This is a genomic window from Shinella sp. G-2 (genome assembly GCF_050172695.1).
Taxonomy (GTDB): domain Bacteria; phylum Pseudomonadota; class Alphaproteobacteria; order Rhizobiales; family Rhizobiaceae; genus Shinella.
On record NZ_JBBEYH010000012.1, the window covers coordinates 1 to 55,997 of the forward strand.

Consider the following 55,997-nt stretch of genomic DNA (forward strand, 5'->3'; position numbering starts at 1 on the left):
TCTATACGCGCGACGTCTTCGGACGGGACTGATCAGGCGAGCCAGGCCGGCAGGCGTGGCGGCGTCCGGCCGGTCAGGGCAATGCAGAAAACAACTATCCTCAAATCGAGCTAGAGCTAACGAGAAACAAGATGCCAAAGCAACATGCGAGGCCGAGCGGTCGTTCACCGCACCCAGAGCATAGCGGCAACGAGATAAACGACGTTGGGCGAGCCCTTCCCTTGCCTGCCTTTGGTGGAGCCTCGACCGAGGACCTCCGGTCGGTCTACGAGGCTGTTAGGACGGTGCTGTTTCAAAGGGAAGACATGCGCGTGAACGTTCCCTCTTCAGAACATACCGCTCATAAGCTTATCGCGACTAAAGACAGCTTAGCGATGACCTCGGGCTGAAACCCGACGAAGGTAGCAAGAAGTCGGGAATTGGCCTCAAGATCACGCCTCCGGCTTCGGTGGCCTCCAAAAGACAAACCCGGCGCGTCCGACCGCAAGCACAGAATATGGAGGTTGTTGAGCAGCCCCCTCGGCGGCATCGTGCATGATTTCAACAGCATGCTCACCGGTGCCCTCCGCACGGATTCGCTCGTCGCGGCTCCCGACGGGCAACTGCAAGTGCGATAATCGGCACAGGTACCGCCGAAGAATGCCGGCGAACTATCGCCGGCATTCTTTCCGGCCGATCAGGCTGCCTTCTCCAATCTACCAAGCATGTCGCCAAGCGTCACATGACCAAGGAAGCCGCCGGCGCTGGTGGCCTCCTCAGCATGCTCGATCGCATGGGCGAAGCGAACGGCAGGATCATCGAGCAGACGCTGATAGAGACCGTTCAGCGCCGGATAGGCAGTACGGTCAACCACCTTGTGGAAATCGTTCCAGCGGGCAATGCCCATGAAATAGGCGTCAGCCAGGCTCTTACCGTCGCCCACCAGCCATTTCCGGCCATCGAGGAGGGTCTCGAGCTGGGCGTGCGCGTGCTCGACCTTGGCAATGCCATAGGCGCGAAGGGCCTCGCGCGCCTCGTCCGTCAGCGGGTGCTCGATAGCATACCAGAGCGGACTGAAGGCATTGAAGAAGCAGGTGTTGAGAAACGCCAGCATCTGCTTCAATCGGTCGTCTTCGGGCGAGCCGGGGGCAAAGCCAAGACCCTTGTCGATCGTCTTTGCCGCGATATGGCCGAGAATGGCCATGCTTTCGCTGACCAGACGACCATCAGGCAACATCAGGGTTGGCGTCTCGCCGACCGCATTGATGCGCTTGTAGTCAACACCGGACACCGTCTCCGGCATATCGACACGGCAGAGATTGTATTGAACGCCGGACCATTCCAGCGCGACGATGGAGCCAAAGGAGCAGCCTTCCGGCACGCCGTAGAAGAGAGTAAGGGGCATTTGCCTGTCCTTTCATGTTGAATGTTGGTGACCACATCGATATGCCATTGGAGACGCCCAGCCTGTAGAGGCGTTTATTTCACCTTAAAGTCCACAGATGTGAACGATGGCTCTTAATCTCAACGACCTCGGAATCTTCGTACAGGCGGTAGAGCACGGCAGCTTCGCCGCAGCGGGACGTCGGCTCGGCATGCCGAAATCGACGATCAGCAAGCGGGTCGCGGAGCTGGAAGCGATGCTTGGTGCCCGCTTGATCCATCGCACCTCGCGCAGTTTTTCGCTGACAGATGTCGGGCGTGATTTCTTCGAACACGCACGCGCGAGCATTATCGAAGCCGAGAATGCCGAAACGATCGTACGCACGCGTCTCGGCGAACCGAGTGGCACGGTAAGGCTGACGACGTCGGTGCCAACGGCGCAGTTTACGCTGGCGCCGCTGCTGGACAGGCTGGCCGCACGGTATCCGAAGCTTCTGCTGTCACTGCATGTCACGGATCGCTTCGTCGATATCGTGCAGGAGGGTTTCGACATCGCCATCCGCAGCCATCAGCAGCCGCTGCCGGATTCGGCGCTGGTACAGCGGCGCATGGCCGCGCACGACTTCTACATCGTGGCCGCGCCCTCCTACCTGGATCGATACGGCCGGCCAGAAAAGCCGGCGGATCTGGCCGGCCACAACGCGATCGTTGCCAACGCAGCCGAAACATCGTGGCGGCTGCTGGCAGCCGATGGCACGCTTCAGCGGGCCTTGGTCAATCCGGTCATGGCCGCCGACGAGCCCTTCGTGCTGCTTAGGGCGGCCTCCTCCGGCATCGGGATCACCGTGCTGCCGACCTCGGTTTGTGCGACTGCTGTCATCGACGGCACGCTCGAGCGGGTGCTGCCGGAATGGACTGCCGGGCAGATCACGACCACCATCTTGATGCCGCACCGCCGCGGACAGCTGCCGGCGGTCCGCGCAGTGGTCGATTTTCTGCTGGAACATGCAGATGCACAGTCGGGCGTCTTGAACTCGCTCGCCAATGCGTGAACTCAGCTTTGTTCTTGTCGCCGCATGATTTTGGCACGACGATGAAGGGCGGTCTCGACATCACCCGGCCGGTTCCAAAGGGATACCGCGGAGCCAGGGTTCGCACCTGAACAACGGGCTGTGCAACCGCCACCTCGGCATTCAAGCCGAAGGACCTTGTCGATCTGACGATTACGGCCGCCGCGATGAAGGCTTTCAACCGGCTCGGCGCGCTGTTCGGGCTTTCACTCGCGGCCACACAATTTACGGCTCGCCGATCGTCTCAGCAGCAGTCAAAGCTCCAGAAACAGATCATTGCCTTCCGCGGGCACGGAACAACAGATCAACGCTTCCTCGTCAGAAACCACATAGGTGGGGCTAGATAGATAGCTGACCGCACCCTTTGCTATCTTCGTTTTGCAATCGCCACAGTGACCAGCGCGGCAACCAAACGGTGGACTCAGTCCACGCTTCTCCACAAGATCAAGCAATGGGCCATCGTCCGGCTTCCAACGAGCCTCCTTCCCCGATTTTGTGAGGATGACCCGGACCGGCTCCGTGGCGGCAGGCGCAGCGGAAGGAGCGCGCATGCCTGGTCCGGCGTCACGCTTCAAGCCGGATGGCCCGAAGGGCTCGGCGTGGATCCTGTTGTCGGCAATATTCAAGCGCCGCAAACTGTCATAGAGCGCCTGCATGAAGGAGGCAGGCCCGCACAGATAGAAATCGTGGTCACCAAAGGGCAAGCGCGCCTTCAGCAATTCTACGTCGATGCGGCCCGCTGCGTCATAACTCCCCTCGTCGGCGGATGAGGGCGCACTCAGGACCCGCACATCTCGGACAGAGCCCTGCCCACGCTCGACAAGTTCGGCAATCTCCACGTCAAATGCTCTTTCTTTGAACGTGCGAGACGATCTGAATAGCCAGACTGGACGACGGTAGCGTGTCCTGTCGCCCTCATGGATGACGTGGCGCAACATCGACAACAGCGGCGTAATGCCGATGCCGGCGGCAAGCAACACGGCCGGTCGGCTGCGTTCCATCGCATCGAGGGTGAAAGATCCGGCCGGCCCTAGCGTCTCGATTTCGTCACCTTCCCGCATGCCGTGCAAAAGGGCGGACGCCGTACCTTCGCGCTTCACGCTCAGCCGGTAATAACCGTCGGAGGGTGCGCTCGATACCGTGTAGCTGCGGTGGATAAAGCGATCTCGATCGGCGATCCGGACCGCGAGATGCTGCCCCGCCAGATGCGGGACAACCGCCTCACCATCCATCGGCGCAAGACACAGGGATCGAATCGTAGTGCTTTCTTCAACGATTGCATCGATGCGGAGCCGCCGCCATGTCGTTGCCTTGGCAGCCGCCCGGAGGCGGCCGTCCGCCTCCGGCCAGCTCCCGGTCATCAGAGTGCTCGGCGATATTCCGTTTTCCGCGAACGTCCACCGCATAGGCAGCGCATCGGGCCGCAGAACCACCGTCTCGGGGATGACCCGCCAGAGCCGCTCGGCGCCCTCGAACGCCGCGATTTCTGGACTTTCCAGAATGACCTCGGTTCGGCCGGCAATCTGAAGTACGTCGCCTTTCTCGTGGTCGATGAACAGCAGGCCAGCGCGCGCATTGACGAGGAGGTTGCCAAGCGTATTGAAGAACAGGTTGCCGTTGAAATCGGGAATGGTGAGCCCGCCGTCTGCGTCGATGCGCACGAAGCCCGGCCTGCCGCCGCGATGGGAGACATCGACCTGTCGGCCCTCGTTTTCGCGGTCTGCGTAGGAGGCAACGAAGAACGTATCGGCCGCCATAATGATCTGACGCGCGCGATCGCCCAGTTGGTCCGATACCACCGGCGCGTATGACGAGATCTCGGCCGGATCTCTGACGAACCGGAAATGCCGGTTCTGGATATAGCGTGGGCAGTTCCCGTAGCTGTCACCGACGACAACGGAAAATCGATCGTTCCCGCTTCGCACGATCTTGCCGTTCATCCGGTTGCGGCGTCGAGTGATAAGATCGATGCCAAGCAATCCGACACGATCACCGTCATCCATCCCCTCATCCGCCGGATCGGCGGGATCGCGTATTGCGTTGATCTCCAGAGTCTGCGGATCGGGAGAGTGCAGAAAGCCCGGCTCACCACAGCGGATCGTCGCCCAGGGAACGCCGTGGCGATCAACGGTTCCAACGGCAATAAAGGAAATGAGCGAGAAAAACTCACGATGCTGGTCGAGCAGGAAATGCCGCACGAACTTTCGCCCTACCGTATCCATCTGCGCGGCAACGCCGGCATAGCGCTGCAAGTTGAGCTCGCCTTCGTGCCATGGGGAAGGCGATCGAGCGGCCTTGGCCGCCTCTGATGTGTCAAACATGAGGGCTCCTTCTCAAAAAAGGATGCAGCCGGAAGGCGGCCGGCCGCATCCTGTGCCGTCAGGCGGCGAGACCGATTGCCGTTTTGGGGAAAGGCACGAAGCCCGGCAGAGCCTCGATGCGGGCCAGCCAATGTCGGACTTCCGGGTGCCGCGTCAGATCTACATTCCCTTCCGGCGCGCTGACGATGTAGCTGTAGAGCGCGATATCCGCGATGGTCGGCCGGTCGCCGACGATGAACCGATGGCGCTCGAGTTCCGCATTGACCAGACCCAGAACATGATGGGCGCGGGCTATCACCTCCTCAGCGCGGAAATCGGCGCTGAAAATCGTGATCAGACGTGCCGCAGCAGGCCCGTAGGCGATCTCGCCAGCAGCCACAGAAAGCCATTTCTGGATGGACGCAACGGACTGAAGATCGTTGGGTAGCCAATCGTTGCGGCCAAGCTTGGTCGCCAGATAGACGAGGATGGCGTTGGAATCCGCAACGATGACGCCATCGTCATCAAGGACAGGAACCTGGCCGAGGGGATTGAGCTTGAGGAAATCCGGCTTCTTGTGTGCGCCATTTGCCAGATCCACGTCGACGATATCTGCCTTGACGCCGAGGAGCGACAGGAACAGCAAAGCGCGATGGGCATGACCGGAAAGCGGGAAATTGTAGAGTTTCATGAAAGGCTCCTTGAAAGCGTCGAACAAAAGCGTCGATGACAGCAAGGAAGCTATTGGCATCCGTAATTCGGTAGTAGATGGATATTCAAAAAGGTATCCTCTCAAATTCTGGAATGATCTATGGATCGTCTCGACGCCATGTCCGTGTTCATCGCGGTGGTCGAACACGGTAGTCTCTCCGCCGCGTCCAGGGCCTTGCATTCGCCGCTGCCGACCGTCAGCCGGAAGATTTCCGAACTCGAAGCGCATCTCGGGGTGCGCCTGATCACGCGTACCAGCCGCAAGATCCTCTTGACCGAAGCTGGCGAAGGCTATGTGGGCGCCGCGCGCGAAATCCTCGGACGGGTCGAGGAGGCCGAACGCCGTGCCTCCGGTGAGTATGTCAGTCCGCGTGGAGACCTGGCGGTGACCGCACCAATCGTCTTCGGCCGCCTGCATGTGCTTCCTGTCGTTACGGAGTTCCTGAAGGCGTTTCCCGACATCAATATCCGCCTGACGATGAGCGACAGGTCGATCAGTCTCGCCGACGAGCAGATTGATGTGGCGCTTCGGATTGGCCAGCTTTCGGACAGCAGCCTCATCGCCACTCGCCTCGGCGCGATCCGCACGACCGTCTATGCCAATCCGGATTATCTGAGACGCAATCCAGCCCCTGTCCACCCGCAGGACCTATCGAACCACGACTGCATCGCCTTCGAAGGGCTGCTGTCAAACCGGTTCTGGACATTCCGCCAAGGGCAGCAGGAGATGTCCGCACCGATCCGGCCACGTCTCTCAGTCAATACGGCAGAAGCGGCCGTTGATACTGCGTCTGCCGGTTTGGGTATCACCCGTGTCATGGCCTACCAGGCAAGGCGTGCCGTGGAGGCCGGCCTGCTGGTACCACTGCTGGAAAACTTCGAACTGGATCCCGCACCGGTGCAGCTCGTGCATCTGTCGCAAGGTCTGATGCCATTGAAGCTCAGGACGTTTCTGGATTTTGCCGCTCCGAGGCTGAAGGCGACCTTGTCACGGTGAGTCCTGCGAGCCGCCCGGAACCAAGGCTGACGGACGCGATCGATAATTGGCACAAGACAGCGTCTCGGGAATTGGCTGGGAATGGATGGGCAAATGGAACCTCAATAGAGGCTCATCCTCCACGACGAGCCTGGAACGCCTGCGTTCGGCGCTATGTTGAGCACACAACGGAATCTGGATTCGGCCTATCCCGCAAGCCTTAGATTTCGGCTGGCGCGCTCAGGACTGAGCCTATCAGGCCGGGAAACCGGGCTTCCAGGTCGTCACGCCGAAGGCTGAGGCGGCGGCCGCGGCCGAGCGGCTCGTTCCGGATGACGCCAGCCTCGCGGAGCACCTTCATCAGATGCGACTTGGTCGATTTCGGTATCGAGGGATCGGAAAGGTGGCACTGCGCCATATCAAGCGGACCATCGGCGAGCTGGCGCACGATGGCCAGCCGCTCGGGATCGCTCAGGGCGAAAAGCACGTCGGTCAGCCGCAGCTCGCTGCGGGCGGGGTGGGTGAGCTCGGTGAGATCGGACGCCATGGTTCGAAATTAGTTGAACTGTTGGGAAAATGATAGTAGAAATTGGTTCGATGTTTTTCGAACCGTGCAATAGGTGCCCCGTGACGGATACGATGCTTTCCATGCCGCTCCGCAGCCTCGCGGGCTTCCGCATCACGCTTGCGGGAATGGCCGTAATGATGGCCGGCGCCAGCGCACCCTCGCCCTTCTACCCCACGCTGCAGCAGGAAATTGGTTTTTCAGCCGCAATGCTGACCGGGATCTTCGCGGTCTATACGGTTGCGCTACTGGTGTCCCTGCTCGTCACGGGATCGCTGTCGGACCATGTCGGCCGGCGACCGGTGATTTCTGGGGGATTTGCCCTCATGGCGCTGAGCTTGCTTCTCTTCTGGCAGGCGGGCGATGTGGCCGGCTTGACCGCGGCGCGGGCATTGCAGGGCATCGCCGCGGGGCTGCTGCTGTCGGCGCTCTCGGCGGCCGTGGTCGATCTCGAGCCGAAGGACAAGCCGGGCAGCGCCACGGTATGGAACTCCGTCATCCCGCTCGGCGGGCTCGCCGTAGGCGCCCTCGTGGCGGGCATATTGATGGACGTGACCGAGATGGCGGAGGCGGATGTGTTCGGCACGCTGGTCGTCGCCTATGCGCTGTTTGCCGCCGTGATCTGGTTCATCCCCGAGACCGCGCCGCGGCATGAGGGGGTCTGGGCCTCGCTTCGACCCCGGATCGGCGTGCCGGCAACGGCGGCCCCGGCATTCTGGCGCAGCGCGCCGGCCGTCGTCGCCGGCTGGGCCACGGGCGGGCTCTATCTCTCCCTCGGCGCGCCGATCGTAAGGCACGTCTTCGGCGCGGAAGATCACATCACGCAGGCAGGCGTGATCGCGCTGCTCTGCGCGGCCGGCGCGGCGGCCTGCTACATCGCGCGTGGCTATTCCTCCCGCCAGGTCACGCTCTTTGGCACCTCGGCATTGTCGATCGGCACCGCATTGACGCTTGTGGCGATCGCCTGGCCGTCCCTGCCTGCCTATCTCGCGGCGCTTGTCATTGCCGGGACGGGATTTGGCACCTGTTTCTACGGCGTGCTGCGCTCCATCGTTCCCGTCGTACGAGCAGACGAGCGAGGCGAACTTTTCGCCGCACTCTTCACGCTGAGCTATCTCGCCTTCGGTCTTCCCACCCTGCTGGCCGGCCTTGCCGTCGGCATCTACGGGTTGACGTCCACGGCGCTGGGCTATGGCGCATTGATCGTGCTCTTCTCCGCGACAGCGGGTTTGCTGCGCAAGTTCGGGACATCGGACTGATCCGACATCACGCCCGGCAAGCGAGCCGGAGCGCGGGGAGAGCAGCCGTAAGGTACATCAGCGATCGATCAACTTCCAAGAACCCGAAGCAGGTCCGTGCGCAGTCGTTGCAGCGCTGCCATCACCGCCGTCTTCTGCTGTCCGAAGCGCGGGCTGGGGATCGGTACGGACACGGAATGCAGGTCACCGACGACATCGGTAAAGGCGAAACCGAGCGCGCTGATACCGTCGGTATGATCATCGTGGTCTTCCGCAAAGCCGGTCGCGCGGGCGATGTTCAGCGCTTTTGAAAGCCGCGGCCAGTCGGGCTCCTGATCAAGCCGCTCCCATTCGTTCTCGGCCATCTTGCGCGCTTCGGAATCCGACAGAAGCGCCAGGCACGCGCGGCCATTGGCTGTCGAGGTGACCGGGAACACCTCTCCAACAGACGACACGGCGCGCAATCGATGTGTTCCTTGGACCTGATCGAGAAAGATCATGCGCCCGCCGCGAAGCACCGACAGATCGACCGTTTCGCCTGTATCCTCCATCAGCTCCTGCAGAAGCGGCCGTAACTGATCGACGATGTTGTATCGCGCGGCCCTGGCGAGAGCATGCAGCTCAGGCCCAAGACGCACGCCCCCGGCCGTCCCCGACGTGATCACCAGGCGCTCTTCCTGAAGGGCCTGGACGATACGCTGAACCGTCGAACGCGGCAGTTCCACCCGCTCGGCGATCTGACCAAGGCTCATGCCGCCCGGCGCCTCCTTGAGTGTCCGCAGGACGGCGGCAGCGCGGGCGATCACCTGCACGCCTTGGCGAGCCCCTGCCTTGTCGGTGTCCGCATCTTCGACGGTCATTCATCGTCCTTCAGAAAAAATAGAAACGACGCTCCTCACGCGCCACCGAGAGCGACGCAAAGCGATGAAAACCACAATACGATACAGGAGAACTGCATTGCAAGATTCTTGTTGACCACGATGCGGTTCGGATGCATCAATATGCGGGACAGACTGGAGGGAGCCTTTCTGCTCCCGAAAGCGATTACCGCCGCTCCGCGGCGAACGGAGGAGAGTTTCATATGGTCAAAATTCGCGGCATTGAATTCGAGGGCAATCTCGAGAACAGCATGGGGCTGGAGTTCTACAACCTGAGCCACCGCTTCGGTTTCCAGAACCCGAACTGGCCCTATTTCCAGGACACCAAGATCGAACGCATCCACTACATGGCCAAGTCGGGCGTGCTGTCGCAGCGCATCACCACGACGATGCACGCAACGACCCATATCGATGCCCCGGCGCATGTGGTGCAGGGCACCCCCTTCATCGACGAGGTGCCGCTGCCGCATTTCTTCGGCACCGGCATCGTCGTCGGCATGCCCAAGAAGAAGTGGGAATTCATCACCGGTGACGACCTCGAGGCGGCCTGCGGCAAATCGATCCGCAAGGGCGACGTGCTGATCATCAATACCGGCTGGCACAAGGACTACGAGGACGGCGACTACTTCGCCTACTGCCCAGGCTTCGTGAAATCCGCTGGCGAGTGGATGGTCGAAAAGGGCGTCAAGGTCGTCGGCCATGACACGCAGGCAAACGACCACCCGCTTGCAACCGCGATCGGCCCGCAGCGCAATGGCCCGCTGCTGCCGCATCTGGAAGCGGAATGGCGCGAGCATACCAACGGCGGCGACTGGAAAAAGGACTTCCCCGAATGGGAGCCCGTCCACCAGATCCTGTTCAAGAACGGCATCCTCGGCATCGAGAATGTCGGCGGCGATCTGGACGCCGTCACCGGCAAGCGCTGCACCTTCGCCTTCTTCCCCTGGAACTGGGACCGCGGCGACGGCTGCATCATCCGGCTCGTCGCGATGATCGACAAGACCGGCGACTACCGCATCGAGCGCGGCGAAAATCTCTGACGGCGCAAAAGGGAATTGGGGAGGGCTGCCGGATGCTGGTGAAACGATTTCAGGATGCAAAACCCTATGACGCGCCGAACCATCACGGGGTGGTAGGGCTACGTCTTCAGGGTTTCGAGGACGGTGGACCGCTCAATCAGTGGCTGGGCTACTCACAGTTCCTGCCGGGCGGCGGCGCGGGACCGGATTCCACGCCCTTCGAAAAGGTCTATCTCGTGCTTGAGGGCCAGATGACGGTGATCATGGACGGGCGGGAAATCGTTCTTGGAGCGCTGGACAGTTGCACGATCGCCCCTGGCGAAGTGCGCGAGATCGTCAACAGAACGAACGATGTCTGCAAGATGGTCGTGGTCATCCCCTATCCGCCGAAGGTGTCCCAATGAGCCTGCACGATCCGCTCTCGATGTTCGACGTGAAGGGCAAGGTCGCGCTGATCACCGGCGCATCGGGCGCCTTCGGAATGGTCGCCGCGCGGGTGCTGGCCGGCGCGGGGTGCTCGCTGGTTCTGGCCGCGGGCAAGGCCGCCGAGCTTGCCGCCATCGCGCAACAATGCCGCGACGCCGGCGCCGCAGTCGTCGAAGTGAACACCCGGCCCGACAGCGAAGACAGTTGCGCCGCCCTCGTCCAGGCCGCCGTCGAGAATTTCGGCCGCCTCGACATCCTCGTCGTCGCCTCCGGTATGAACAGGGTGGCGAAGATCGAGGACATGGCGCCCGAGGCTTTCCTGTTGGTGATCGATGCCAATGTGACGCAAAGCTGGCTGCTGGCGCGCGCGGCGACCAGCCAGATGAAACTGCAGGGAGATGGCGGCAAGATCGTTCTTGTCTCCTCCGCGCGCGGCCTATTGGGGCATCCGGCCGGCTACACCGCCTACTGTGCCAGCAAGGCTGCCGTGGACGGAATGACCAAGGCGCTCGGCTGCGAACTGGGGCCGACCGGGATCACCGTGAATGCGATTGCGCCCACCGTCTTTCGCAGTCCGCTGACGGCCTGGATGTTTGAGGATACCGAGAACGCGCAGGCGGTGCGCAACGGGTTCCTCACGCGCGTTCCCAAGGGACGTCTCGGAGAGCCGGAGGATCTGGCGGGGCCGTTGCTATTCCTCGCCTCGAAGGCATCGGATTTCTACACCGGGCATATCCTTTATGCCGACGGCGGTTACACGGCGGGCTGAAGGATGCGCAGGAAGGTACAGACGGCGGTGATCGGCGCGGGGTTGATGGGGCACGGCATCGCTCTGACCCTGGCCCGCGCCGGCCAGAATGTTGCGATCACTGACCCCATGGCCGAGGCGCGTGCGTCGCTTCCCAGGCGGGTGGCGGAAAGCCTGCGCCTCATGGGCGAGGACGATGCCGGCACGACGGGCATTCTGGAAAGGATCGAGATCGTCGATAGCGTTGCCGCGGCCGTCGCGAAGGCTGCATTCGTCTTCGAGGCGGCGCCTGAGAAGATCGCGCTGAAGCAGGGCCTGTTCGCCGAGATCGAGGCGCACGCCCCGGTCGGGGCGATCCTGGCCTCGAACACGTCGGTCATGCCGATCACCGAGATCATGAAGGGGCTCAAGGACAAGAGCCGCGCGCTGGGCACCCATTGGTGGAATCCGCCGCATCTGATCCCCCTGGTCGAGGTGATCCGCACATCCGACACCTCGGAGGCGGCGATATCAGGGATGATGACACTGCTCGCCGACGCCGGAAAAACGCCGGTCAGAGTGGAGAAGGACGTGCCGGGCTTCATCGGCAATCGCTTGCAACACGCCCTGTGGCGGGAGGCCATCTCCCTCGTGGAACGCGGTATCTGCGACGCCGAGGCGGTCGATACTGTCATCAAGGCCAGCTTCGGCCGTCGCCTCGCGGTGCTCGGCCCGCTGGAGAACGCCGACCTCGTCGGTATCGACCTGACGCTGGACATCCATGACACCGTTCTTGCGGATCTGGAGCACCGGCCGGGACCATCCCCTCTCTTGCGGCAGCTTGCGGCCGAGGGGCGGCTGGGGATGAAGTCGGGCGAAGGATTTCGCCGCTGGACGCCGGAGGAGGTGAAGGCGGTGCGTGAAAAGGTCGTGCGCCATCTGCGCGCGCTGGAGGGAATACTCGAAGACTGAACGGACGCGGGCGGCGACGCCCCACATTTCACTGGGAGGATGAAATGACACCGCTGATGAACCGCCGCCGTTTCCTGACCGGGGCTTCTGCCGTGTTGGCGGCCCCCGCGATCCTGCGGGCCACGCGCTCTTATGCGCAGATGCCGACGCTGAAAGTCGGCCATGTCAGCCCGCGCACCGGCCCGCTCGCCGGCTTTGCGGAAGCGGACGACTATATCCTGAAGGCCATCGCCGAGAAATTCGCGGCGGGGATCGAAAACAACGGCAAGGGCTGGCACATCGAGATCATCTCGAAGGACAGCCAGTCGAACCCGAACCGTGCCGCCGAAGTGGCAAGCGAACTCATCCTCAGGGACGAGGTCGACGTCATCGTCGCGGCCTCGACGCCGGACACGGTCAACCCGGTTTCGGACCAGGCCGAGATCAACGGCACCCCTTGCATCACCACGGATTGCCCCTGGCAACCCTACTTCTTCGGCCGCGGCGGCAAGCCGGAGAGCGGTTTCGAGAGCACTTACCACTTCTTCTGGGGGCTGGAGGACGTGATCGGCGCCTTTCTCGACCTGTGGAGCAAGGCGGATGTGGCGAAAACGGTGGGCGGCCTGTTTCCCAACGATGCCGACGGCAATGCGTGGGGCGATGGGGAACTCGGCCTGCCCAAGCCGCTGGCGGCCGCAGGCTACGCTCTGACGGACCCCGGCCGCTACCAGCCGCTGAGCGACGATTTCAGCGCACAGATCAACGCCTTCAAGCAGGCGGGATGCGAGATCGTCACCGGCAATATGATCCCGCCGGATTTCGGCACCTTCTGGTCGCAGGCCGCCCAGCAGGGATTCAAGCCGCGCATCGTGACCATCGGCAAGGCCCTTCTTTTCCCCAGCGCGATCGAGGGTCTGGGCGAGCGTGGCATCGGCCTCTCGTCGGAAGTCTGGTGGTCGCCCGACCATCCCTTCGCTTCGTCGCTGACCGGTGTCTCCTCCGCCGAACTGGCGAATGGCTATACGGCAGCCTCGGGGCGTCCCTGGACCCAGCCCATCGGTTTCAAGCACGCCCTTTTCGAGGTCGTGGCCGATGTGGTGGCACGGGCTGACGATCTGGACGATCCGGCGGCCATCGTCGCCGCGATCGCAGCGACCAATCTCAAGACCATCGTCGGCCCTGTGAACTGGGCGGCCGGACCGGTGAAGAACGTCACCAAGACGCCGCTGGTCGCCGGTCAGTGGGAGAAAGACGGTGGCGCGCTGAATCTGAAGATCGTCGCCAACGCCAATGCGCCGGAGATTCCGCTGGGCGGGGAGCTGACATTGCTCTGACAAGACGGGCACAGCCATCACGGACCATGCGCAAGGTCCTGGACCAGCGCAGAGGCAAGCAACATGAACATCATCTGGGGAATGAGATGAAATCCATAATGTCACGCCGCAGCCTGCTGGCGGCCTCCGGCGCGCTTCTGGCAGCGCCCATGCTTCTGCGCGCCGGCCGCGCGCGAGCCGCCCGTGACACCCTGCGGGTGGGGCTCGTGACCCCGAGCACCGGGCCCCTCGCCTTTTTTGCCGAGCCGGACGCTTTTGTTCTCAAGCGCTTCGAAGCGGTGCTTTCCAAAGGGGTGGACGGACGGCCGGTCGAGATCATCGTCAAGGACAGCCAGTCGAACTCGAACCGCGCAGCAGAAGTCGCTTCGCAGCTGATCCTTGAAGACGAGGTCGTGCTGCTGCTGGCGGCCGGAGGACCGGATACCGTGCTACCGGTTGCCGACCAGGCGGAAATCAACGGAACACCCAGTCTGGCGACGTCCTGCCCCTGGCAGCCCTTCGTCATGGGTCGGGGCAGCACGCCTGAGACCGGGTTCCAGAGCACGTTCCTTTTCGCTTTCGGTCTGGAGGACGTGATCGCCGCCTATCTGAAACTTTGGGAGACACTCCCGAACAACCGCAAAGTCGGCCTGCTCCTTCCCAACGATGCCGACGGAAATGCATGGGGCGACCAAAAATATGGCTTCCCGCCGGCGCTTGCCGCCGCAGGCTATGAGGTCATCGACCCCGGGCGGTATCAGCCGATGTCGGGCGAATTCAGCGCGCAGATCGCGGCCTTCCGCGATGCGGACGTCGATATTGTGATGGGGTCGATGATCCCCCCTGATTTCACGACCTTCTGGACACAAGCCGCCCAACAGCGCCTGCGCCCAAAGGCGGCCACCATCGGCAAATCGTTGTTGTTGCCCAATGTCCTGCAAGGCATCGGCGCTACTGCCAGCGGCCTTACGACTGAACTGGCTTGGCACCCCGATCTTCCCTTTGTCTCGGCCGCGACCGGTGAAAGCGGACGCGATATCGCCAAGGCCTGGGCGGAGGAAACGGGCAAGCCCTGGATCCAGACGCTCGGCCTGAAACACGGTCTCATCGACATCGGGCTCGCCGCCCTGCGCGGCGCGACGGATCCGACTGATGCGGAAAGCATCATCGCCGCCATCCGAAAGCTGGATGTGGAAACGACGATGGGCCGGGCGAACTTCGGCGCCTCTCCAATCGCGAACGTCGCCAAATCGGTGATGCTCGGCGGGCAGTGGTGGCAGTCCCAGGGCGGCTTCAGGCTGGAAATCGCAGCCAATCCTACATCGATCGAGATCCCTGTCACTCGATCCGTCGAACAACTTCCAGAACTCTGAGGATATACGATGCGCTTTGAGAATGTCTCCGATCTTCTGTCGCCGGGCTATCTTCCTTTCGAATCCGGCACAATGGCCTATCCCGACGGCTTTCGCACAGTTGCGGCCTTGACCCGCATGCCGAACTGCCGCGCCAAGATGCTGCACTGGTGGTTCGGCTGGCTGGGCGGCACCGAACAATACAAGCTCTGGCATCCCACGGATCACCTTTTCAGTGACTGGGAAGGTCGCGAAAATGGCGTTTACATCGGCTCCAGTCATCTGGTGCACGAATATCTGGGCGGGGCTGACGGTCCGGTGTTCAAGCTGAAGCTGCAGTTCCAGTCACCTGGGGCGTTTCTGGGCAATCCGGAGTTCGATCAATTCGACGGTCTGGCGGTTTCCGCGCGCATTGGCGATCTGGAAAGCCCCATGAACCTCGGCCGGATGGTGCATTTCATCAGGAATACGCCCTGGGGCTGCGAAATGCGTTCCCGCTTTTTCCTCGGCTTTGTTGAGTCCCGGGACGGAGCGCCTGAGATCCATGCCACAGAGGCCGAAAAACTGCGGCGCGAACTGGTCACTGAAGACCTTGCGCGCAGGCTGCACCAGCACGCGACCGAAGAGATGGGATATCTGGCCGACCTTCTCCCAGTGCTATACCGGCAGGTGACGGGTGACACGCCTTTTTAAGTACGGGATGGCCGCCGCCGGGGCCCCAAAGCTCCGGCCACCGGCGCCCCTGACGTGGTGGCGTCGCGTTTCACCAGGCCACGCACCCAACGCGCCGCATTCAACGAAACATGCCTGAAATCGGACGCGCTGGACCGATGATGATGGAGGCCCCAATGGCCAGTATCCTTAGCCTCAATGGTGTGACGAAGGCCTACGGCGCCGTGACGGTGGCCGACGACCAGAGCTGGAGCTTACAGCAGGGCGAGGCACTGGGCGTGATCGGGCCGAACGGGGCCGGCAAGACCTCGATATTCAATCTCATCACCGGCGCGGTCATGGCGGACCGGGGCACGGTCCGCTTCGCGGAGCAGGACGTGACACGCTGGCCTGCCGCGCGCCGGTGCCGTGCCGGGATCGCCCGCAGCTTCCAGGTGCCGCAGCCCTTCGGCGCGATGACGGTGTTCGAGAACTGCCTGGTCGGCGCGATGCAGGGCGCGGGCCTTGCCGCCCGCGAGGCCGAGGACACCGCGCTCGACGTGCTGGACCGCACCGGCCTGCTGCGCCGCGCCAATACCATGGCCGGCGGATTGCCGCTGCTGGAACGCAAGCGTCTTGAATTGGCGCGCGCGCTCTGCGCGAGACCGAAGCTGCTGCTTCTGGACGAGATCGCGGGCGGGCTCACCGAAAGCGAATGCGAAACCCTCGTGCAGACCATCAGGGACATTCGCTTGACGGGCGTCTCGATCGTCTGGATCGAGCACGTCGTGCATGCCTTGCTCGCGGTGGTCGATCGGCTGATGGTAATCGATTTCGGTCGCAAGATCGCCGAGGGCGAACCACAGACCATCATGGCAAGCCGCGAGGTCCGGGAAATCTATCTGGGGATCGAAGCCGATGCCTGACCTCCTGACAATCGGAAACCTCGATGCCTTCTATGGCGATTTCCATGCCCTGCGCGCCGTGAACGCCCGTGTCGCCGAGGGCGAGGTTCTGGCGATCATCGGGGCGAACGGAGCGGGAAAGACCACCCTGATGCGCTCCATCGCCGGGCTGATCCGCAATGCCCCGCAGCAGATACGCTGGAAGGGCCGGCCCATCGGCGCGCTGCGGGCCGATCAGATTGCGGCCCTCGGCATCGCGCTGGTTCCCGAAGGGCGGCTCCTGTTCCCCTCGCTCAGCGTCGAGGAAAACCTTGTGATCGGCGGACAGACCGGGCGGAAAGGCCCGTGGAATCTTGCGGCGGTGTATCGGCTGTTTCCGATCCTCCAAGAGCGACGCAATCAGCAGTCCACGTCGCTTTCCGGCGGGCAGCAGCAGATGGTGGCCATCGGCCGGGCGCTGATGGCCAATCCCGACCTGATCCTGATGGACGAGATTTCGCTCGGCCTCGCCCCCGTGATCATCAAGCAGATCTACGAGGCCCTGCCCGGCATCGTCGCGCAGGGCATGGCGGCGGTCATCGTCGAACAGGATATCGCCAAGGCCCTGTCGGTGACGAGCCGCCTTTACTGCCTGCAGGAAGGCCGGGTGTCGTTGGAAGGCGCCTCGTCGCAGGTCACGCGCGAGGCCATTGCCCGCGCCTATTTCGGGGTGTGAGGAATGGATTGGCTGAACGCGGTGGTGCAGGGAACCTTGCTGGGCGGGCTTTATGCCCTGTTTGCAGCGGGGCTGAGCCTGATCTTCGGGGTCATGCGGCTGGTCAATATCGCCCATGGCGATCTGATCGTGCTGGCGGCCTATCTGGCGCTGACCACCATGACGCTGCTGGGCCTTTCGCCCCTCCTGGCGCTGATCGTCGTGGTGCCCGTAATGGCGGGATTCGGCTACATCCTGCAACGCGGCATCCTGAACCGGACGATGGGCGAGGACATCCTGCCGCCGCTTCTGGTCACCTTCGGCCTGTCCGTCATTTTGCAGAACACGTTGTTGGTAACTTACACCGCCGACCCGCAGAAACTGCAGGCCGGCGCGCTGGAGACAGCGAGCCTGTCGGTCGGCGAGCTGACCGTCGGGGTTCTGCCACTCATCGTCTTCGCCACGGCCGTCTTCATCATCGGCGCATTGCAATGGATGTTCTACCGCACAGCGCTCGGCCGCGCCTTCCGGGCCACCTCGGACCGGCAGGACGTCGCGCAGCTGATGGGTCTTAACCGGGCGCATGTCTTCGGCCTCGCCATGGCGCTGTCGCTGGCGGTGACCACCGTGGCAGGGGTGTTCCTCGGTATCCGCACCTCTTTCGACCCCGCCATCGGCGGCAGCCGCCTGATCTTCGGCTTCGAAGCGGTCATCATCGGCGGGCTCGGCAATCTGTGGGGCACGCTGGCGGGAGGGGTGATCCTCGGGGTGGCGCAAGCGCTCGGCGGCCAGATCAATCCCGGGTTCCAGATCCTTGCCGGACATATCGTGTTCCTTGTCGTTCTCGCGCTGCGCCCGCGCGGCCTGTTCCCGAAAATGGAGGGCTGAGCCGATGCGCGTCACCCGCACCTCGACCACCGCGCAGGCTGCCATGATCCTGGCCGCGCTGATCCTGATCGTTCTCACCTTCGCACCCTGGTGGGCTGGCCGGGCAGAGATGCGCCTGATGGGGGAAATCTTCCTCTATATGGCGCTCGCCTCGCTTTGGAACCTGCTGGCGGGCTATGCCGGCCTCGTTTCCGTTGGGCAGCAGGCCTATGTCGGCCTTGGCGGCTATCTGCTGTTCGCGCTGACCATGCTCGCGGGGTTTCCGATCCTTCTCGCGCTCCCGCTGGCCGCCGTGGCGGGCGCGGTGATCGCGATGCCGGTCGCCGCGCTTATCTTCCGTCTTCGCGGGGCGTATTTCGCCATCGGCACCTGGGTCATCGCCGAGGTGTTCCGGCTGAGCGCCGCGCAGGTCTCCGCCCTCGGCGGCGGATCGGGCGCCTCGCTGCCCGCGGGTATCGTGAAATCGCTGGCTGAGGGGCGCGACATGCGCGAAGCCCTCGCCTACTGGCTGGCGCTCGGCGTGATGGTCTCGGTGATCGGCGCGGCCTTTCTCATTCTTCGTTCCCGCCACGGCCTTGCGCTGACCGCCATCCGCGACAATGAACTGGCCTCACGCAGCCTTGGTGTCGACATATGGCGTACGAAGTTCGCGGTCTATGTCGTCGTCGCGGGGCTCACGACGCTCGTCGGTGCTCTGATCTTCCTGCAAAAGCTGCGCATCTCCCCGGAAGCAGCTTTTTCCGTCAACGACTGGACGGCTTTCGTCATCTTCATTGTCGTCATCGGCGGGATCGGCACCCTGGAGGGCCCGATCATCGGCACCCTCGTCTTCTTCGCATTGCGTGAGACCATGGCCGATCTCGGCACGACCTATCTGATCGCGCTCGGCCTTGTCGCAATCCTCGTCATGCTGAAAGCGCCGCGCGGGCTTTGGGGTTTGATCCGGTCGCGGACCGACGCCGAACTCTTCCCGCTTTCGCGCCGCGTCCTGAACATTCCCTCCAAGAAGTGAGACCTCCCATGGCCAAACGCCCCAAGACCATCATCACCTGCGCCGTGACCGGCGCGATCCATACGCCCACCATGTCGGACGCCCTGCCCTATACGGCAGACGAGATTGCCGCGCAGGCTATCGCCGCCGCCGAAGCCGGCGCGTCGATCCTTCACCTACACGCCAGGCGCCCGCATGACGGCGGCGTGACCATCGATCCCGAAGCCTTCGCCGCCTTCCTGCCGCGCATCAAGCAATCGACCGATGCCGTCATCAACATTTCGACCGGCGGAAGCCTGAAAAACACTATCGAGGAGCGCATCGCCCCCGCCCTGCGCTTCTCGCCGGAAATGTGCTCCATGAACATGGGCTCGATGAATTTCAGCTTCCATCCGCTGGCCAAGCGCTATGACACCTGGAAGTTCGACTGGGAGAAAGACTACGTCGCCAACTCCGATACCTACATTTTTCGCAACACTTTCGCGGACATACAGAACGCGGCTACGCAGCTTTCGGCGCACGATATCAAGTTCGAGCACGAATGCTACGATGTCGGCCACCTTTACAATCTGCGCTTCTGCATGGACATCGGGCTGTTCAAGGCGCCGGTCTTCATTCAGTTCATTTTCGGTATCCTGGGTGGCATAGGCCCGGAAGTCGACAACCTGATCTTCATGAAGCGCACCGCCGATCGGTTGTTCGGCGGCGATTACCGCTGGTCGGTCCTGGGTGCCGGCGGGGCGCAGATGAGCCTTGCCACCACCGCCAGCCAGATGGGCGGCAATGTCCGTGTCGGGCTGGAGGACAGCCTGTTCATTTCCCGCGGCGCGCTGGCCCAGTCCAATGCCGAGCAGGTCCGAAAGATCCGCCGGATCGTCGAGGACCTCGGCTGCGAGGTCGCCACCCCCGACGAGGCGCGCGAGATACTCGGCCTGAAAGGCGCGGATCGCACCGCGTTCTGATCCTCCTCCCGACACGATATCTCAGCCGATCGGCCTTTGCCTTCGCCGCGACAGGCAGCAAAGAAACCAAAGTTGATCCCATGGACCGCAGAGGCAATGTCGAGACGACCTGCAGGTGTTGCAAGCAGTTGGTTCGATACCTTCGCATGCCTGCCTCAAGGCGGTGTGAGGTAATATTCTATCTGCTTGTTCTGGCCATCAGTTTCCTGGCGAACGCCTGGTCGATAGAGGCGTTCGGCTCTCCGTAGAGGAGAGGGATGGCGGACATCGGGCATCTGTTGCGGGCTATTGAAGGCATCCGAACGACACGCCGCCGGTGCGCGACGTCACCAGCGGCGTATCGGGGGAGATTGGAGCAGGAAGGCTTAGTTGAGCGGGATCGCGTTGCCGTCCTTGCTTGCCTGGTAGACGACGGACAGGTCGTCGTACTTCAACCGGATAGCCTCGGCGCGGTCTTTGAAGTGCTCGCGCTGCGGCTCGGGAAGGCTGTCGACCAGCGCGTCGATCGACCGTCCCTTCCAGAAGGCGTTCGTCTTGTTGTAACCGCCGGCATCCAGCGTGAAGACCTCTTTGAGAATCTTCAGGTCATGCGGAATGGCGAAGGCGTCGCGGGAATCCTCGTGACTGAAGAAATAGAAGAAATTGTCGAAGCCGGCCCAGGTGATTGCCGAGAGGCACATCGAGCACGGTTCGTGCGTCGACAGGAAGATCAGGTCCTTCGAGTCCGGCCGGTCGCATTGCGGCATCTCGTAGAAACGCTTCAGCGTGTGAACTTCACCGTGCCACAGCGGGTTTTCCGTCTCGTTGTTGGTCTCGACAAGAACCGTCGAGAGATCCGACTTGCGCAACAGCGCCGCACCGAAGACCTTGTTTCCGGCGGCGACGCCGGCCTCCGTAGCGGGGATGACGCCGTTTTCCATCGTCCCGAACAGGGCATCGAGCAGGCGTCTGGTTTCTGTTTCTTCCGACATGTTGTCTCCTTTGAGGTCGTAGGAAAGGGGTGGTCCGGACCGAGACGGCCTCGGCCGGACCATGTGATGCAGGCCGTCTAGTGCGCGGGTCCCGCAATCATCGGGATCTCGGCACCCTTGGCGTCGTAGAGTTTGCCGTTGAGGAAGTAGTCGCCGTCGTGAAGCCGGGCGATATCGGTGTAGCGGATCGTCCGCTCCGTGCCCGCCACGAAGACGGACTGCTGATCGGAATTGCCGGCCTTGAAGTGGTTGAACAGGAGGTTGAGGACGATTGCCATCAGCGCGGCGGAGCTGATGCCGGAGTGGAAGATCGTCGCGACCCAGGCCGGGAAGTGCTCGTAGAAGCCGGGCGAGGCGATCGGGATCATGCCGAAGCCGATGGACGTTGCGACGATCACCAGGTTCATGTTGTTCTGGTAGTCGACCTTGGAGAGCGTACGGATGCCGCTTGCCGCGACCGTGCCGAACAGCACGATGCCCGCACCGCCGAGGACCGAGCTCGGCACAGCGGCGACGACCCGCCCCATGACCGGCAGGAGGCCGAGGATGACCAGAAAGAGGCCGCCCGTCGCCACCACATAGCGGCTCTTGACGCCGGTGACGGCGACAAGGCCGACATTCTGCGCAAAGGCGCTTTGGGTAAATGAACCGAAGATCGGTGCGAGGATGCTCGACAACATGTCGGCGCGCAGACCATCGCCGAGACGGCGGGAATCGACCTTCGTCTCAACGATCTCGCCAACGGCAAGGATATCCGCCGATGTCTCCACCAGCGTAACGACGATGACGATGAGCATGGAGATGATGGCGGCAATCTCGAAGGTGGGATAGCCGAAGTGGAAGATCGTCGGCAGCGCGAAGAACGGACCGACCGCTACCTGCGAGAAATCGGTCATGCCGACGGCGTAGGCAATGCCTGTGCCGATCACCAGCGCCAGCAGGATGGACAGCCGCGAGATTGCTGCACTGCCGACCTTGCTCAGCAGGAGTACGATGGCGAGTGTCACCGCCGCGAGCTGGATGTTGGAAGGGCTGCCGAAGTCGGGAGCCTTGCTGTTGCCGCCCATGGCCCAGAACGCGGCGACCGGCATCAGCGTCAGGCCGATCGTGGTGATGACGATGCCGGTAACGAGGGGCGGGAAGAAGCGGGTGATCCGCGAAAAGACCGGCGTTATCACAAGGCCGATCAGCGAGGCGGCAATAACCGCGCCGAGAATTGATGGAATGCCCCCGTTGCCGGAAATGGCGACCATCGTCGCAACCCCGGAAAACGACACGCCCTGCACGAGTGGCAGACGACTGCCGAAGAAGGGCAGGCCGAGGGTCTGCAGAATGGTTGCAAGGCCACCCGCAAAGAGCGATGCGGTCACCAGGAGACCGACATCGCTGGGGCTCAGCCCCGCGGCCTGGCCGACGATCAGGGGAACGGCGACGATGCCTCCATACATCGTCAGCACATGTTGCAGTCCATAGGCGATGTTCGCGCCGATGCTGAGTTTCTCATCTTCCGGGCGTGCGCCGGACGCGCTGTCTTCGTCTGCTGTTGCCAAGGTAAACTCCTCCATACCTTTGCTGTGTTGAATTGTGAGGTGGCCCCGTTTCGTTCAGGCATTGCGGCATGCCCACGGGGTACGGGCGCATGCCAACAGGTTCTCACGCCTGAAGCAGATATCCGCGCGGGTTGCGGCCTTGGCGCGTGCAGGCACAAGGCGATGCCGAGCAGTTTGCAACGGGCATCGGCCCTCTCCGACCGCGCCACTGGCCGGCGCGGGCAACGCGATGACCGCGCTCGAGCGCGCGACATGAAGAAGAGCCACGCAGAGCGCGCTCAAAACAAACGTCGTCAGGAAAGTGAGTATTGTCCGTCATGCTCCACCAGTGCCCATAGTTGAACCGGCTGATTGCCAGTTTCGCCAGGACCCTGTTCCAGGAGGTGCGAACTCCGGATCGTCATCAACATTCGTTGAGCGGGGCATTTCTTGTGAGGCCTAGACCTGCACAGTCACGAAGCTTGCCTTCTTTTCACGAAAGCTGTCAAGCGGTCGTAAGCTGCACCAATCGGCAAAGGCTTCCGACAGAGCTGACGATAGACGCCTCTCGACCGTGGTGTAACCTTTAGACAAATCAAGGCGTCTCGCGCCTTGCACGTCACAACACGGACCTCGATTTTCTCGAAATTGGCAAAACAGCTTCGCCCCCGGCGCACTGATGAGAGGCGTTGATCTTGCTGTCAGTCACGGGAGGGATTGCGGCTTGGGTCGCTCGTAGCGAGCAAAACAAGTTAGAGGCCTGATCGGCGAATCCGAAGATTATCGGCCTCGTTCAGGCAGACGGGCATCGATATGTTGCGCGAAACCTTTCGCAGTCCAATGTCACTACCTGTGCGAAACCGGAGAACAGTGCGTGGCCAGAACACATGGAAAGCCATCAGACGCCAAGGCCAAGTGGTCGAGCGCGCGACGAGAAGCTTCGACAACCTCAATTTGCTCGGCCAGGACCGAATAGGCAACCTGCTGAAAGCTCACATCTAGGCTCGCCCGGCCCGGCGCGCCAGCACACGTTCGAGAGCGGAAAAGGCGTCGTAGATCAGCACCGCCAAGACCGCGACGACGAGGCCGCCCTGCAGCACGAAGGCGAGATTGTTGGATTGCAGGCCGGCGATGATGACCTCGCCGAGCGTCTTCGCCGCGACCGTTGAACCGATGGTCGCGGTGGCAAGGCTGATCGTCACCGAAAGGCGGATGCCGGCGAGAATGACCGGCAAGGCGAGCGGCAGTTCCACCTTGGTCAGCCGCTGCCAGGCGGTCATGCCCGTGCCGCGCGCCGCCTCGACGATGGCCGGCGGCAAGGTCGAAAGACCGGTCATGGCATTCTCGAAGATCGGCAGGAGCCCATAGAGAAAGAGCGCGATCAGCGTCGGTTTCTCGCCGAAGCCGACGGCGGGCACAGCGAGCGCCAGCACCGCGACGGGCGGAAAGGTCTGGCCGATATTCACCAGACTGCGCGACAGCGGCAGGAATTCCGCACCGATCGGCCGCGTGACGAGAATGGCAAGTCCGACAGCCACGACGGTCGCGGCAAGGGTCGCGATGAACACCGTGGTGAGGTGGGACAGCGTCAGGGAGAGGAGGCTGCCCTGATTGTAGACGGCCGGGGCATTGGTCTGCACGAGCGGCTTCAGCAGCGGCTCGAAAAGTGTGGGCTGGACGAGAAACGTTACCAGCACGACCAGCGCGGCAAGCCGCAGCATATGGGGCAAAAACCGCCTCATTGCGGCCTCGCGGCGCGGCGGGCAAGGCCGGCAAGCGTGACGCGGCCGATGGGCGCGCCATCGGCGCCGACGACAGGCAGCGCGTCGCGGCCGGACCAGAGCAGCGCGGAGAGGGCGTCGCGCTGGCTCGCCACGGCCGCAAGCGGCTCGCCTTCGGCGGTGCCGTTTTCGACGGCGTCGCCCACCGTGCCGATGGAGAGCAACCGGAAAGGCCGCTCGCCGGCGCCGATCAGGGTTTCGACGAAGCCGGTGGCCGGGTTCACCAGCATTTCCTCGGGCGCGGCGTATTGCACGATGCGGCCCTTGTCCATTACAGCGATCTTGTCGGCGAGGTGGAACGCTTCCTCCATGTCGTGCGTGACAAGCACGATGGTGGTTCCGAAATGCTTCTGGATCGCCAGGAGGTCGTCCTGCGCCTTGGCGCGGATGACCGGGTCGAGCGCGCCGAAGGGTTCGTCCATCAGGAGGATGTTCGGCTCGGCGGCGAGCGCACGGGCGACGCCGACGCGCTGTTGCTGGCCGCCCGAAAGTTCATGCGGATAACGCGGGCCGAAGGCGGCGGGATCGAGCTGGAACAACGAAAGCAGCTCCTTCACCTTGGCGTCGATGCGGCTCTTCTCCCAGCCGAGCAGCGTCGGCACGGTGGCGATGTTTTCCGCCACGGTGCGATGCGGGAAGAGGCCGTGGCCCTGGATGGCGTAGCCGATACGGCGGCGCAGTTCGTAGCCGGGAATGGCGCTGTTGTCCTCGCCGTCGATGCGGATCTTGCCCGAGGTCGGCTCGACGAGGCGGTTGATCATGCGCATCAGCGTCGTCTTGCCGGAGCCGGACGTGCCGACGATGACGGTGATCGTGCGCGGCGCGATGGCCATCGAGACGGTGTCGACGACCGTGTTGTCGCCGTAGCGCTTGGTGATGGTCTCGATCTCGATCATGCGGCCCTGCCGGGTTTGTTGCTGGAGATTTCCGTCGCGGCATCGAGCACGATGGCGGCGGCGAAGGCGAGCGCGACGGTCGGCACCGCGCCGAGCAGCACGAGGTCCATGGCCGTCTGGCCGATACCCTGGAAGACGAAGACGCCGAACCCGCCGCCGCCGATCAGCGCGGCGATGGTGGCAAGGCCGATATTCTGCACCAGCACGATGCGGATGCCGGTGAGGATGACCGGGAAGGCGAGCGGCAGTTCGACACCGAAGAGCCGCTGGCGGTCGGTCATGCCGATGCCGCGGGCGGCGTCGTTGGCATCGCGCGGCACGCCGGCAAGGCCGACCACCGTATTGGCGACGACGGGCAGCAGCGAATAGAGGAAGAGCGCGACGAAGGCGGGCGCCGCACCGATGCCGCGAATACCGATGGCCGCCGCGCCCGGCACATGCAGCGCGATCCAGCCGAGCGGCGCGATCAAAAGGCCGAAGAGGGCGATGGAGGGAATGGTCTGGATGATGTTCAGCCCGTTGAGCACGCCCGCCCGCAGCGGCTCCACCCGATGGCAGAGGATGCCGAGCGGCAGGCCGACGAGCGTGGCGGCGGCGAGCGAGCCGAGCGCCAGAACGACATGGCGGCCCGCCTCCAGCCAGAAGGTTTCGGCTCGGCTGCCATATTCCTTGAGGATCGACAGCCCGTCCCACGCGCCTGACATCAGAAGCCCGGCAATCGCGGCGGCAACGACCGCCAGCAGCGCGACGCGCGCATAGGCCGAAAGCTTCAGCCGCGCCAGTGCGTCTGCGGTCAAAAGCGCGAAGGCGAAGCTCGTCAGCCAGAAGCCGGAAGCGGGGGAAACGCGGGCATAGGTGTTTTCCGGCGGCGTCAGGTGGCTGGCGGAAAGCCCGATCAGGATGGCAAGGGCGAGAAGCGCGGCCAGACCGAGGACCAGCCGCAGAATCGTCGGCGTCTTGAGAACGATGAGCACGATGGCAAGGGCGACGAGCCCGAGCAGCGCCGCGCCGAAACCGCCGGGAAGCGCGTCAAGGATCGTCTTCGCCTCCCCGGGCACGATGCGATTGGCCCGAAACAATGCAAACGGCGCCAGAAAGGCGCCGTAAGCCAGCAATGCGGCGATCACCACGCCGAGCTTGTCGATCCGCACCGTCATGAACGCCTTTCGGGAGAATGACCCTTCGCCCGGGCGGGCGAAGGGCGCAGGCAGCTTACTTGATGAAGCCGTTCTTCTTGAGGAAGTCCTCGGCGACGGCCTTGGCCGGCTCGCCGCCGACCTGGACGCGGCCGTTGAGGTCCTGCAGCGTCACGAGATCGAGCTTCTCGAAGACGGGCTTGAGGATTTCCTCGATCTGCGGATTGGCCTTCAGCACCGCCTCGCGGATGATCGGCGAGGGCTGATAGACCGGCTGCACGCCCTTGTCGTCTTCCAGAACGACGAGGCCCGACGGCGCGATGCCGCCATCCGTGCCGTAGACCATGGCGGCGTTCGCGCCGTTCGTCTGGTTGGCCGCAGCGGCGATGGTCGCGGCCGTATCGCCACCCGACAGCGTGATGAGCTGTTCCGGCTTGAGGGTGAAGCTGTAGGTCGTCTGGAAGGCGGGAAGCGCGGCGGCCGAATTCACGAATTCGGACGAAGCGGCGAGCACAACCTGACCGCCGCCGGCAACGTATTTGCCGAAGTCGGTCAGCGTCACCAGCTTGTTCGGTTCGGCGACATCCTTGCGCAGCGCGATCGCCCAGGTGTTGTTGGCCGGCGACGGCGTCAGCCAGACGATCTTGTTGGCGTCGTAGTCGAGCGTCTTGGCAAGCTCGAAGGCCTTGGTCGCATCCTTCCAGGCCGGATCGTCCGCTTTCTCGAAGAAGAAGGCGGCATTGCCGGTATATTCCGGATAGATGTCGATCTCGCCGGCGATGATCGCCTGGCGTACGACGGGCGTTGCGCCGAGCTGCACCCGGTCCGTCGTCTGCACGCCATTGGCATTCAGCACGGCGAGGATGATGTTGCCGAGAACACCGCCTTCGGTATCGATCTTCGAGGAAACGACGACCTGGGCTTCTGCTGCGCCGGCCGTAAGGCCGAGGGCGAGCGCTGCTCCGAGGAATTTAACGACTGGGCGCATGTGAAAACCTTTCGTTTGTGCGGGAACCCATGGCGGCATTTTCACCACGTTTGGGAAGGCCCGTCCGGGCAAAGCATTTCATATATGTCAGACATTTGCAAAAAATAGACCGCGACGGCGGGCAAACGCACGCCGTTTGTTGCGGCCTCCAAAGCGCTTTCAAGATTGCGCGAACCGGACCGCTTTGGCAACAGAAACGCGTTGCAATTGTCGGTTTCATCCGACACTCTCTCACCGATCCGTTCTCATTCTCCAACATCCGCATTTCGCCATCCGCCGGCCCCGGACCCGATGTCCGGCGCAGATTTCGTGAGGGAACAATGAGCATCTATATTCTCGCATTGCTGATCGGCGTGGTGGCCGGGCTTCGGGCGATGACGGCGCCGGCCGCCGTCAGCATCGGCGCGGCGCTCGGCTGGCTGCCTGTGGGCGGCACCTGGGCCGCCTTTCTCGCCTATCGCTTCACGCCCTATATCTTCGGTGCGCTGGCGCTGATCGAATTCGTCACAGACCAGTTGCCGAGCACGCCGAGCCGCAAGGTGCCGCAGCAATTCGGCGCGCGCATCGTCAGCGGCGGCTTCTGCGGCGCAGTGCTCGGCACCGTGGGCGGCTCCCTGATCGGCGGGCTCGTCGCCGGCATTCTCGGCGCGATCATCGGTACGCTCGGCGGTGCGGAAGCCCGCCAGCGCCTCGTTGCCGCGACGGGCGGCAAGGACCTGCCGATCGCCCTTCTGGAGGACGCCGTCGCCGTGCTGCTCGGTCTCTTCGTCGTTTCCTCGGTGCTGTGATGCGCAGCTTCGATGCCATCGTCATCGGCGCCGGCCAAGCCGGCCCATCGCTCGCCGGCCGGCTGACGGCGGCGGGAAAAACGGTCGCCCTCATCGAGCGCAAGCTCGTCGGCGGCACCTGCGTGAACACCGGCTGCATGCCGACCAAGGCGATGGTCGCCAGCGCCTATGCGGCCCATCTTGCCCGCCGCGGCGCGGAATACGGCGTTGTGACGGGTGCCGTCTCCATCGATTTCGCCAAGGTCATGGCGCGCAAGGACAAGGTGCGTTTCGACGCCCGCAAGGGAAATGAGGACTGGCTGGACGGCATGAAGGGCCTCACCTTCATCCGCGGTCATGCCCGTTTCGAGAGCCCGACGGAAATCCGCGTCGGCGACGAATTGCTGTCGGCAAGACAGATCTTCCTCAATGTCGGCGGCCGCGCGGTCGTGCCGGATTTTCCCGGCGTCGCGGATGTGCCCCATCTTGACAACGTGTCGATGATGGAACTCACCGAAGTCCCTGATCATCTCGTCATCGTCGGCGGCAGCTATATCGGGCTGGAATTCGCGCAGATGTTCCGCCGCTTCGGTGCGAAGGTGACGGTGGTCGAGAAAGGACCGCGGCTGATCGCGCGCGAAGACGAGGACGTCAGCGCGGCCGTGCGGGACATCCTCGAGCGCGAAGGCATCGCCATCCGCACCGGGGCGGAATGCATCCGCTTCTTCCAGCACGGCGATGCCGTGGGCGTCGGGGTCGACTGCACGGACGGCGCACCGGAAATCCTCGGTTCGCACATCCTGCTCGCCACCGGGCGGCGGCCGAACACCGACGATCTCGGTCTCGACAAGGCGGGCGTCGCCACCGACAAGCGCGGCTACATTACCGTTGACGACCGTCTGGAAACAAATGTGCCCGGCATCTTCGCCCTCGGCGATTGCAACGGCCGCGGCGCCTTTACCCACACCGCCTACAACGATTTCGAGATCGTCGCGGCCAATCTGCTCGACGGCGAGCCGCGCAAGGTGAGCGACCGCATCCAGACCTATGCGCTCTATATTGATCCACCGCTCGGCCGCGCCGGCATGAGCGAGACGGAAGCCCGCAAGACCGGTCGCAAGCTGCTGATCGGCACAAGGCCGATGACGCGCGTCGGCCGCGCCAAGGAAAAGGGCGAAACGCTCGGCTTCATGAAGGTGATCGCGGATGCCGGGACGAAGGAAATCCTCGGCGCCTCTCTGCTGGGTACCGGCGGCGACGAGGCGGTGCAGAGCATTCTCGACGTGATGTATGCCGGCAAGCCCTACACGACGATCACCCATGCGGTGCATATCCACCCCACGGTGTCCGAACTGATCCCGACCGTTTTCGGTGACATGCAACCGGTGGATTGAGCCGGCGCTCGACGCCCAGCCGGTAAAACCGTTTGCAACCTTAAGAACAGGCCTTCGTCTCGTCAGTAAATATTAAGCTGCATCTGCCATCGTCCCCCGATGAGCGTGCCGGGCCCTGTCCGGCGAGGGCTCACGCACGCAAAGACGAACGGGACGCGATGAACGAGCGGCATGCGCAACTCTCCTTCCGGGGCCTGGGATACTACGTCCCCGCCATCGTCGTTGCGTTTGCCGTCCTGATCGCCGTCTTCCTTGCCGACGTGCAAAAGCGTCGGCTGGAGGAAGAATATCTGCGCTCCTTCACCACCGAGCAGCTCGGTCTGTTGCGCGCGCGCCTGCAGGGCAACATTCTCGGCAATGTGAAGCTGGTGCAGGGCCTCGTCGCCGCGTTCTCGACCGAATCGGACATGGCGCCGCCGCGCTTCGCCGAGCTTGCCGGACGCATCTTCCGTCAGGACACGTCCCTGCGCAGCCTCGCCATCGCGCCGGATTTCGTCGTCACCCTCGCCTATCCGCTGGAGGGAAGCGAACGGATCATCGGCCTCGACTATCGCAAGAACGAGCGCCAGCGCGCCGCCGCCTTGCAGGTGCAGGAACTCGACCGGCTGATCGTCACGGGCCCGGTAGATCTTGTGCAGGGCGGCCGTGGCGTGATCGCGCGTTATCCCATCCACACCGGCAAGGACAATGCCTTCTTCGGCATTGCCTCGGCCGTGATCGATCTCGAAAAGCTCCTGGAGCGCAGCGGCTTCAAGAACGACATGCGCATCGCCCTGTCGATCTCCAGCCGGGCGCATGACGGAGGACCGCTGCGTTCCGTCTTCCAGACGGGGAGCGCCGTCGATAGCGAGCCCGTCGTCATGACCATCGATATCGGTCACGAGATCTGGACCATGTCGGCGACGCCGCTGAAAGGCTGGCAGCAGCCGTCCGCCGATCTCGGCCGCTTCCGTGGCGGCCTCCTGCTGCTCGCCGTCATCATCGTCGCGCCGATGTTCTGGGTCGGCTACCTGATGAAGGACCGCCACCGTCACCTCCTCGCCCTGCAGGATCGCGAGGAGCGGCTGGAAACCGTTTCGCAGCGCCTCCAGCTTGCGCTCGATGCGTCCCGGGTCGGCGTCTGGGAATACGATACCGAAACGGCCGCCTTCTCCTGGGATGCGCGTATGCGCAAGCTCTACGACATCGCGCCGACGCAACCCGTCTGCACCTATCAGGACTGGCGCGCAGCCCTGCACCCCGACGATCTTGAAGAGGCCGAGCGCAATTTCGCCTCCTGTCTCGAAATGGAAAAACCCTACATCACCGAATTCCGCGTGCTGCGTCGCGATGGCATCCGCCATATCCGTGCGCACGGCATGACCTACCGCACCTCCTCCGGCGCAAAGCGCATCGTCGGCGCCAATTGGGACGTGACTGAGGACAACCAGCTGCAGGCCGAGCTGCTGCAGGCCAAGCTGACCGCCGAGGCGCAGAACCGCGCGCTGGAGGAAGCCCGCCGCGCCATGGAGCACAATTCACTGCATGATGCGCTGACCCGCCTGCCGAACCGCCGCTTCCTCGATCAGCAGCTTGCGCTTGCCGCCGCCGACGACCGCCCGCTGACCCTGCTCCACATCGACCTCGACCGCTTCAAGGACATCAACGACACGCTCGGCCATGCTGCCGGCGACGAGGTGCTGAAACAGGCGGCCGGTGTGCTGCGCGCCCATGTGCCGGCGGAGGATTTCATCGCCCGCATCGGCGGCGACGAATTCGTGCTACTCTCGCGGCGCGAGCCGGTCGCAGCCGATTTCCCCACGCTGTCCGCCCGTCTCATAGAAGCGATCAGCGAGCCGATGGCGATCGAGGGGCACGACTGCCGCATCGGCGCCAGCATCGGCATCGCCACGCGCAGCGATGCGGAAGAATCGGCCGAGCAGCTTCTCGTCAATGCCGATATCGCACTCTATGAAGCCAAGCGCCGGGGCCGCAACCGCGTGGAAGCCTTCAACGACGAGCTGCGCCTGCGCACCGTCGAGGTCAAGCGCCTCAGCGACGACATCCTGCGCGGCCTGGAGCGCGGCGAATTCCGCCCCTTCTTCCAGCCGCAGTTCTGTGCCGAGACGCTGGAAATCGTCGGCGTCGAGGCGCTTGCCCGCTGGCAGCATCCGACGCGCGGCTTCATCGCGCCCGATGTCTTCCTGCCGGTTGCCGAAAGCCTCAATGTCGTCGCGCGGATCGACGAGGCGATCCTCGAACAGGCGCTGTTCCAGATCCTGCGCTGGGAAACGCAGGGCATCGGCATTCCCCGCGTGTCGGTCAACGTCTCCTGCCAGCGCCTGCACGACGAGAACCTCATCGAGAAGCTGAAGGCGATGAACATCCGCCCCGGCATGCTGACCTTCGAACTGCTGGAATCGATCTCCTTCGACACGGCGGACGACGGCCTGAAGCAGGCGATCGAGGAGATCAAGGGGCTCGGCATCGACATCGAAATCGACGATTTCGGCAGCGGCCACGCGTCCATCGTCAGCCTTCTGGAACTCTCGCCCAAGCGCCTGAAGATCGACCGCCGGCTGGTACAGCCGCTGCTCGGCTCCACCGCGCAGCAGAGCCTTGTCCATTCGATCATCGACATCGGCAAGGTGCGCGGCATCGAGACGGTCGCCGAAGGTGTCGAAACGCTGGAACATGCCGAACTGCTGCGCCGCCTCGGCTGTCACGTGCTGCAGGGCTACGCGCTGGCGCGCCCCATGCCGGCGGAAGACTTCCTCGCCTTCGCCAAGGCCCGAAGCTGGATGCCGGCGGAACGGCTCAGCCCGGCAAAAGCGAGCTGAGCACGTCGGCGACGGCCTGCCCGTCATGCTGGCCGCGCTGCCAGGGATCCTCGAATTCGCCGATGACCGCTTCCGCGCCAAGCCGCGCCGCAGCGGATTCCAGTGCCCCGTTGCCGAGATAGGCGAAGGCGCCGACGGTCTTCTCGAAGGGCAGGAGCTGGCGGTTCGCCAGCACATGGGTAAAGGGCCGTGCTTCCGCCCCGCCGCGCGCCTGCCAGAGGCTGCCGGCGATTTCCAGCATGCGAGCCACGTCGAGGCCGCGGGTTTCCCGGCATTGCAGGATATTGCCGATGAAGATGCGGCGGGCGTGCACGTTGCGTGCAATCGCCGGCACGATGCCATCGACGAGGAAGTGCGGCAGGATGCTGGTAAAGAAACTGCCCGGCCCGAAGACGATGGCATCGGCGCTTTCCAGGCTCTCGATGACGGCCTCGTTGGCCGGCGCTGCCGCGCCCCCGCTCGTCAGTGCGATGTCGCGGATACCGGTCCGGCCGTGCGCCTCATCGAGCGCCGTGACGCGGTGCTGGCCGTCGATGCGCGTACCGTCGCCCAGCACGGCCGATAGATCCCCGCCATCGGCCGTGGACGGCCAGACATGGCCCGCGATGTCGCAGAGCTTGCGGAAGACGAAGATGGCGGTGTTGATGTCGCTGTTATGGGCGAGATGGGCGCCGGTGAGGATGAAGTTGCCGATGCTGCCGTTGCGGAAATCGAAATCCGTCGCCACCGCCGCGCGGAAGGTGCGCAGGTAATTGAGGATCGCGCCGCGCAGGCCCGGCTCCATGCGCTCCAGCAAGGGATGGCGGCCCTCGGCATAAAGGGCAAATTCCGTGCGGGCATCCGCCGCCGCACCGCTGGTAAGACGCGCGTTGCAGACCTTCACCACGTCGCCAGCCCGGCCTTCGCCATGGGCCATGGTCATCAGCGCCTGGCGGATGTCACCGACCGCCAGGACGCCAAGGCTTTCACGGATGACCTTGGAACTGCCGCCGCTATCCCAAGCCGGCACGATGCGCGTCAGCCGCACGGGCTTTGCACACAGCGCCAGATTGGTCGAGCGGCAGGCCGTGCCGCCCGAGAAGAGTACGATATGCGGCAACCGGTTCCCGGCCATCCGTCCCCCGTTCTACGGCGCGATGTTGTAGGCCGCGCCGATCAGGGTCTTGGTATAGGCCTCCTTCGGCGCGCTGAAAATGGCGTCTGTCGGCCCCTCCTCGACGATCTTGCCGTCCTTCATCACGATCACATAGTCGGACATGGCGCGAACCACCGACAGGTCATGGCTGATGAAGACATAGGAAAGACCGTAGCGGGTCTGGAGATCGCGCAAAAGCTCGATCACCTGGCCCTGCACCGAACGGTCGAGCGCCGAGGTCGGCTCGTCGAGCACCACGGCCTGAGGCTTCAGGATCATGGCGCGCGCGATGGCGATGCGCTGGCGCTGTCCGCCCGAGAACTCGTGCGGATAGCGGTTGCGCGCCGCCGGATCGAGGCCCACCTCCTTCAGCGCCTCGATCGCCCGCTTGTCGCGGTCGGCCCGCGAAAGCTGCGGCTCGTGCACATAGAGCCCTTCCGTGATGATCTCGCCCACCGTCTGGCGCGGCGAGAGCGACCCGTAGGGATCCTGGAAGACCAGCTGCATGCTGCGCCGGAGCGGCCGCATGCCGGTTCGGTCGAGGCCGGAGATATCCGTCTTGCCGAAACGGTAGGCGCCGCCGCTGGAAATGAGGCGGAGCAATGCCCGGCCGAGCGTCGACTTGCCGGAACCCGATTCCCCCACGACGCCGATGGTCTGGCCTTCGTGCAGGCTGATGCTGACATTGTCGACGGCGCGGAAGGTCGAGGCGCGTTTCTTGAGGAGCCCGCCGTCGATCTTGTAGTCCACGACGACATTGCGGCCTTCGAGGATGATCGGGGCGTCGTCCGCCGGTGCGGCCTTGCGGCCATGCGGTTCGGCCTCGATCAGCATGCGCGTATAGTCGGCCTTCGGGTTGTCGAAGAGCTCGGCCGTCACGCCCTGCTCCACCACCTCGCCACGCCGCATGACGACGACCCGTTCGGCGAAATGCCGGACGATGCCGAGATCGTGCGTGATGAGCACGATGGCCATGTCGAACCGCTTCTGGAGGTCGCGCAGCAGTTTCAGGATCTGCGCCTGGATGGTCACGTCGAGCGCCGTCGTCGGTTCGTCGGCGATCAGGATGTCCGGCTCGTTGGCGAGCGCCATGGCGATCATCACGCGCTGGCGCTGGCCACCGGACATTTCGTGCGGATAGCTGTTGATGCGGCGATCCGGGTCGGGAATGCCGACGAGCTTCAGCAATTCCAGCACGCGCGGACGGGCCTGTTTCTGCGTGCCGCCACGATGATGCACGATCACCTCGGCGATCTGCTTGCCGATGGGATAGAGCGGATCGAGCGAGGTCATCGGCTCCTGGAAGATCATCGTGATCTTCGCGCCGCGGATCTCGTTGAGCGCCTTGGGCGGAAGGCCCACCATCTCCTGCCCGCGATACTTCGCGGAGCCGGAAACGCTACCGTTGGCGGCGAGCAGGCCCATGATGCCCATCATGGTCTGGCTCTTGCCGGAACCCGATTCACCCACCACCGCCAATGTTTCGCCGGGGCAGACATCGAGGCTGATGCCCTTGACCGCATTCACGGTGCCGTCGGGCGTAGAGAAGGTGACCTTCAGATCCCGGACGGAGAGGATCGGTTCCATGGTCTTTGTCTTGTCTTCCATGTCAGCGGTCCTTCGGGTCGAATGCATCGCGCAAGCCATCGCCGACGAAGTTCAGCGAGAAGAGCGTGACGACGAAGAAGATGGCGGGGAAGACGAGCAACCACGGCGCCGACTGGATGTTGTTGGCGCCTTCCGCGATCAGCGACCCCCAGCTCGTCAGCGGCGCCTGGACGCCGAGGCCGAGGAAGGAGAGGAAGCTTTCGAGAAGGATCACCTTCGGCACGATGACCGTGACGAAAATGACGACCGGACCGACGGTGTTCGGAATGACGTGCCGGCGGATGATCTGCCAGTCCGTCAGGCCGAGCGCCTCTGCCGCGCCGATGAATTCCCGCCGCTTCAGCGACAGCGTCTGACCGCGCACGATGCGGGCCATGTCGAGCCATTCCACCGCACCGATGACGATGAAGATCAGCACGAAGCTGCGGCCGAAGAACACGACGAGCACCACGACGAGGAAGACAAAGGGCAGCGAATAGAGGATTTCGACGAAGCGCATCATGACGTTGTCGACACGCCCGCCCATATAGCCCGAGATCGCGCCGTAGACGACGCCGATACCGAGCGAGACGAGGCTGGCGAGCAACCCGACGGCGATGGAGATCTGCCCGCCGAGCATAACGCGCGCCATGAGGTCGCGCCCGTTGGTATCCGTGCCGAACAGGAAATATTCCCGGTCCACGATACCCGTGAGCGTGAGCTTGCGGCCCTCGTCTTCTGTCTTGACGACCTCGGTCTTGTCGAACTCGTTGGCCCGGTCGAAGTAGCGCGCGGCGCGCGGATCGATCGGGTCCTTCGCGGTGACGATCGCCGTGAAGGCTTCGCCTTCGACGGAGAAGGATTGCAGCTCGACGCGGGCGCGGGTCGCGACCCCCTTCATGGCATCTTCCAGCGCGTCCTCACCCGGCCGCGGCTCGAGGCTCGGCGGGATGGTGACGTAGGACGAGAAGACCTGGTCATAGGTGTGGCTGATGAAGAACGGGCCGAAGAAGGCGAAGCACGCGATCAGCACCAGCATGACCGCGCCGGCCATGGCCGGACGGTTGCGGCGGAAGCGCATGACGGCGAGCTGGAAGAGGCTGCGCCCCTTCACTTCGCTCTCCGGCACGGCGGAAACGACGGCATCAGTCATGGCGAACCCTCGGATCGAGCAGGCCATAGAGAATGTCGACCAGCAGATTGAACACGATGACGAAGATGGCGATCAGCACGACCGTGCCCATGACGAGCGTATAGTCGCGATTGATCGCACCGAGCACGAAGTAGCGCCCGACGCCGGGAATGGTGAAGATCGTCTCGACGACCGCCGAGCCCGTCAGGAGAGCCGCCGCGCAGGGTGCGAGGTAGGACACGATGGGCAGCATGGCGCCGCGCATGGCATGCACCACCACCACCGATTTCGCCGGCAGGCCATAGGCGCGCGCCGTGCGGATATGGTCGGTGCGCAGCGCCTCGATCATCGAACCGCGGGTAAGGCGGGCGAAGACGGCGAGCTGCGGCAGGGCAAGCGCGATCATCGGCAGGATGAGGAAGCGCAGCGACCCGTCGCCCCAGCCCCCGGCAGGCAGCCAGGCCAGCACGATGGCGAAGATCAGCGTCAGCACCGGACCGACGACGAAGTTCGGCACCGTGACGCCGACCGTCGCGACCGACATGACCGCGAAGTCGAGCGCGCTGTTCTGCCGGAGCGCAGCAATCGTGCCGACGATGACGCCGCCGACAAGCGCGAGCAGCAGCGCATAGAAGCCGAGCTCCATCGAATAGGGCAGCCCCTTGCCGATCAGCTCGGCGACGGTGTTGTCCTTGTAGATGTAGCTCGGGCCGAAATCGCCGCTGAGCGCATTGCTCATATAGGTGAGGTATTGGCGCCAGAGGGGTTGATCGAGCTGGTAGGCCCGCATCAGGTTTTCCATCGTGGCGGGCGGAAGAGGTCGTTCGAGGTTGAACGGTCCGCCGGGCGCAAAGCGCATGAGGAAGAACGAAATTGTGACGACGATAAATAGCGTCGGCACGGCGCTGGCGAGGCGCCGTAGAACGAAAGCAAGCATGACCAGGTCTCCCCAGATACGCAGTGCGCGGCCCCAGGGGACCGCGCACATACGTTAGATCATTCGGAAACGCTGAGGAAGCGGCTCAGGTGCTGGTTGGCGGCATTGTCCTGCCAACCCTGGACCTTGCTGGAGACGAGCCAGAGGTCGGCCTGCGTGAGGAACGGCGCGATCGGCTGTTCCTTCATCAGCAGGGCTTCCGCGTCATGCAGGACCTTCGCGCGCGCCGCCGGATCGCGCTCCTCGTACGACTTCTTCATCAGAGCGTCGTAGTCGGCATTGTTGAACTGGCCGTAGTTGAAGGTCTTGTTGGTGCTGACGCTGAGCGCCAGGAAGTTTTCGGCATCCGCATAGTCGGCAACCCAGCCGGCGCGCGCGACGTTGAACTTGCCGCCTTCCTGCAGGTAGGCGTAGTGCGAGGACACGTCGAGGTTCACCATGGAGACGTCGGCGCCGAAGGTGTTCTTCCACATGTCAGCAACGGCCGTCGCCACGCGCTCGTGGTTCGGGTTGGTGTTGTAGCGGATTTCGATCTTCAGCGGCTTGCCGCCTTCGCCGTAGCCGGCGTCCTTCATCAGCTTGAGCGCTTCGTCTTCGCGATCGAGCTGCGACATCGCGCCGAAATCGGCCGTCGCCGGCTCATAGCCCTGGATGCCCGGGGGCACCATGGAATAGGCCGGAAGCTGCGAACCGGAATAGATCTCCTTGGCCAGGAAGTCGCGGTCGACGGCCATGGAGAGCGCGCGGCGCACGCGCACGTCGCTATAGGGCTCCTGACGGGTGTCGAAGGCGTAGTAGTAGGTCGCCAGCGTCGGTGCGACGTGAACCTGCTCGCCATAGCTCTTTTTCAGGCGCTCGATCTGGTCGGCCGAGAAGTTGTAGACGAGGTCCATTTCCTTCGCCTCGAAGCGGCGGACGGACGCGGCCTGGTCGTCGATCGGGTAGAAGACCACCTTGTCGAGCTTGACGTTGGCGGCATCCCAGTATTCCGCATTCTTCTCGACGACGAGGTTGTCGTTCGGAACGTGGCTGACGAGCTTGAACGCGCCGTTGGAAACCATCGTACCGGGCTTGACGAAGTCCGCGCCGTTCTTTTCGACGCTGGCCTTGGAAACCGGAAGCGCCGTCTGGTGCGCAAGCAGTTCGAGGAAGAAGGGCGTCGGGCGCTCGAGCGTGATTTCGACGGTCTTTGCGTCGACGGCCTTGACGCCGAGCTGGTCGAGGCCGAGATCGCCCTTGTTGACCTTTTCGGCGTTCTTGATCGGGTAGAGGATGTTGGCGTAGCCGGCTGCCGTCTTCGGGTCTTCGACGCGGGTGAAGGAGAAGACGAAGTCTTCCGCCGTCACGGGCGAACCGTCGGACCACTTGGCGCTGTCGCGCAGCTTGAAGGTGTAGACCGTGGCGTCATCCGAAACGGTCCAGCTTTCAGCCGCGCCGGGGACGATCTTGCCCGAGGCGTCATAGACCGTCAGACCTTCATAGAGGTCCTTCAGGATGAACTCTTCGATGTTGATGGAGGTGTGGGCCTGGTCGAGCGTCTGCGGCTCGCCGGCATTGCCACGGTGGAGAACCGCTTCGGCCAGCGCCGGGCTTGCGCCCAGCAGGATCGCACCGGCCAGAAGTGCTGCACGGAAACCAGTCAGTTTGTTTGCCATTTTATGTCTTCCTTCCCCGTTGTTTTTTTGGGTGCCACATCAATTGTCCGGGTTTGTCCGCTTTGCAAGACCCTAAAAACAGGAAATGCACAGTGTCTGCACAACTTCTATGCGGTCCGCCAATGCGACCAAACGCGACGTCCGACGCCTATCTGCGCCAAAAGATGAGAAAAATATTTGCGTTTGCCTAAAGAAATCGCAGTTTTCTGCCCATCGTTTTGCACGGTTTTCTGCGAATGATCGGCCATCGAACACCTGATCCAGAACGGAGTCTCCCCAAGATGAACTGGTTGAAAACCCTCGCCGCCGCCGCGGCTCTCCAGGCCGCCGTCTTCGCCCCGGCGCTTGCCGGCGAAAATCTCGCTGCCGTCCAGTCGGCCGGCGCGCTGAAGATCGGCACCGAAGGCACCTACGCGCCCTTCACCTACCATGACACCGACGGCAAGCTGGTCGGCTTCGACGTCGAGATCGGCGAAGCCATCGCCAAGAAGCTTGGCGTGAAGGCCGAATTCCTCGAAGGCAAGTGGGACGGCCTGATCGCCGGCCTCGACGCCAACCGCTACGACGCCGTGATCAACCAGGTCGGCATCACCGAGGCGCGCAAGCAGAAGTACGACTTCTCCGAACCCTATATCGCTTCAAAGGCCGTGCTGATCGTTCGCGCCGACGACGACAGCATCAAGGGCTTCGCCGACCTCAAGGGCAAGAAATCCGCCCAGTCGCTGACCAGCAACTTCGGCAAGCTCGCCCAGGAATCCGGCGCCGAACTCGTCGGCACCGACGGCTTCGACCAGTCGATCCAGCTCGTGCTGACCGGCCGCGCCGACGCCACGATCAATGACAGCCTGTCCTTCCTCGACTTCAAGAAGCACAAGCCCGACGCCAATGTGAAGATCGCCGCCGAGCAGGAAGGCGCCGACTATTCCGGCGTCATCATCCGCAAGGGCGAACCGGAGCTTCTGGAAGCGATCAACAAGGCGCTTGCGGACATCAAGGCCGACGGCACCTACCAGGCGATCTCGGACAAGTATTTCGGCCAGGACGTCTCGAAGTAATTGCCGACGGCTGCTTCGCGGCAGCCGCTTCCTGCCCTATAGATAGCACCGTCAACTGGCCGGGGATCACCCCGGCCAGCCGCATTTCCGGAGGTTTTCCCCGTGCCGCCGTGGCTTCAACTGATGCTGGACTCGCTTGCGCCGCTGCTCTGGGCCGCGCTCGTCTTCACCATTCCGCTTACCCTCGCCTCCTTCGTGCTCGGCCTTGCGCTCGGGCTTCTGACCGCCGTCGCGCGGCTGTTCGGGCCGCGGCCGCTCTCGGCCATCGCGCGCTTCTACGTCTGGGTGATCCGCGGCACGCCGCTCCTGGTGCAGCTCTTCGTCATCTTCTACGGCCTGCCGAGCGTCGGCATCCTGCTCGATGCCTTCCCGGCCGCGCTCATCGGCTTTACGCTGAATGTCGGGGCCTATACGTCGGAGATCATCCGCGCCGTCATCTCCTCCGTGCCGCGCGGCCAGTGGGAAGCGGCCTATTCGATCGGCATGAGCTGGTCGCAGGCCATGCGCCGCACCATCCTGCCCCAGGCGACGCGCGTCGCCGTGCCGCCGCTCTCCAACACCTTCATCTCGCTGGTCAAGGACACTTCGCTTGCCGCCGCCGTCACCGTGCCGGAGCTTTTCCAGACGGCGCAGCGCATCGTCGCCACCACCTATGAGCCGCTGATCCTCTATATCGAGGCGGCGCTGATCTATCTCGCGCTGAGCTCCGTGCTCTCGGCCCTGCAGGTGCGCCTCGAAAAACGCTTCGCCCGCTATGGCGGCTTCCTGGAGGCCCGAACATGATCGAACTGGCCCATATCGAAAAGCGCTTCGGCGACAACCCTGTGCTGCGTGACATCAGCCTTCGGCTGGCCGAGGGTACCGTGACCGCGCTGGTCGGCCCTTCCGGCGGCGGCAAGAGCACGCTCCTGCGCTGCATCAACCTGCTCGAAACGCCGACCTCCGGCTCGATCCGGCTCGGCGAGGAGAAGATCGACTTCGCACCCGGCCGCAAGGTCGGCTGGGACGCCATCCAGAAGCTGCGCCGCCAGACCGGCATGGTCTTCCAGAATTTCCAGCTCTTCCCGCATCAGACGGCCATCGCCAACGTGATGGAAGGCCTCGTCACCGTCCTCAAATGGCCACCCGCAAAGGCGCGCGCCCGGGCGCTCGAACTGCTCGAAAAGGTCGGCATGGCGCACAAGGCCGACGCCTGGCCGGCGACGCTTTCCGGCGGCCAGCAGCAGCGTGTCGCCATCGCCCGCGCGCTCGCCCCTTCCCCGCGCGTTCTCCTGTGCGACGAGCCGACCTCGGCGCTCGACCCGGAACTCGCGGAAGAGGTCGTGGAAGTGCTGAGCCGGCTCGCCCGCGAAGGCACGACGATGGTCATGGCGACGCACGATCTGCGCCTTGCCTCGCGCGTTGCCGATACCGTGGTTTTTCTCGATGGCGGGGTGATCGTCGAGCAGGGTGCGCCGCGCGCAATCTTCTCGGCGCCGGAGCGTGAACGCACGAAAAAATTCATCGCTTCGCTCAGTGCGCCGCAGAGCTACGACATCTAGAATACACCCCGCCTCACGTAAGGGTAGAGAGGAAATCCGATCCGCGACGGTTGCATCGGAGGGGCGATTCGAGCAAAGTGGCGAGACATTCGTATCTCGCCATGCCCCGGCATGCTTATAGGGGAGAAAGCCTCATGAACAAGAAAACACCCAATCCGATCGACGTGTTCGTCGGCTCCCGCGTCCGTCTGCGCAGGCTGATGGTCGGCATGAGCCAGGAAGCGTTGGCCGACCGTCTGGGCGTGACGTTCCAGCAGGTGCAGAAGTACGAAAAGGGCACGAACCGCATCAGCGCCAGCCGCCTCCAGGCCATCTCGGAAGTCTTCCGCGTACCGCCGAGCTTCTTCTTCCAGGACGACGAGAATGCCACGCCGACCACGGGCGCAGCCCATGAAACCGGCGACGTCTCCACCTTCGTTTCCTCCAAGGAGGGTCTCGACCTCAACCGCGCTTTCCTGAAGATCGAAGATGCCGGCGTGCGCAAGTCGATCATTCAGCTCGCGACCGCGCTTTCCAAGGCAAGCGCCGGCGATCCGGTCGCGGAACGCGCGGATACCGCATCGGAACTGCGGATCTGAACCCACGATGCCGGCACGGCTGCAGACGCTCGGTCATCTGCACCTGCTCGACGAGGGCGGCAATACCATCGTCTTTCCTGAAAAGGCGCTGCTGATCCTCTGCTATCTCCGCACGCGCGGCCTGACGGACATGCCGAGGGCCGACGCGGCGGGCCTTTTCTGGGACCATGCAAACCCGACTGCCGCCTTCGCCAGCCTGCGGCAGACCATTGCCCGCGTGCAGAAACGCCAGCGCGAACTCGGCCGGGCCTATCTCGCCTTCACAGATGCCGCCATCGCACTCGGGCCGGACGCCCTTGAAAGCGACGTGGACGGCGCGCGCGCGGACGCGGGGCTCGATCTCCTGGCCGGCCTCCTCACCGAGGATTTCCTCAAACATATCAAGCCCGGAACGCGGGCGCTTGCGAACTGGATCGCCCTGCAGCGAACCGGCCACATCGCGCTGCTCCGCAACGCCCTTCTTGCCAGCGCGGCGCCCGGGAGCGCTTCCCGGCAGTCCCGTTCGATGGCCGCCATGCGCCTGCTGGAGGCCAATCCCGACGATGACGAGGTGCGTGCCGCGCTGACCGGCCGCCCGGCGGCCATCGCGGCGGCGCCGATGACCGTCCTTTCCCCCGCCCGGATTCTCTCCCCGCAGGAGATCGACGCACCGCAGCGGCCCAATCCGCCCCGTGTGCTGCTGTTGCCCCCGGGCACTGCCTCAGCCTCGCGCATTGCCACGCGTTTTTCGGAGGCGCTGATCGAGGACGTGACGATCGGGCTGTGCGCCCTGCGCTCGATCTCGATCATCGCGCCGCATACGGCCGCGCAGATTTCGCTCCAGGCCGACCGCGCCGCCACCTATGAACGCCACAAGATCAGCTACATTCTCGAAACGCGGCTTCGGGACGAGGGAGACAGCCACACGCTGTTCGCTCAGCTCATCTTCTTCGGCAGCGACGAGATCATCTGGGCCGAGCGTTTTCCGCTCTCCCCGGAAGGCCTCGCCCGCTCGCGCCAGATGATCGCCCATCAGATCGCCGGCGCCATCGCCAGCGAGATCGAACGCAACCAGCTGGCGCGCAACGACTATGAGCGCGACGCCGGCGCCTATCGCAGCTTCCTGATCGGCCAGGGCCAGTTGAAGAACCTCGACCTGCGCGACGTCCGCCGCGCCCGCAAGAGTTTTCGCGAGGCCCTGCAGACGAATACCGGCTTCGCACCGGCCCTCGGCGGCCTTGCCCGCAGCTACTTCCTCGAATGGCTTGTGACGGCCCGCGGTGACAAGGACCTGCTGCGCCAGGCGGAACTTCACGCGGAGGAGGCCATCCAGGCTGACGAGCATCTGCCCGCCGGCTACCGCGAACTTGGCGTCGTCAAGCTCTATGCCCGTCAGTTCGACGAAAGCATTGCCTATCTCGAGAAGGCCGAGGCGCTGAGCCCGCACTATGCCAATGTGTTGTCAAGCTATGCCGACACGCTTGTCCAGGCCTCGCAACCGTTGGCCGGCATCCGGAAGATCGAGCAGGCGATCGATTTGAACCCGCTGCCACCGGACGAATATTACTGGACTGCCGCGGGCGCCTCCTATTCTTTCGGAAAATACGAAGAGGCCCTCGCCTATATCGGGCGCATGAAAGACAAGACACCGGTGCACCGCCTCACCGCCGCCTGCTGGGCCATGCTGGGCGATCTGAAGAAGGCGCGGCTGTTCGTGCGCCGAACCTATAACGTGAACCCGAATTTCGATATGGAAGCATGGATGGCCGTCGTTCCCTTTCGGGAGGAGTGGCAACGCGAGCAGTATTATGAAGGCCTCAAGAAGGCGGGTTTCTGATCGCGGGCGCGGCTTGAGTGCCGCCCCCCACATTTCGGTTTCGGCCAGGCGGCTCTCGGCTCATTGCATGCCCCATCGCATCTCGCCACCACCTCAAGTCACCCCTTGAGTAGAAAGATAGACACAAAATATACAACCTGTGAACGCAGGCGCGTCCCACAGGAAATGCTGAAGCCAAGAGGATTTCGCGAAAATTTCGCGGTGTTTCGCACTGCAAAACCGGGAAAATCGGGAAATGCCGGATTTTCCACCCGGATTTCCCCTTCAAAAGCCCCACAACAACCCGAGACGCAAAAAATCGTGTGAATTCCCATTCCGCGTGTGTCACGCTTAAGTCACGCGCGAAGCCAGGGAGTCACGCCTATACTTTAGGCAGGGGTTTTTAAGGAGCTTTGCTCCGGGGGCTGTGAATGAAAGTCGATATTGACGAGAAGGAAGACCGCGGCAACGAATTGATCGCGCTGGCGCGTCTCGTCGCCTTCGCGCTGGAAACCGCGAAGACGCTGGATGCGGAGGTGGCAGAGTTTTGCCTGGACAAGGCGCTGCGGGCGGTTCTGGAACAGATCGACGAACCATCCCGCCTGACGCTGACCGCCAGCGACATCATGCTGATGAATCGTACTCCGCTTTGTTGAGCGCATCTGGTGGCCGGTCCGCCGGCCGAACTCAGGCGCCGTCTCCTTCACGGCGCTGATCACGCCGGCGGTCTGGGGCCTCGGATCGCCGGCGATTTTTTGCGTGCTACAGATCGACGCTTTGAGTTGAAAAGAGCCGAGGCAGGCTTTTCCCCGCTGCCGCCACCCGCTACCGGAGAGCGAGGCGTCAAACGGACGCCCGCACGGAGTACGGCATGGACAGCGGCAGCGGCATCGACAGGAACGGCACGGGCGGAAACGCCGCGACCGCTGCGCATCCGTGAGCGCCGTTGCCGCCTATGGCGGTCTCTTCCTTGCCGCCTTTGTCGCCGCCACCCTGCTGCCGGCCCAGTCGGAAGCGGTTCTGGCCGGCCTGCTCGCGACGGGCCACTATGCCCCCGCGATCCTCATTCTCGTCGCCGGCATAGGCAATGTGCTCGGCTCGGTGGTCAACTGGTTGCTTGGCCGGGGCATGGAGCGGTTTCGTGAGACCCGCTGGTTTCCCGTCAGCGCCAAGAACCTCGAACGCGCCGGGAACTGGTATCGCCGCTACGGCTGGTGGAGCCTGCTCTTCAGCTGGCTGCCTTTCGTCGGGGATCCGTTGACGGTGGCCGCCGGCATCATGCGAGAACCGTTTGCCCGCTTCCTGCTGGTCGTCTCCATCGCCAAGTTTGGCCGCTACATCGTGCTCGCCGCCCTCGTTCAGCAGTGGCTGTGAATTTTTTCGACAGGCGATGGAATGAGTTTCGACCGGCTTTCGTATACTGGGGCATGAACGGAAAGACACCCGGCTTCAACGTGATCGGACAGCTCGCAGCGCTTCGGCGCTATGCGCTCTCGCTCGTTCGCAATCCGGACGAGGCGGAAGACCTTGTGCATGATGCGCTGGTGAAAGCATATGAACGCCAGTCGACCTTTCGTACCGGCGCCAGTGTGCGCAACTGGCTGATGTCGATCCTGCACAACGCCCATATCGATCGCCTGCGCCAGCGCCGTTCGCAGGAGCGCCGGCATGATGCGGCGGCCGAGATCGCGGAAACTTCCGTGCCGGCGAACCAGGATCATTCAGTGCGCCTCACGCAGTTGCGCAACGCCTTCTTCGCCCTGCCGGACGAGCAACGCGAGGCGCTGCATCTCGTCGCCATCGAGGAGCTTTCCTATCAGGAGGCGGCCGAAACGCTCGGCATTCCGGTGGGCACGCTGATGTCGCGCATCGCCCGCGCCCGCCAGCGGCTGCGCGCTTTCGAACAGAATGGCGCCGCCGCGCCCGTCACCCATCTCAGAATTGTCGGAGGTACCGGCGATGACAAGCAATGACCCCATCCTCGAATCCGATCTCAACGCCTATGTCGACGACCAGCTCGCCGTCGGCCGGCGCATCGAGGTGGAGGCCTTTCTTTCCGAGCGGCCGGAGGTCGCCGCACAGATCATGAAGGATCTGCGCGTGCGCGACGAACTGCGCCTGGCGCTTGCCGACCACCGCACTGTGACGCGGCAGGAGACGCGCGAGGCCGCGCGCCTGCTCGAGCGTGCGCTGTCGCGCCGCCGTTTCGTCTCCATCTTCCGCCGCGCGGCAACGATCGCGCTCTTCGTCGCCGCGGGCTGGACGGCCCATGCCGTGCTCGGCCCCTTCGGGGCGACGGAGGTCGTCGCTTCCACCCCGCCGCCGGCCTTCGTGGAAGAGGCCGTGCGGGCGCACAAGACGACGCTTCTGCGCGATGCCATGGCCTCGCAGCCGGAAACCGAAACCTTCGATCCCGCCGAAATCCGCTCGGCAACGGCCATCGTGCTGCCGGACCTGCCAAAGGGCTGGACCGTCATCGACACGCAGGTCTTCCCCTCCGCCTTCGGGCCGAGCGTCGAACTCGTGCTGGAACCGCGGAAGGACGAGCGGCTGTCGCTCTTCGCCGTCAGACCCGGTTCCTTTGCCGTGCAGCATGTCCTGCTCTTCCATGCCGACAATGCCCGCGCCGCCTACTGGCAGATCGGCGACGTCGCCTATGCGCTCGTGTCGGAAAGCCGCAAGGCCGACGACCTCACCGAAACCGCGCGGGACCTCTCCCGCACGCTCTACTGATCAACCGTTTCCAGAAGGAGATATTCGATGGAACCCGTACAACAGCGATTTGGCTATGGCGCGCAGGCGCAGTCGGCCGCCCTCTTCGACGAGGGCCTGCGCCAGCACATGCTGCGCATCTACAACTATATGGGCCTCGGCCTCGTCATCACCGGCATCGTCGCCTTCGTCGTCGGCTCGACGCCGGCGCTCTACGTGCCGATCTTCTCCTCGCCGCTGAAGTGGGTGGTGATGCTGGCGCCGCTCGCCTTCGTCTTCTTCTTCTCGTTCAAGATCCAGACGATGTCGGCCAGCGCCGCGCAGATGACCTTCTGGGCCTTCTGCGCCGTCATGGGCCTGTCGCTCGCCTCGGTGTTCCTGGTCTTCACCGGCACGAGCATCGCCCGCACCTTCTTCATCGCCGCCACCATGTTCGGCGCGACGAGCCTCTACGGCTATGTGACGAAGCGTGACCTCGCCAAGTTCGGCTCGTTCCTGATGATGGGCCTGATCGGCGTGATCATCGCCTCGATCGTCAACATCTTCCTGGGCTCCAGCGCCCTGCAGTTCGCGATCTCCGTCATCGGCATCGTCGTCTTCGTCGGCCTTACCGCCTGGGACACGCAGAACATCAAGGAACAGTATGCCGACAACCTCGGCCACGAGTCGCAGCAGAAGATGGCCGTGTTCGGTGCGCTTTCGCTGTATCTGAACTTCGTCAACATCTTCCAGCTTCTCCTGAATTTCACAGGCGAGCGCGAATAGTTCTCCCAACGATTTCAACGGGAACGGCGGGGCAACGCCCCGCCGTTTTCGTTTGCGTCTTCCTTTCCTCCAGCCCGCGTCCTTCCCGCGCTTTGCTCCCGGGAATCTGACCGGCATCCTCCGAGGGCAAGACACACGTGTCAGGCGCGAGAAGAGCGGAACGGACGGCGTTGCGGCGCAATAAAAGGTAAGTTTATGCTTACTTTAAATCTCCCCGTTGACAAATCGCCCGGCAGCGTTTTTGCTTGAGACATTCACCAGGGGGGTCCCGACAAGGGGCTGAGATACTGCTGGCATTCGCAGCGCAGTGACCCGTTGAACCTGATCCAGTTCATACTGGCGTAGGGACGGTGCAAGCGCTGTGGCAGCAATCCGCAACCCGGATTCCGCATCGGCGTCCTTCCATCATTCCGGCTCTAGGACTGGGTCTCCAAACCGCAACTTGGAGCCTCACCGATGAATATTGCCGCCCAGAAAATCACCCCCACCGTCACCACCGGCGCCCTCCCCGCCTCGCGGAAGATCCACATTCCCGGCGAGCAGCATCCGGATATCCGCGTTCCCATGCGCGAGATCGCCCTGCACCCAACCTCCGGCGAACCGCCTGTCACGGTCTACGATGCCTCCGGCCCCTATACCGACCCGGCCCATGTCGTTTCCATCGACGGCGGTCTGCCGCGTCTTCGCGAAAGCTGGGTCGCCGCCCGCGGCGACACGGAAGCCTATGAGGGGCGCCATATCCGTCCGGAGGACAACGGCTTTGCCACCGGTGAGCGGCTGACGCCCGAATTTCCCATCCGCAATCAGCCGCGCCGCGCCACGGGCGGAAGGGCCGTGACCCAGCTCGCCTATGCCCGCGCCGGCATCGTCACACCGGAGATGGAGTTCATCGCCATCCGCGAGAACCTCGGCCGCCAGGCCGCAAAGGAGGCTCTTGTCCGCGACGGCGAAAGCTTCGGCGCACATGTGCCGGACTTCGTCACGCCGGAATTCGTCCGACAGGAGATCGCGAGCGGCCGGGCGATCATTCCGGCCAACATCAACCACCCGGAGGCCGAACCGATGATCATCGGCCGGAACTTCCTGGTGAAGATCAACGCCAATATCGGCAATTCCGCCGTCACCTCCTCCATGGCGGAAGAGGTGGAGAAGATGGTCTGGGCGATCCGCTGGGGCGCCGATACGGTGATGGATCTCTCCACCGGCCGCAACATCCACAACATCCGCGAATGGATCATCCGCAACTCGCCGGTGCCGATCGGCACCGTGCCGCTCTACCAGGCGCTGGAGAAGGTGAACGGCATCGCCGAGGACCTGACCTGGGAGGTTTTCCGCGACACGCTGATCGAGCAGGCCGAACAGGGCGTCGACTATTTCACCATCCATGCCGGCGTGCGGCTGCACTACATCCCCCTCACCGTGAACCGCGTCACCGGCATCGTCTCGCGCGGCGGTTCCATCATGGCCAAGTGGTGTCTGCATCACCACAAGGAGAGCTTCCTCTACGAGCATTTCGAAGAGATCTGCGACATCTGCCGCGCCTATGACGTCTCCTTCTCGCTCGGCGACGGCCTGCGCCCCGGCTCGATCGCCGACGCCAACGACGCCGCGCAGTTCGCCGAACTGGAAACCCTCGGCGAACTGACGCAGATCGCCTGGGCCAGGGATTGCCAGGTGATGATCGAAGGCCCCGGCCACGTGCCGATGCACAAGATCAAAGAGAACATGGACAAGCAGCTTGCGACCTGCGGCGAGGCGCCCTTCTACACGCTCGGGCCGCTGACGACCGACATCGCTCCCGGCTATGACCACATCACCTCGGGCATTGGCGCGGCGATGATCGGATGGTTCGGCACGGCCATGCTCTGCTATGTCACGCCGAAGGAACATCTCGGCCTGCCCGACCGCAACGACGTGAAGGTCGGCGTCATCACCTACAAGATCGCCGCCCATGCCGCCGATCTCGCCAAGGGGCACCCGGCGGCGAAGATCCGCGACGACGCGCTGTCGCGCGCCCGCTTCGAGTTTCGCTGGGAGGACCAGTTCAACCTCTCGCTCGACCCGGAGACGGCCCGCGCCTTCCATGACGAGACGCTGCCCAAGGAAGCGCACAAGGTCGCGCATTTCTGCTCCATGTGCGGTCCGAAATTCTGCTCCATGCGCATCTCGCACGATATCCGCGCCGAAGCGCAGAAGGAGGGGCTGGAAGCGATGGCGGCAAAGTTCCGCGAAGGCGGCGACCTCTACATGCCTTTGGCGGGAGAATGACCATGCGCATCCTCGTCAAGGGCGCCGGCGTCGCCGGCCTTGCCACCGCCTGGCAGCTCTATCGTCACGGCTTCGAGGTGACGGTGGCCGAGCGCGCCGAAAGGGCCGGCCTCGGCGCCTCCGGCTTTGCCGGCGGCATGCTCGCACCGTGGTGCGAGCGGGAAAGCGCGGAAGAACCGGTGCTGGCGCTCGGCCGCCACGCCGCCGACTGGTGGGACGCCGCCTTGCCGGGCGCGGTGCATCGCCGCGGAACGCTGGTCGTCGCCGGCGGCCGTGATGCGGGCGAGCTCGATCGCTTCGCGGCCCGCACCAGCGGCTGGCAATGGCTGGACGAGGCGGCGCTCGCCGCGCTGGAGCCGGACCTGGCCGGCCGCTTCCGCACCGCCCTCTTCTTCCCGCAGGAAGCCCATCTCGATCCGCGGCAGGCACTGTCCGCCTTGGCCGCGGCGCTGGAAGAGGCGCGCATGCCGCTTCTCTTCGGCACGGAAGGCGATGCCCGTCGCCACGACAGGACCATCGACTGCACCGGCGCGGCACAGGTCGGCCGCCTGCCCACGCTTCGCGGCGTGCGCGGCGAGATGCTGATGCTGGAAACGGCGGAGATAAGGCTGTCCCGCCCCGTCCGCCTGCTGCATCCGCGCCACCCGATCTACATCGTGCCGCGCGAAAGCAACCGCTTCATGGTGGGCGCGACCATGATCGAAAGTGGCGATGCCGGCCCCGTCACCGCCCGCTCGCTGATGGAGCTGCTGAACGCCGCCTATGCCTTGCATCCTGCCTTTGGTGAGGCACGACTTACGGAAGTCGGCGCGGGCGTGCGCCCCGCCTATCCCGACAACCTGCCCCGCGTCAGCGAGGAGAACGGCATCCTCCACGTCAACGGTCTCTATCGGCACGGCTTCCTGCTCGCCCCGGCCATGGCGGGCGAAGTGGCGCGCCGGCTGCTTGCCGAACAGCAGCAGCCGCAAAGGAGAGCATCATGACCGTCATCGTCAACGGCGAGGAACAGGAGATTGCCGCGGCGACGCTCGCCGACCTCCTTGCCGCCCTCGACTACGAGGGCGACTGGCTGGCGACCGCCGTCAATGGCGAGCTGGTGCACCGCGAGGATCGCGCCGGCTTCGCGCTTGCCGCGCGCGACCGGGTCGAGATCCTCTCGCCCATGCAGGGAGGCTGAAAATGCTGGAACTCTATGGCGCCTCGGTCAAATCCCGCCTGCTGCTCGGCACCGCGCGCTACCCCTCCCCTTCCGTGCTGGCGGAAGCGGTGCGGCGTTCGAAGACCGAGATCGTCACCGTCTCGCTGCGGCGGGAGACTGCCGGCGGCAAGGCCGGCGGCGCCTTCTTCGACCTCATCGCCGGCCTCGGCGTCCAGGTGCTGCCCAACACCGCCGGCTGCCACAGCGCGAAGGAGGCGGTGCTGACGGCCAGGATGGCGCGCGAGATCTTCCGCACCGACTGGATCAAGCTGGAGGTCATCGGCCATCACGACACGCTGCAGCCCGATGTCTTCGGCCTCGTCGAGGCCGCGCGCATCCTCGGCGAGGAGGGCTTCAAGGTCTTTCCCTATACGACGGACGACCTTGTCGTGGCGGAACGGCTGCTCGAGGCCGGCTGCAGGGTGCTGATGCCCTGGTGCGCGCCGATCGGTTCGGCCATGGGTCCGGTCAATCCGATGGCGCTGCGCGCCTTCCGGGCGCATTTCCCCGATGTGCCGCTGATCGTCGATGCCGGCATCGGCCGACCGTCTCACGCCTGCGCGGTGATGGAATACGGATACGATGCCGTCCTCCTCAATACCGCCGTCGCCGGGGCGGGCGATCCCGCCGCCATGGCCGAGGCCTTCTCCCACGCCATCGAGGCGGGCCGGCTGGCGCGCAATGCCGTGCCGCTCGAGCCGCGCGACATGGCCGTACCCTCCACCCCCGTCATCGGAAAGGCCGTCTTCGCATGAAACTCGACCCGTTCTACCTCATCGTCGACAGCGCCGACTGGATCGATCGTCTCGTTCCCATCGGCGTCCGCCTGGTGCAACTGCGCATGAAGGATCTGCCGGAAGACAGGTTGCGGGCGGAAATCCGCCGGGCGAAGGCCATCTGCGCGGCAGAGGGCTGCCAGCTCATCGTCAACGACTACTGGCGGATCGCCATCGGGGAGGGCTGCGACTTCGTGCATCTCGGGCAGGAGGATCTTGCCGAAGCCGATGTCGGCGCCATCCGTGCCGCCGGCCTGAAGCTTGGCCTTTCCACCCATGACGAGGCGGAACTGGAGGCGGCGCTGGCGGCAGAGCCCGACTACATCGCCCTCGGTCCCGTCTGGCCGACGATCCTGAAGAAGATGAAATGGGCGCCGCAGGGCGCGGAGCGGCTGGCGGCGTGGAAGGCGCGCATCGGCTCCCTGCCCCTCGTCGCCATTGGCGGCCTCAATCCGGATCGCCTGCCCGCCGTCTTCGCAAACGGCGCCGACAGCGCGGCGGTGGTGACGGATATCACGCTGAACGCCGACCCCGAGGCGCGCACGCGCGAATGGATCGCCGAGACAGCGCGCTGGCGGTGATCAGGCCTTTGGGGAAACGGCCCAGAGCCGGGCGGCGTTTTCGGAGAGAACGCGCCGTTTCTCTTCCGGGCTGACACACGACAGCAGCGCATGGGTCGCGCCAAGCCAGGCGGAAAGCCCTCCGCCGAGCGTGCAGACCGGCCAGTCGCTGCCCCAGACCATGCGGGCGAAGCCGAAGCGATCAGCCACATGGGCGAAATAGGGCTTCAGGTCCTCAAGCGTCCAGCTTTCCGTGCCATAGGCAGGAAGCCCCGACAGCTTGACCGTCACATTCGGCCGGCGGGCGATCTCGGCGACCGGTCCCTTCCAGGCGTCGAAGCCGCCACCCTTGATATCGGGCACGCCGCAATGGTCGAGCACGAAGGAAACGTCCGGCGCGAGATCGGCGAGCGCGATGGCCTTTCCGATCTGGTGCGGCAACACGCAGAGATCGAAGGCGAGCCCGGTGCCCGCCAGCCGCCGGATATTCTCCCGGAAAAGCGCCCCTTCGGAAAGATCGTCCGGCATGACATGCAGCACCCGGCGAAAGCCGCGCACGAAGGGATTGGCCGAGACCGTGTCGAGATAGGCGGAAAAGTCCGGCGATTCCGGCCGGCAGGCCGCTATGGCGCCGACAATCAGGCTGCCGGTCTCGCCCGCCAGCGTTTCGATTACCGCCGTCTCGCGGGCCATGTCGTCCACCGCGACATCGACCTCCATATGCAGCGCCGCCGCGATGCCGAGCCGCCGCGCCTCCCGCGCATAGAGATCATGGGTGAAATCGGCATCGAGCGGCGGCACGCCGGCAAGCCAGGGATAGGAGAGCCGGTCGCGGTAGATGAGGTGCAGATGCGTGTCGATGATCATGCCGGCCTCCTTGAAGCAGGCGGGAGACTGGCACAGAAGAATGATCCATTCAAATACGAATTGATGGTGCGCCAGATCTTGCCGGGACACGCCTACCAATCCGCCGGGGCCACCCTATTCTCCTCTCCATGAGAACAGGAGAAAATGCATGAAGATCAGCGCACGCAACCGCCTCAAGGGCAAGATCGTCGAAGTCGTGCTCGGCGCGACGACGGCCCATGTCCGCATCGATGTCGGAGGATCCATCATCACTGCTGCGATCACCAATGACGCGGTGAACGAACTCGGCCTCGTCGCCGGGCAGGAGGCCTATGCGGTGGTCAAGGCGTCGGACGTGATGGTGGCCGTGGACGACTAGGATGGGCTGAAGGACGGTTGGTCCTAACCATCCACCTTCTTGCACATAGGCACTTCACCTGTCTCGAAATCGCCCCGCTGCGGCGGGGCGATGGGCTTGAAGAGGGTGCGATCCGGCTTCAGATCGACCAGCGGCGTGCCATCGAGGCAATCGAGGCCGCGCACGAAGAGGCGGTTGCCCTCGATCTTCTCCAGCGCGACGATGGAGGTGCCGATGGGATTGGGCCGGACGGGCGAGCGCAGGGAGAAGGTGCCGTGCACCTCGCCGTTCGACGCCGGGCTCTGCAGCACGAGATCGCGGCGCGACTGGTGCAGCCAGTACAGAACCTCCAGCCGCTCGAAACGCTCGACGCCCGTCAGTGCCTGGATCCAGGGCGCGAAGATCTCAATTTCGCAGACCGGCCCGTCATGGCGTCCCTGGCGCGGCGTTTCCATGCGCGAGGTCCAGGGCGTCGAAATCCGGCCGATGAAGACGAGGCTCGCATCCACCGTTTCCGGCGGGGCGATCGCCACCTCGTTCTTGCGGATCTCGTTCAAGCGGACCATGTCCTTCTCCATCGCTATATTCCTTTGAATACGACGATATCGATGCGCGCGATTTTTTGAAAGATATAATTCCCGATATATCTTGAATTCAGATATATCGGGAATTATATCGGCAACATGAGACACAGAATGGGATGCGGCCCTCACCGCCACTTTTCACCGCCCGACGACCGGTCGGGTCCCTTCCATCGCGGCCGGGGCGGCCGCCACGGCGGGCGCCTCTTCGACTATGGCGAACTCCGGCTCCTGCTGCTCGCCATCATCGCCGATGCGCCGAGCCACGGTTACGAACTGATCAAGACCATCGAGGAACGCTTCGGCGGCAGCTACAGCCCGAGCCCGGGCGTCATCTACCCGACGCTCTCCTGGCTGGACGACATGGGCTATGCCGTGATCGAACCGGCAGACGGCGGGCGCAAGCGCTACAGCATCACGCAGGAAGGCAAAGCCTTCCTTGCTGCCAACCGCGCTGCCATCGACGACCTCATGGCCCGCGCCGGAAAGGGCCCTGGCCGCCGCGAGGGCGTGCCCGCCCCCGTCGTGCGCGCCATGGAGAACCTGAAACTCGCCATGCGGCTGCGCCTTCGCAGCGGCGATCTCAGCGACGAGGCCGCCGAGGCCATCGCCGCCGCCCTCGACCTTGCCGCCCAGACCGTGGAGAAAAGCCGATGACGACAAGCAGGACCGCCATTCCCACCGAACAGGCCAGCCGCTACCTGCAGCAGCTCTGCAAGCACTTCGCTCACAAGCTCCCCGTCAAGTTCGACGACCACGCGGGAGAAATCATCTTCTCGATCGGCGAATGCCGGCTGACGGCCGACAGCGCAGCCCTGCAGATCGATCTTGTCGCGCCGAAAGCCGAGGAGATGGACGAGCTCAAGGACGTGGTGATCCGCCACCTCGTTCGCTTCGCTTTCCGCGAGGAGCTTGCCGTGACCTGGCAGGATGCCTGACCGTCAGGCGCCGGCGGCCTCCGAATGCTGCCGGCGCCAGTCCGTCGGGGAAAAGCCGGCCCGCCTGCGGAAAAAGCGGGAGAAATAGGCCGGGTCCTCGAAACCGATTTCCCGCCCGATGTCCTCCACCGGGCGGATGGTAAAGCGCAACAGGCGCTTGGCCTCCAGAAGGCGCCGCTCCAGCACCATGTCCTTCACCGTCTGGCCGAACACCGCGCGCGCCGCCTTGTCGAGCAGATGCGTCGTCGTCGCCAGCGTTTCGACATAGCGGGCGACCGGCCAGTCCTCGCGGTAATGCCGGTCGATGGCGCGACGCAGGCCAAGCGCCAGCGCCACCACGGGCGAGGATGCGGCAAAACCGACATTACCGCCGAGCCGGGCCATCAGCGACAGCACCACGCCGATCAACCCCGCCAGAACCCGCTCGCTCGAGGCCGCGCCATCGCGATACTCCGCCATCGCCATCTCCAGGAGGGCTCCGATCTTGATCCAGTCGGCGGACCCCGCCTCGCCGGACAGCAGCACCGGCGCATCCAGCGCGAGATCCACCTGCGGCGCCATGGCCCGCAGAAGATCGTCGGAGACCGAGACGACGATGGCGTCCGCCGCCTCGCCGACATCGAATCCGTGCACGACGTTGCTCGGCACGAAGCTGACGGCCGGAGCGGAAAAATTCCAAGTCCGATCCTCGATCTTGTAGCGCCCCTCACCCCTGAACCAATAGGTGATCTGCCCCATCAGCGGATGCTTGTGCGGCGCAACCTGCCCGAAATGCAAGCTCTTGCGCTCCATCACCGTTTCGACATGCAGGAAGCCGACGTCGAGCGCGCGGCTCGGCTCGCCGTAGACGAAGAAGGCGGGAACCTCGTTGCGGATGATCATGCCGGAAAAAGTACCAGCGAATTGCCCGCTTTGTCCATGGCGCGGACGCCGTGCCGGACTTAGCGTTTGTCAGGATTTTGGAGGAGATGCCCATGCGCGCGGAAGATCATCGCAACGACAAGAGCCGGCCGTTCACCGGCGCCGAATATCTCGCGAGCCTGCGGGACGGGCGGGAGGTCTATATCAATGGCGAGCGCATCGCCGACGTCACCAGCCACCCCGCAATGCGCAATTCCGCCCGCTCCATCGCCCGCATGTACGATGCGCTGCATGACCCGAAGCGTCAGGAACGGCTGACCGCGCCGACCGACACCGGCTCGGGCGGCTACACGCACAAATATTTCCGCGTCGCCCGTTCCTCGGCCGATCTCGTCGCCCAGCAGGGCGCCATCGCCGACTGGGCGCGCATGTCCTATGGCTGGATGGGCCGCACGGCGG

The 55,997-nt window shown here is 63.9% G+C and carries 56 protein-coding genes and 1 riboswitch (1 of these 57 running past the window's edge); of the genes, 37 read left to right on the forward strand and 19 right to left on the reverse strand.

Going from position 1 to position 55,997, the window contains the following annotated elements; all coding sequences use genetic code 11:
• Positions 1-676 precede the first annotated feature (676 nt).
• On the reverse strand, positions 677-1,384 hold the full coding sequence (locus V8U06_RS17855) for a glutathione S-transferase family protein (RefSeq protein ID WP_427141808.1): 708 nt from the start codon (positions 1,382-1,384) through the stop codon (positions 677-679).
• Between the two features lie 106 nt (positions 1,385-1,490).
• On the opposite strand from V8U06_RS17855, the gene V8U06_RS17860 reads away from it, so the two are divergent.
• Positions 1,491-2,414: a LysR substrate-binding domain-containing protein gene (locus tag V8U06_RS17860; RefSeq protein WP_427141809.1), complete on the forward strand. Its 924-nt coding sequence runs from the start codon at positions 1,491-1,493 to the stop codon at positions 2,412-2,414.
• 272 nt (positions 2,415-2,686) lie between these two features.
• On the opposite strand, the gene V8U06_RS17865 is transcribed toward V8U06_RS17860, so the two are convergent.
• Positions 2,687-4,753 (reverse strand): pyridoxamine 5'-phosphate oxidase family protein, encoded by a 2,067-nt coding sequence (locus V8U06_RS17865; RefSeq protein ID WP_427141810.1) that lies wholly within the window; start codon positions 4,751-4,753, stop codon positions 2,687-2,689.
• A 58-nt stretch (positions 4,754-4,811) separates the two neighbouring features.
• Positions 4,812-5,423: a glutathione S-transferase family protein gene (locus V8U06_RS17870; protein ID WP_427141924.1), complete on the reverse strand. Its 612-nt coding sequence runs from the start codon at positions 5,421-5,423 to the stop codon at positions 4,812-4,814.
• 120 nt (positions 5,424-5,543) lie between these two features.
• Between V8U06_RS17870 and V8U06_RS17875 the strand changes: the two genes are divergently transcribed.
• Positions 5,544-6,440: a LysR family transcriptional regulator gene (locus V8U06_RS17875; protein ID WP_427141811.1), complete on the forward strand. Its 897-nt coding sequence runs from the start codon at positions 5,544-5,546 to the stop codon at positions 6,438-6,440.
• Between the two features lie 199 nt (positions 6,441-6,639).
• On the opposite strand, the gene V8U06_RS17880 is transcribed toward V8U06_RS17875, so the two are convergent.
• Positions 6,640-6,966: an ArsR/SmtB family transcription factor gene (locus V8U06_RS17880; RefSeq protein ID WP_427141812.1), complete on the reverse strand. Its 327-nt coding sequence runs from the start codon at positions 6,964-6,966 to the stop codon at positions 6,640-6,642.
• Between the two features lie 80 nt (positions 6,967-7,046).
• Here V8U06_RS17880 and V8U06_RS17885 point away from each other — a divergent pair, with 80 nt between their 5' ends.
• Positions 7,047-8,243 carry an MFS transporter gene (locus tag V8U06_RS17885; RefSeq protein ID WP_427141813.1) on the forward strand — a complete coding sequence of 399 codons (1,197 nt, stop codon included), beginning with the start codon at positions 7,047-7,049 and terminating at the stop codon, positions 8,241-8,243.
• 68 nt (positions 8,244-8,311) lie between these two features.
• Here the strand turns inward: V8U06_RS17885 and V8U06_RS17890 are convergent, their stop codons facing one another.
• Positions 8,312-9,082 carry an IclR family transcriptional regulator gene (locus tag V8U06_RS17890; protein ID WP_427141814.1) on the reverse strand — a complete coding sequence of 257 codons (771 nt, stop codon included), beginning with the start codon at positions 9,080-9,082 and terminating at the stop codon, positions 8,312-8,314.
• A 221-nt stretch (positions 9,083-9,303) separates the two neighbouring features.
• Here V8U06_RS17890 and V8U06_RS17895 point away from each other — a divergent pair, with 221 nt between their 5' ends.
• From V8U06_RS17895 to V8U06_RS17950, 12 genes are all read left to right on the forward strand, one after another.
• The gene (locus tag V8U06_RS17895) at positions 9,304-10,140 is read left to right on the forward strand and encodes a cyclase family protein (RefSeq protein ID WP_427141815.1); all 837 of its coding nucleotides are present in this window, start codon (positions 9,304-9,306) and stop codon (positions 10,138-10,140) included.
• 32 nt (positions 10,141-10,172) lie between these two features.
• The gene (locus V8U06_RS17900) at positions 10,173-10,523 is read left to right on the forward strand and encodes a cupin domain-containing protein (RefSeq protein ID WP_427141816.1); all 351 of its coding nucleotides are present in this window, start codon (positions 10,173-10,175) and stop codon (positions 10,521-10,523) included.
• Positions 10,520-11,314 carry an SDR family NAD(P)-dependent oxidoreductase gene (locus V8U06_RS17905; RefSeq protein ID WP_427141817.1) on the forward strand — a complete coding sequence of 265 codons (795 nt, stop codon included), beginning with the start codon at positions 10,520-10,522 and terminating at the stop codon, positions 11,312-11,314. The genes V8U06_RS17900 and V8U06_RS17905 overlap by 4 nt, the downstream gene beginning before the upstream one ends.
• Positions 11,315-11,341: 27 nt before the next feature.
• Positions 11,342-12,244: a 3-hydroxyacyl-CoA dehydrogenase family protein gene (locus tag V8U06_RS17910; protein ID WP_427141818.1), complete on the forward strand. Its 903-nt coding sequence runs from the start codon at positions 11,342-11,344 to the stop codon at positions 12,242-12,244.
• A 53-nt stretch (positions 12,245-12,297) separates the two neighbouring features.
• Complete coding sequence (locus tag V8U06_RS17915; protein WP_427141925.1) at positions 12,298-13,557, forward strand: ABC transporter substrate-binding protein; 1,260 nt, start codon at positions 12,298-12,300, stop codon at positions 13,555-13,557.
• A 26-nt stretch (positions 13,558-13,583) separates the two neighbouring features.
• Positions 13,584-14,909 (forward strand): ABC transporter substrate-binding protein, encoded by a 1,326-nt coding sequence (locus tag V8U06_RS17920; protein WP_427141819.1) that lies wholly within the window; start codon positions 13,584-13,586, stop codon positions 14,907-14,909.
• Between the two features lie 9 nt (positions 14,910-14,918).
• The gene (locus V8U06_RS17925; protein WP_427141820.1) at positions 14,919-15,581 is read left to right on the forward strand and encodes a DAPG hydrolase family protein; all 663 of its coding nucleotides are present in this window, start codon (positions 14,919-14,921) and stop codon (positions 15,579-15,581) included.
• Positions 15,582-15,736: 155 nt separating this feature from the next.
• Positions 15,737-16,465: an ABC transporter ATP-binding protein gene (locus V8U06_RS17930; RefSeq protein ID WP_427141821.1), complete on the forward strand. Its 729-nt coding sequence runs from the start codon at positions 15,737-15,739 to the stop codon at positions 16,463-16,465.
• Positions 16,458-17,159: an ABC transporter ATP-binding protein gene (locus V8U06_RS17935; RefSeq protein WP_427141822.1), complete on the forward strand. Its 702-nt coding sequence runs from the start codon at positions 16,458-16,460 to the stop codon at positions 17,157-17,159. The genes V8U06_RS17930 and V8U06_RS17935 overlap by 8 nt, the downstream gene beginning before the upstream one ends.
• Before the next feature lie 3 nt (positions 17,160-17,162).
• Positions 17,163-18,026 (forward strand): branched-chain amino acid ABC transporter permease, encoded by an 864-nt coding sequence (locus V8U06_RS17940; RefSeq protein ID WP_427141823.1) that lies wholly within the window; start codon positions 17,163-17,165, stop codon positions 18,024-18,026.
• A 4-nt stretch (positions 18,027-18,030) separates the two neighbouring features.
• Positions 18,031-19,038, forward strand: coding sequence for a branched-chain amino acid ABC transporter permease (locus tag V8U06_RS17945; RefSeq protein WP_427141824.1), 1,008 nt, complete (start codon positions 18,031-18,033; stop codon positions 19,036-19,038).
• Between the two features lie 8 nt (positions 19,039-19,046).
• Complete coding sequence (locus tag V8U06_RS17950) at positions 19,047-19,979, forward strand: 3-keto-5-aminohexanoate cleavage protein (RefSeq protein ID WP_427141825.1); 933 nt, start codon at positions 19,047-19,049, stop codon at positions 19,977-19,979.
• A 365-nt stretch (positions 19,980-20,344) separates the two neighbouring features.
• On the opposite strand, the gene V8U06_RS17955 is transcribed toward V8U06_RS17950, so the two are convergent.
• The 6 genes from V8U06_RS17955 to osmF all read right to left on the reverse strand — a co-directional run bounded on the left by V8U06_RS17955 (position 20,345) and on the right by osmF (position 27,280).
• Positions 20,345-20,950 (reverse strand): nucleoside deaminase, encoded by a 606-nt coding sequence (locus V8U06_RS17955; protein WP_427141826.1) that lies wholly within the window; start codon positions 20,948-20,950, stop codon positions 20,345-20,347.
• A 77-nt stretch (positions 20,951-21,027) separates the two neighbouring features.
• Positions 21,028-22,515: a nucleobase:cation symporter-2 family protein gene (locus tag V8U06_RS17960; protein ID WP_427141827.1), complete on the reverse strand. Its 1,488-nt coding sequence runs from the start codon at positions 22,513-22,515 to the stop codon at positions 21,028-21,030.
• Positions 22,516-23,477: 962 nt separating this feature from the next.
• A complete protein-coding gene (locus V8U06_RS17965) occupies positions 23,478-24,221 on the reverse strand; it encodes an ABC transporter permease (protein ID WP_427141828.1) in 744 nt (247 codons plus the stop codon).
• Positions 24,218-25,156, reverse strand: a complete 939-nt coding sequence (locus V8U06_RS17970; protein WP_427141829.1) for an ABC transporter ATP-binding protein — start codon at positions 25,154-25,156, stop codon at positions 24,218-24,220. The genes V8U06_RS17965 and V8U06_RS17970 overlap by 4 nt, the downstream gene beginning before the upstream one ends.
• Positions 25,153-26,313 (reverse strand): ABC transporter permease, encoded by a 1,161-nt coding sequence (locus V8U06_RS17975; RefSeq protein WP_427141830.1) that lies wholly within the window; start codon positions 26,311-26,313, stop codon positions 25,153-25,155. The genes V8U06_RS17970 and V8U06_RS17975 overlap by 4 nt, the downstream gene beginning before the upstream one ends.
• A 55-nt stretch (positions 26,314-26,368) precedes the next feature.
• Positions 26,369-27,280, reverse strand: coding sequence for a glycine betaine ABC transporter substrate-binding protein OsmF (osmF, locus tag V8U06_RS17980; RefSeq protein ID WP_226917773.1), 912 nt, complete (start codon positions 27,278-27,280; stop codon positions 26,369-26,371).
• A gap of 320 nt (positions 27,281-27,600) precedes the next feature.
• Here osmF and V8U06_RS17985 point away from each other — a divergent pair, with 320 nt between their 5' ends.
• The 3 genes from V8U06_RS17985 to V8U06_RS17995 all read left to right on the forward strand — a co-directional run bounded on the left by V8U06_RS17985 (position 27,601) and on the right by V8U06_RS17995 (position 32,260).
• Positions 27,601-28,068, forward strand: a complete 468-nt coding sequence (locus V8U06_RS17985) for a DUF4126 domain-containing protein (RefSeq protein ID WP_427141831.1) — start codon at positions 27,601-27,603, stop codon at positions 28,066-28,068.
• Positions 28,065-29,441 carry an FAD-containing oxidoreductase gene (locus V8U06_RS17990; RefSeq protein ID WP_427141832.1) on the forward strand — a complete coding sequence of 459 codons (1,377 nt, stop codon included), beginning with the start codon at positions 28,065-28,067 and terminating at the stop codon, positions 29,439-29,441. Before V8U06_RS17985 ends, V8U06_RS17990 begins: the two co-directional genes overlap by 4 nt.
• Before the next feature lie 158 nt (positions 29,442-29,599).
• Entirely contained in the window at positions 29,600-32,260 is a 2,661-nt protein-coding gene (locus tag V8U06_RS17995) for a bifunctional diguanylate cyclase/phosphodiesterase (protein WP_427141833.1), read from the forward strand.
• Here V8U06_RS17995 and V8U06_RS18000 read toward each other — a convergent pair.
• From V8U06_RS18000 to V8U06_RS18020, 5 genes are read right to left on the reverse strand one after another with little or no spacing between them, the layout of a single operon-like run.
• A complete protein-coding gene (locus V8U06_RS18000) occupies positions 32,238-33,374 on the reverse strand; it encodes a gluconeogenesis factor YvcK family protein (RefSeq protein ID WP_427141834.1) in 1,137 nt (378 codons plus the stop codon). The genes V8U06_RS17995 and V8U06_RS18000 overlap by 23 nt on opposite strands.
• A 12-nt stretch (positions 33,375-33,386) precedes the next feature.
• On the reverse strand, positions 33,387-35,030 hold the full coding sequence (locus V8U06_RS18005; RefSeq protein ID WP_427141835.1) for an ABC transporter ATP-binding protein: 1,644 nt from the start codon (positions 35,028-35,030) through the stop codon (positions 33,387-33,389).
• The gene (locus V8U06_RS18010; RefSeq protein WP_427141836.1) at positions 35,005-36,135 is read right to left on the reverse strand and encodes an ABC transporter permease; all 1,131 of its coding nucleotides are present in this window, start codon (positions 36,133-36,135) and stop codon (positions 35,005-35,007) included. Before V8U06_RS18010 ends, V8U06_RS18005 begins: the two co-directional genes overlap by 26 nt.
• Entirely contained in the window at positions 36,128-37,051 is a 924-nt protein-coding gene (oppB, locus tag V8U06_RS18015) for an oligopeptide ABC transporter permease OppB (protein WP_427141837.1), read from the reverse strand. Before oppB ends, V8U06_RS18010 begins: the two co-directional genes overlap by 8 nt.
• A gap of 59 nt (positions 37,052-37,110) precedes the next feature.
• The gene (locus tag V8U06_RS18020; protein ID WP_427141838.1) at positions 37,111-38,706 is read right to left on the reverse strand and encodes a peptide ABC transporter substrate-binding protein; all 1,596 of its coding nucleotides are present in this window, start codon (positions 38,704-38,706) and stop codon (positions 37,111-37,113) included.
• Positions 38,707-38,987: 281 nt separating this feature from the next.
• Between V8U06_RS18020 and V8U06_RS18025 the strand changes: the two genes are divergently transcribed.
• From V8U06_RS18025 to V8U06_RS18095, 15 genes are all read left to right on the forward strand, one after another.
• A complete protein-coding gene (locus tag V8U06_RS18025) occupies positions 38,988-39,761 on the forward strand; it encodes an amino acid ABC transporter substrate-binding protein (protein ID WP_427141839.1) in 774 nt (257 codons plus the stop codon).
• Between the two features lie 102 nt (positions 39,762-39,863).
• Entirely contained in the window at positions 39,864-40,544 is a 681-nt protein-coding gene (locus tag V8U06_RS18030; RefSeq protein WP_226917763.1) for an amino acid ABC transporter permease, read from the forward strand.
• A complete protein-coding gene (locus tag V8U06_RS18035; protein WP_427141840.1) occupies positions 40,541-41,302 on the forward strand; it encodes an amino acid ABC transporter ATP-binding protein in 762 nt (253 codons plus the stop codon). The genes V8U06_RS18030 and V8U06_RS18035 overlap by 4 nt, the downstream gene beginning before the upstream one ends.
• A gap of 134 nt (positions 41,303-41,436) precedes the next feature.
• On the forward strand, positions 41,437-41,880 hold the full coding sequence (locus V8U06_RS18040) for a helix-turn-helix domain-containing protein (RefSeq protein WP_427141841.1): 444 nt from the start codon (positions 41,437-41,439) through the stop codon (positions 41,878-41,880).
• Positions 41,881-41,887: 7 nt separating this feature from the next.
• Complete coding sequence (locus tag V8U06_RS18045; RefSeq protein ID WP_427141842.1) at positions 41,888-43,696, forward strand: hypothetical protein; 1,809 nt, start codon at positions 41,888-41,890, stop codon at positions 43,694-43,696.
• 410 nt (positions 43,697-44,106) lie between these two features.
• A complete protein-coding gene (locus V8U06_RS18050) occupies positions 44,107-44,331 on the forward strand; it encodes a hypothetical protein (protein ID WP_427141843.1) in 225 nt (74 codons plus the stop codon).
• A 280-nt stretch (positions 44,332-44,611) separates the two neighbouring features.
• On the forward strand, positions 44,612-45,049 hold the full coding sequence (locus V8U06_RS18055; RefSeq protein WP_427141844.1) for a YqaA family protein: 438 nt from the start codon (positions 44,612-44,614) through the stop codon (positions 45,047-45,049).
• Positions 45,050-45,102: 53 nt separating this feature from the next.
• Positions 45,103-45,648: a sigma-70 family RNA polymerase sigma factor gene (locus V8U06_RS18060; protein WP_427141845.1), complete on the forward strand. Its 546-nt coding sequence runs from the start codon at positions 45,103-45,105 to the stop codon at positions 45,646-45,648.
• Positions 45,635-46,408, forward strand: a complete 774-nt coding sequence (locus V8U06_RS18065) for an anti-sigma factor family protein (protein WP_226917756.1) — start codon at positions 45,635-45,637, stop codon at positions 46,406-46,408. Before V8U06_RS18060 ends, V8U06_RS18065 begins: the two co-directional genes overlap by 14 nt.
• Positions 46,409-46,435: 27 nt before the next feature.
• Positions 46,436-47,152, forward strand: a complete 717-nt coding sequence (locus V8U06_RS18070) for a Bax inhibitor-1/YccA family protein (RefSeq protein WP_226917755.1) — start codon at positions 46,436-46,438, stop codon at positions 47,150-47,152.
• 249 nt (positions 47,153-47,401) lie between these two features.
• A riboswitch (TPP riboswitch) is annotated at positions 47,402-47,518 on the forward strand.
• Between the two features lie 90 nt (positions 47,519-47,608).
• Entirely contained in the window at positions 47,609-49,420 is a 1,812-nt protein-coding gene (gene thiC, locus V8U06_RS18075) for a phosphomethylpyrimidine synthase ThiC (RefSeq protein WP_427141846.1), read from the forward strand.
• Between the two features lie 2 nt (positions 49,421-49,422).
• Positions 49,423-50,403 carry a glycine oxidase ThiO gene (gene thiO / locus V8U06_RS18080; protein WP_427141847.1) on the forward strand — a complete coding sequence of 327 codons (981 nt, stop codon included), beginning with the start codon at positions 49,423-49,425 and terminating at the stop codon, positions 50,401-50,403.
• Positions 50,400-50,597 (forward strand): sulfur carrier protein ThiS, encoded by a 198-nt coding sequence (thiS, locus tag V8U06_RS18085; protein WP_226917752.1) that lies wholly within the window; start codon positions 50,400-50,402, stop codon positions 50,595-50,597. The genes thiO and thiS overlap by 4 nt, the downstream gene beginning before the upstream one ends.
• A 2-nt stretch (positions 50,598-50,599) precedes the next feature.
• Positions 50,600-51,373 carry a thiazole synthase gene (locus V8U06_RS18090; RefSeq protein WP_427141848.1) on the forward strand — a complete coding sequence of 258 codons (774 nt, stop codon included), beginning with the start codon at positions 50,600-50,602 and terminating at the stop codon, positions 51,371-51,373.
• Positions 51,370-51,975 carry a thiamine phosphate synthase gene (locus tag V8U06_RS18095; protein WP_427141849.1) on the forward strand — a complete coding sequence of 202 codons (606 nt, stop codon included), beginning with the start codon at positions 51,370-51,372 and terminating at the stop codon, positions 51,973-51,975. The genes V8U06_RS18090 and V8U06_RS18095 overlap by 4 nt, the downstream gene beginning before the upstream one ends.
• On the opposite strand, the gene V8U06_RS18100 is transcribed toward V8U06_RS18095, so the two are convergent.
• Positions 51,976-52,821 (reverse strand): amidohydrolase family protein, encoded by an 846-nt coding sequence (locus V8U06_RS18100; protein WP_427141850.1) that lies wholly within the window; start codon positions 52,819-52,821, stop codon positions 51,976-51,978.
• A 148-nt stretch (positions 52,822-52,969) separates the two neighbouring features.
• Between V8U06_RS18100 and V8U06_RS18105 the strand changes: the two genes are divergently transcribed.
• Positions 52,970-53,179, forward strand: a complete 210-nt coding sequence (locus V8U06_RS18105) for a TOBE domain-containing protein (protein WP_226917748.1) — start codon at positions 52,970-52,972, stop codon at positions 53,177-53,179.
• Between the two features lie 23 nt (positions 53,180-53,202).
• On the opposite strand, the gene tsaA is transcribed toward V8U06_RS18105, so the two are convergent.
• Complete coding sequence (gene tsaA, locus V8U06_RS18110; protein ID WP_427141851.1) at positions 53,203-53,724, reverse strand: tRNA (N6-threonylcarbamoyladenosine(37)-N6)-methyltransferase TrmO; 522 nt, start codon at positions 53,722-53,724, stop codon at positions 53,203-53,205.
• A gap of 129 nt (positions 53,725-53,853) precedes the next feature.
• On the opposite strand from tsaA, the gene V8U06_RS18115 reads away from it, so the two are divergent.
• On the forward strand, positions 53,854-54,396 hold the full coding sequence (locus tag V8U06_RS18115) for a PadR family transcriptional regulator (protein ID WP_427141852.1): 543 nt from the start codon (positions 53,854-53,856) through the stop codon (positions 54,394-54,396).
• The gene (locus V8U06_RS18120) at positions 54,393-54,677 is read left to right on the forward strand and encodes a DUF2218 domain-containing protein (RefSeq protein ID WP_427141853.1); all 285 of its coding nucleotides are present in this window, start codon (positions 54,393-54,395) and stop codon (positions 54,675-54,677) included. The genes V8U06_RS18115 and V8U06_RS18120 overlap by 4 nt, the downstream gene beginning before the upstream one ends.
• Positions 54,678-54,680: 3 nt before the next feature.
• Here V8U06_RS18120 and V8U06_RS18125 read toward each other — a convergent pair whose 3' ends face one another.
• Entirely contained in the window at positions 54,681-55,559 is an 879-nt protein-coding gene (locus V8U06_RS18125) for a helix-turn-helix domain-containing protein (protein WP_427141854.1), read from the reverse strand.
• A gap of 92 nt (positions 55,560-55,651) precedes the next feature.
• On the opposite strand from V8U06_RS18125, the gene V8U06_RS18130 reads away from it, so the two are divergent.
• Positions 55,652-55,997: the beginning of a 4-hydroxyphenylacetate 3-hydroxylase N-terminal domain-containing protein gene (locus V8U06_RS18130; RefSeq protein WP_427141855.1), read on the forward strand. 1,214 nt of this gene lie beyond the right edge of the window; the window shows 346 of its 1,560 coding nt (coding positions 1-346); it begins with the start codon at positions 55,652-55,654; the stop codon falls past the right edge of the window.

Coding starts and splice junctions, on each gene's coding strand:
- V8U06_RS17855 (WP_427141808.1), bottom strand. CDS start 1,384: ATGCCCCTTACTCTCTTCTACGGCGTGCCGGAAGGCTGCTCCTTTGGC.
- V8U06_RS17860 (WP_427141809.1), top strand. CDS start 1,491: ATGGCTCTTAATCTCAACGACCTCGGAATCTTCGTACAGGCGGTAGAG.
- V8U06_RS17865 (WP_427141810.1), bottom strand. CDS start 4,753: ATGTTTGACACATCAGAGGCGGCCAAGGCCGCTCGATCGCCTTCCCCA.
- V8U06_RS17870 (WP_427141924.1), bottom strand. CDS start 5,423: ATGAAACTCTACAATTTCCCGCTTTCCGGTCATGCCCATCGCGCTTTG.
- V8U06_RS17875 (WP_427141811.1), top strand. CDS start 5,544: ATGGATCGTCTCGACGCCATGTCCGTGTTCATCGCGGTGGTCGAACAC.
- V8U06_RS17880 (WP_427141812.1), bottom strand. CDS start 6,966: ATGGCGTCCGATCTCACCGAGCTCACCCACCCCGCCCGCAGCGAGCTG.
- V8U06_RS17890 (WP_427141814.1), bottom strand. CDS start 9,082: ATGACCGTCGAAGATGCGGACACCGACAAGGCAGGGGCTCGCCAAGGC.
- V8U06_RS17895 (WP_427141815.1), top strand. CDS start 9,304: ATGGTCAAAATTCGCGGCATTGAATTCGAGGGCAATCTCGAGAACAGC.
- V8U06_RS17900 (WP_427141816.1), top strand. CDS start 10,173: ATGCTGGTGAAACGATTTCAGGATGCAAAACCCTATGACGCGCCGAAC.
- V8U06_RS17905 (WP_427141817.1), top strand. CDS start 10,520: ATGAGCCTGCACGATCCGCTCTCGATGTTCGACGTGAAGGGCAAGGTC.
- V8U06_RS17920 (WP_427141819.1), top strand. CDS start 13,584: ATGCGCAAGGTCCTGGACCAGCGCAGAGGCAAGCAACATGAACATCAT.
- V8U06_RS17925 (WP_427141820.1), top strand. CDS start 14,919: ATGCGCTTTGAGAATGTCTCCGATCTTCTGTCGCCGGGCTATCTTCCT.
- V8U06_RS17930 (WP_427141821.1), top strand. CDS start 15,737: ATGGCCAGTATCCTTAGCCTCAATGGTGTGACGAAGGCCTACGGCGCC.
- V8U06_RS17935 (WP_427141822.1), top strand. CDS start 16,458: ATGCCTGACCTCCTGACAATCGGAAACCTCGATGCCTTCTATGGCGAT.
- V8U06_RS17940 (WP_427141823.1), top strand. CDS start 17,163: ATGGATTGGCTGAACGCGGTGGTGCAGGGAACCTTGCTGGGCGGGCTT.
- V8U06_RS17945 (WP_427141824.1), top strand. CDS start 18,031: ATGCGCGTCACCCGCACCTCGACCACCGCGCAGGCTGCCATGATCCTG.
- V8U06_RS17950 (WP_427141825.1), top strand. CDS start 19,047: ATGGCCAAACGCCCCAAGACCATCATCACCTGCGCCGTGACCGGCGCG.
- V8U06_RS17955 (WP_427141826.1), bottom strand. CDS start 20,950: ATGTCGGAAGAAACAGAAACCAGACGCCTGCTCGATGCCCTGTTCGGG.
- V8U06_RS17960 (WP_427141827.1), bottom strand. CDS start 22,515: ATGGAGGAGTTTACCTTGGCAACAGCAGACGAAGACAGCGCGTCCGGC.
- V8U06_RS17965 (WP_427141828.1), bottom strand. CDS start 24,221: ATGAGGCGGTTTTTGCCCCATATGCTGCGGCTTGCCGCGCTGGTCGTG.
- V8U06_RS17970 (WP_427141829.1), bottom strand. CDS start 25,156: ATGATCGAGATCGAGACCATCACCAAGCGCTACGGCGACAACACGGTC.
- V8U06_RS17975 (WP_427141830.1), bottom strand. CDS start 26,313: ATGACGGTGCGGATCGACAAGCTCGGCGTGGTGATCGCCGCATTGCTG.
- osmF (WP_226917773.1), bottom strand. CDS start 27,280: ATGCGCCCAGTCGTTAAATTCCTCGGAGCAGCGCTCGCCCTCGGCCTT.
- V8U06_RS17985 (WP_427141831.1), top strand. CDS start 27,601: ATGAGCATCTATATTCTCGCATTGCTGATCGGCGTGGTGGCCGGGCTT.
- V8U06_RS17995 (WP_427141833.1), top strand. CDS start 29,600: ATGAACGAGCGGCATGCGCAACTCTCCTTCCGGGGCCTGGGATACTAC.
- V8U06_RS18000 (WP_427141834.1), bottom strand. CDS start 33,374: ATGGCCGGGAACCGGTTGCCGCATATCGTACTCTTCTCGGGCGGCACG.
- V8U06_RS18005 (WP_427141835.1), bottom strand. CDS start 35,030: ATGCATTCGACCCGAAGGACCGCTGACATGGAAGACAAGACAAAGACC.
- V8U06_RS18010 (WP_427141836.1), bottom strand. CDS start 36,135: ATGACTGATGCCGTCGTTTCCGCCGTGCCGGAGAGCGAAGTGAAGGGG.
- oppB (WP_427141837.1), bottom strand. CDS start 37,051: ATGCTTGCTTTCGTTCTACGGCGCCTCGCCAGCGCCGTGCCGACGCTA.
- V8U06_RS18020 (WP_427141838.1), bottom strand. CDS start 38,706: ATGGCAAACAAACTGACTGGTTTCCGTGCAGCACTTCTGGCCGGTGCG.
- V8U06_RS18025 (WP_427141839.1), top strand. CDS start 38,988: ATGAACTGGTTGAAAACCCTCGCCGCCGCCGCGGCTCTCCAGGCCGCC.
- V8U06_RS18035 (WP_427141840.1), top strand. CDS start 40,541: ATGATCGAACTGGCCCATATCGAAAAGCGCTTCGGCGACAACCCTGTG.
- V8U06_RS18040 (WP_427141841.1), top strand. CDS start 41,437: ATGAACAAGAAAACACCCAATCCGATCGACGTGTTCGTCGGCTCCCGC.
- V8U06_RS18045 (WP_427141842.1), top strand. CDS start 41,888: ATGCCGGCACGGCTGCAGACGCTCGGTCATCTGCACCTGCTCGACGAG.
- V8U06_RS18050 (WP_427141843.1), top strand. CDS start 44,107: ATGAAAGTCGATATTGACGAGAAGGAAGACCGCGGCAACGAATTGATC.
- V8U06_RS18060 (WP_427141845.1), top strand. CDS start 45,103: ATGAACGGAAAGACACCCGGCTTCAACGTGATCGGACAGCTCGCAGCG.
- V8U06_RS18065 (WP_226917756.1), top strand. CDS start 45,635: ATGACAAGCAATGACCCCATCCTCGAATCCGATCTCAACGCCTATGTC.
- V8U06_RS18070 (WP_226917755.1), top strand. CDS start 46,436: ATGGAACCCGTACAACAGCGATTTGGCTATGGCGCGCAGGCGCAGTCG.
- thiC (WP_427141846.1), top strand. CDS start 47,609: ATGAATATTGCCGCCCAGAAAATCACCCCCACCGTCACCACCGGCGCC.
- thiO (WP_427141847.1), top strand. CDS start 49,423: ATGCGCATCCTCGTCAAGGGCGCCGGCGTCGCCGGCCTTGCCACCGCC.
- thiS (WP_226917752.1), top strand. CDS start 50,400: ATGACCGTCATCGTCAACGGCGAGGAACAGGAGATTGCCGCGGCGACG.
- V8U06_RS18090 (WP_427141848.1), top strand. CDS start 50,600: ATGCTGGAACTCTATGGCGCCTCGGTCAAATCCCGCCTGCTGCTCGGC.
- V8U06_RS18095 (WP_427141849.1), top strand. CDS start 51,370: ATGAAACTCGACCCGTTCTACCTCATCGTCGACAGCGCCGACTGGATC.
- V8U06_RS18100 (WP_427141850.1), bottom strand. CDS start 52,821: ATGATCATCGACACGCATCTGCACCTCATCTACCGCGACCGGCTCTCC.
- V8U06_RS18105 (WP_226917748.1), top strand. CDS start 52,970: ATGAAGATCAGCGCACGCAACCGCCTCAAGGGCAAGATCGTCGAAGTC.
- tsaA (WP_427141851.1), bottom strand. CDS start 53,724: ATGGTCCGCTTGAACGAGATCCGCAAGAACGAGGTGGCGATCGCCCCG.
- V8U06_RS18115 (WP_427141852.1), top strand. CDS start 53,854: ATGGGATGCGGCCCTCACCGCCACTTTTCACCGCCCGACGACCGGTCG.
- V8U06_RS18120 (WP_427141853.1), top strand. CDS start 54,393: ATGACGACAAGCAGGACCGCCATTCCCACCGAACAGGCCAGCCGCTAC.
- V8U06_RS18125 (WP_427141854.1), bottom strand. CDS start 55,559: ATGATCATCCGCAACGAGGTTCCCGCCTTCTTCGTCTACGGCGAGCCG.